Origin of the sequence: Bradyrhizobium sp. AUGA SZCCT0105 (genome assembly GCF_018129565.1) — a bacterium.
Classification (GTDB): domain Bacteria; phylum Pseudomonadota; class Alphaproteobacteria; order Rhizobiales; family Xanthobacteraceae; genus Bradyrhizobium.
The window spans coordinates 569,311-626,981 of sequence record NZ_JAFCMK010000004.1; the positions used below are offsets into that span (position 1 = coordinate 569,311).

Here is a 57,671-nt window from a genome sequence, read left to right on the forward strand (position 1 = left end):
CTGGAGGTGCTGGAGCGTGCCAAGGTTTTGACGCTGGATTTCCTGGGCAGCACCATCCGCGCCCGCCGCGATGCGGAATCGACGCCCTCGCTGATGAAGATGCTGGAAGCGCTGGCGCTGGACGGCAAGGGCGAGGCCACGGTGTTCGGCGACACCAAGACCTGGACGCCGGCGGTGGCGGCGCTGCTCAACGGCGCGCTCGGCCATTCGCTCGACTTCGACGACACCCACGCCGATTCCTCGCTGCATCCGAGCGCACCCGTGGTGCCTGCCGCGTTCGCGATCGGCGAGATGGTCGGCGCGTCCGGCCGCGACGTGCTGACCGCAATCGTTGCCGGTTATGAAGTGTGCTGCCGGCTCGGCAACGCGCTCGACCCGACCTCGCATTACGCCCGCGGCTTCCACCCGACCGCGACGGCCGGCACCTATGGCGCCGCCGCGGCGGCGGCAAAACTGTTCGGACTGTCGAAGGAACAGATCATCTCCGCGTTCGGCGTCTCCGGCAGCCAGGCCGCGGGCTCGCTGCAATTCCTGGTCAACGGCGCCTGGAACAAGCGCTACCAGGTCGGCGCCGCCGCGATGAACGGCGTGATTGCAGCGACTTTGGCGCGCAACGACTTCATCGGTTCGAGCGAGTCGGTCGAGGGCAAGCACGGCCTTTTGGTCGGCTATACCGATGACGCCCATCCGGACAAGGCGGTGGCGGGCTTGGGCCACACCTACGAGACGCTGAAGATCGGCGTGAAGCCGTATCCGAGCTGCCGCTATACCCATGCCGCGATCGACGCGCTGATCGCGATGCGGCGCGAGCACAATCTGACGCCGGACCAGATCAGGAAGGTCGAGATCGGCTTGCACCGCAACGGCATCACGCTGACCGGCGACGCCGCCACCAAGCGTCACCCGACCTCGGTGGTCGGCGGCCAGTTCTCGATGTTCTTCACCGGCGCGATCGCGCTCGACCAGGGCCATTTCGGCTGGGATGATTACGACCGGCTCGGTGATGCGGCGATCGACGCGCTCGCCGACAAGTTCGACGTGGTGCAGGACGACCGCCTCGAGGTCGGCCGTACCCATCCGTTCGGCGCCCGCGTCTCGATCACCACCGATGACGGCACCCATGAGCGCCTCTATGCCGATCCATCCGGCGAACCGACCTCGTTCCCGGATGCAAAGGCGATGCAGCAGAAGTTCCTGACGCTGGCCCGCCCGGTGCTCGACAAGCGCGCCGACCAGCTCGCGGACGCGATCCTGACGCTGGAGCGGTTCGACCGCGTGGAGAAGGCGACGCAGCTGGGGCGGCAGTAGGCGGATCTATCGTTACTGCAAAGGCTGCACGCCGCGCCCACAGCTGTCGTCCCTGCGAAAGCAGGGACCCATAACCACAGGGTTGCGTTGTGAGAGTGAGCTGCGGCCCCAGCGTCGCGCACCAATTCTCATTTGGGGTAATGGGTCCTGGCTTTCGCCAGGACGACGATGGGGATGAGGCGCAATTGCTGCGGGGGCTTGCGTCGTCGGGCAAATCGGTGGCAGGCGCGTTCCGACCCCTCGTCATTCCGGGGCAGCCCGAAGGGCTGAGCCCGGAATGACGGAGACCTACTCCGCTCCATCAATGATCACAAAATCCCCGTCCGAGTATTTCTGCCGGATTGCTTTCGCGGCCTGATAGTCGGGGCAGGTGTAGCACTCCATCGCGGTGGCGCGATCCTTGAACTCGATGACGAAGTTGCGCTGGCGCGTCGCACCTTCCATCACCTCATACGGGCCATTGCGCACGATGAAATGGGCGCCGTATCGGGCAAATACCGGCATCGCGGCGGCGAGATACTCGGGATAGCGAGCTTCATCGTGCACCGTGACGTGCACGATCCAGTAGGCTTTCGGCATGATGGTCTCCGGCTGAGGTAATCTTAAGGAACTGTGGCGCACCTCCTGCGAGATGCGCCACAGCATCAGAAAATTCCGGAGGCCGAGATTCAATTCACGATCGCGCGGGTGGTGTGTGACGTCTCCATCAATTGCCGCCCGCGAGCCGCGCGCTTGTGGAGGTCGCCGTCACCACATCGCGAACCAGATCGAACACGCCGTCCACCTCGGGCGGCATGTTCGGCGAGCGGCCGAGGCGGACGATGACGAGCCGCTGTGACGGCACGATGATCACATACTGCCCGATCGTGCCCTTGGCGAAATACGCATCGCGCGGCCAGCCATGCGGGATGCGATGGTTGGCGCCGAAACTGTTGCCGAGATTGGTCCAGAAGCCCGCGCCGTAGCCGACCCAGGCATTCGGCGTGGCCGAAGCCGAATAGGCCGCCCAGCCCTCCGGCAGGATGCGCTTGTCGCCGGCCATCCCGTCGTTGAGGTAGAGCTGGCCGAGACGCGCCCAGTCGCGTGCACTCGCCATCATCGCGCCCGATCCTTCCGGCGTGCCCGCAGCATCGAACTGCATCACGACATTGCGCATGCCGAGCGGACCGAAGAGCTTTTCACGCGCGAAGCGGATGACGTCCGCCGCGTGCCCGCCGGCGGCGTTGCGGATCAGATGCGAGAGGATGAGGTAGTTGCCGTCATGATAATTCCAGACCTGGCCAGGCGCGCTCTCCAGCGGAGCACTCTCGGCGAAGGCGGCCATATCCGATTCCATGAACTTCATGCGGTTGACCGGCTCGAGCACGGACGCCAGCGACGCCTGCAGCGAGCTGCCGAGCGCAAGCCCTGCGGTGTGGCGCAGCAGCTCGTCGACCGTGATCGCGTGGCGCGGATCGTCGGGATTCCGCCAGGCAGCGATCGGGACCGGCTGGTCGCGCGTCAGCCTGCCCTCGCGGACGAGGATTCCGATCAGGGCCGAGATCGCCGACTTGCTCATGGAGAAGCCGAGCAGCGGCGTCTCGATGCGGATGCCGTCGGCGTAGCGCTCGGCGACGATGCGACCGTCCTTCATCACGACAACAGCGCGGGTGTGGCGGAACGGCGGCTCCGCCGGCTCGGCAAAGGCGCGGTCGAGCGCGGCCCCAAGCTGCGGGCTTTGTGGCGCGACGAGCGAAGGACCTGCGATCTCGGGCAGCGATGCTGCCTGCGGTTTCGAGGGCGAAGGCGCGGTATCGGCCAGCGTCTCGCCATGATCGAGCGTGCAGCCCATGCCCTCGCGATAGACCGCATGGCTGCGGCCAAGCCCAAACAGCGTTACGGTGACGTCCTTGCGATCGAGGTCGACCTCGGTGTCCATCGCCCAGGTGATCAGGCCGGCCCCCGGCATCGCGTCCGTGGTCTCGGCCAGGTTTCGCCGGGGGTCGAGCCCGCTGACGAAGGTCTCCGAGCAGACGACGTTGGCGACAAAGCCGGTCGCGACCTTGGGCACATCGCGGGCCCGGGCGGCGGACAGCGCCAGCGCACCGCAGGCGGTGGTGGCAATGAGAATGAAGGCGAGCTTTCGACGGGTCACGGGATCCTCCGGCATGGCGCATGGGGCGCGTGGCGGAGATCAGGCCGGAGCGGACGCGCAAGCGCTCGCCGGATTTAGAAATGAGGCTAGTCGAGAACTCGGGGCCGCTCGCCGAATCTGAAAATGTGCTGCGATTACACAGGCCTACGACCGAGGCAGCGCTTCCCTTCGCCCCTTGTGGGAGAAGGTGGCGCGGACGGAGTCCGCGACGGATGAGGGGTCTCTATCCGCGGAAACCGACCCCTCACCCGGCTTCGATGCTACCGCATCGAAGCCACCCTCTCCCACAAGGGGAGAGGGTGCAGCGGAGCCGACGCCTACACCACGCTGGCCTTCAGCTTCCGATACTCCGTCGGGGTCACGCCGGTGGTCGCCTTGAAGGCGCGGTTGAAGGGGCCGAGCGACTGGAAGCCGGCGTCCATTGCGATGGTGATGACGGGGACTTCGGCCTGCGAGGGATCGGCGAGTGCGGCCTTGGCCTCCTCGATCCGGTGGTTGTTGAGGAAGACGTTGAAGTTGCGGTAGCCGAGCCGCTGGTTGATCAGCCGCCGGAGACGATATTCGGGGATCTTCAGCCGGGTTGCCAGCGTGCCGATCGTGACGTTGTCGTGGCGATAGATGCGCTCGTCCGCCATCAGCCGCATCAGGGCATCGACCAGTCTCTGGTCCGCCGCCTCCTCGACCGCGGCCGGCTTCGTCAGGACGACGGCCTCCGCCGGCACCGTGAACAGGTCGGCACCGTCGACGCGCATCATCGCCCAGGTGATTGCGGCCGCGATGGCGGTGAGCACGGCCGCGTTCAGCACATTGGCCCATTCCACGGTCACGCGGCTGCCGGCATAGGCGATCTGAAGCAGCGCGTTCATGCCGCCGTACAGCGCAGATGCGGCGACGATGAAGACGCGGACACGGCGGCGGCGCTCGACCAGATCTGCCGACCACGATCCGATGGTTTGCGCCACGGCGAGCGCAACGAAGACGAGCGTGAGCGAATTGACCATGATGATCGCGATCCGCGCGTGACCGGCCGGTGCGATCCACATGCAATTGACGAAGCTGTAGACGACGACCGCAGCCCAGATCAGGCCGTGCCACCAGCGCAGCTGAAACGCGTCATCGAACAGCGCACGCGTGAACAGCCAGAACACCACGATATCGCCGGTCGAGAGCGCGATCAGTGGCGCATGCCAGTCCGAGACCGGCGGCCCGGCACCCATCGACGCGGTCACCGCATGCGCGGCCGAGCCGAGCGCGAAGGCGATCGCGAGCCGCCCGGCCAGCACCGTGCGGAAATCTGCGAACATCGAGGCCGCAAGCACCAGCAGCAGCGTCACGGTGGCGGCGCGCAGGCACAGTTCGGTTGCGGCAAAGGTCATCGGTCGATGCGATCTCCAAGGTGAGCAGAGAATCGTCCGTCACGCCGGCTTTTTCAAGAACCATCGCGCGGCCAGCGGCTGCGCTGCGTGACCCAGATATCGACGACTTCGCCTTCGAGCTTGCCCGGGCCCTCATTGACAGCACCCAGCCGCCGCGCCACGGCCTGCGAGGCGAAATTGGCGGGATCGATGCAATGGATGATGCGGTCGACGGTGAAGTTCGCGAACACAAAGTCGATCGCGGCACGCGCCGCCTCCACCGCATAGCCCTTGCCGCGACACTCCCTGGCGATGCCCCAGCCGACCTCGAAGCCCGGCCATTCCGGCGGATAATACGGCCCGACGCGGCCGATGTAGCGGGCGGAAGACTTCTCCTCGACCGCGAACATGCCGAAGCCATGCAGCGCCCAATGACCGGAGATGACGGCGGCGTTGCGCCAGCCCTTCAGCTCCGAGGTGACCGGCTGATGATCCGGCGTGATGAAGCGCGCCGTCTCGGGATCGGACAGCATTTTCGTGTTGTCCGCGATGTCGGACGCGCGCCACGGCCGCAGGATGAGACGCGACGTCTCGATCACGGGCCCATCGACCTGCAGCAGCTTTGCGCCCGGCTTGATCAGAGAAACCATCACATGCTCCAGTTTCCGGAATTATGCCGTTGTCATGAGACGCACGCCAGAGCCGCACTTTCGTCGTCCCTGCGAAAGCAGGGACCCATAACCACAGGGTTGCGTTGTTGAAGCAAGCCGTGGCCCCAGCGAGCGCAACAATTGACATTTGTGGTTATGGGTCCCGGCTCGCGCTTCGCTTGGCCGGGACGACGGATAGAGTATGATCGCGGCAAAAGAGTATGATCCGGCAAAACTGCAAGGAGTCCGACATGAGCTGGCAGCCCTCGACCGATCCCGAACTCGGCGATCCCAAGACCTGCGACGCGCTGGATCTGATCATCGTGCCGCGCACCCGCGATCTCGGTGACGGCTTCGCGGTGCGCCGCGCGCTGCCGCATGGCAAGCGGCAGATGGTCGGGCCCTTCATCTTCTTCGACCATTTCGGCCCGGTGCAATACCTCGCCGGCAAGGGCATGGATGTACGGCCGCATCCGCATATCGGGCTTGCCACCGTCACCTATCTGTTCGACGGCAGCATCATGCACCGCGACAGCGAGGGCAACATCCAGGAAATCCAGCCCGGCGCGATGAACCTGATGACCGCCGGACGCGGCATCGCGCATTCCGAGCGTACCCCCGACGTGCAGCGCCGCGACGGCCAGAAGATGCTTGGGTTACAGAGCTGGATCGCGCTGCCGGCCGGCAAGGAGGAGATCGCGCCGTCGTTCCAGCATTATGGCGCGGGCGACCTGCCGATGATCTCGGAGCGCGACTTCACCGCGCGCGTCATCGCCGGCTCGGCATTCGGCATCAGCTCGCCGGTCAGCATGGTCTCGCCGTGGTTCTACACCGAGGTGACCGCGCAGGCCGGCGCCTCGGTGCCGCTCGACCCCGATCACGAGGAGCGCGCGATCTATCTCGTCGACGGCGAGGTCGAGATCGCGGGCGATCGCCACGAGGGACCGCGGCTCCTGATCTTCCGGCCCGGCGACCGCATCACCGTGAAGACGCTGCGGCCGACCCGCATGATGTTCCTCGGCGGCGATGCGCTGGAAGGGCCGCGCCACATCTGGTGGAATTTCGTCTCGTCGTCGAAGGAGCGGATCGAGCAGGCCAAACAGGACTGGAAAACCGGGCGTTTCGCGCAGGTTCCGCACGAACACGAGTTCATTCCGCTGCCGGAGTGAGCTATTTCCTGTGTTAATCTGCGGCGCCCGCACGCCTCGTGCGGGCGCACGTCTTTGAACACCGCGTCTTTGAGAAAACGAGCCCGGAAAGACCATGCCATGACCGCGATGCTCTCCAGCGATTTGCCCCTGCCCCGGATCGGCCGCGGCAAAGTGCGCGATATCTACGCCGTCGGCGACGATCGCGTGCTGCTGCTCACCACCGACCGCATCTCGGCATTCGACGTGGTGATGGCGGAGACCATTCCGATGAAGGGCGCGGTGCTGACCCAGATCAGCGCCTGGTGGTTCCGGCAGCTCGAAGGCACCGTGCCGCATCACATGATCAGCGCCGATGCCGACGAGATCATCCGCGCGGTGCCTGAACTCAAGAACCATCACGCCGACATCCTCGGCCGCGCGATGTTGTGCAAGCGCACCACTGTGTTCCCGATCGAATGCGTGATCCGCGGTTACATTTCCGGCTCGGCCTGGAAGGAATACGCGGCTGAAGGCACCCTTGCCGGTGAGAAGCTGGCGGCGGGCCTGGTCGAGAGCCAGAAGGTCGAGCCCGCGATCTTCAGCCCGGCGACCAAGGCCGAGGCCGGCCATGACGAGAACATCACGGTTAAGCGGGTACGCGAGATCCTGGGCGACGACGTTGCCGCGACGCTGGAGAAGTTGGCGCGCGATGTCTACGCTTACGGCGAACAGACCAGCCGCGCCCGCGGCATCATCATCGCCGACACCAAGTTCGAATTCGGCCGCGACAGCGACGGCCGCATCATCCTGATCGACGAGGTGATGACGCCGGATTCGTCGCGCTTCTGGGCGGTCGATGCCTACAAGCCCGGCCAGCCGCAGCCGAGCTTCGACAAGCAGCCGCTGCGCGACTATCTCGACGTCGAACGCCACGCCGGCCGCTGGAACGGCGACGCCCCGCCCCCGCCGCTGCCGGCGAGCGTGGTGGATGCGACCAGCAAGCGCTACCTCGAAGCGTATCGCCGCGTGACGGGCAGCGAGCTGAAGGTCTAGCTGCTGTCTTTACACCCCGACCTATCACCGTCACCTGAGGTGCTCGCGGAAGCGAGCCTCGAAGGGTCGACGGCCCGGCTGGTGGCCGTGCATCCTTCGAGGCTCGCTCCGCTCGCACCTCAGGATGACGGGGAGAGGGGCGTTGCGGCTGCATCGACTGATCGTGCGATCCCGTTAGGCCAGGTGAATCCAATTCACCCCTGTTGAAGACAAACCTTTTGTCGTCGCGTCAGCCTCCCTGCACTCTCGGCGCAAAGCGGAGGGTGCACGATGCGGCAATTGACTTATATCGGCGGCAACAAGGTTGAATGGTGGGACGTTCCCCCGCCGAGGCTTCAGGATGACCGCGACGCGCTGGTGCAGCCGCTCGCGGTGACGCGCTGCGATCTCGATCTTGCGATCGTGCACGGCCGATCGGGCCTCGCAGGTCCGTTTGCGCTCGGACATGAGACCGCCGGCCGCATCGTCGACGTCGGCGGTGCGGTGAAGAATTTCGCGCCCGGCGATCTCGTCATCGTTCCGTTCCAGATCAGTTGCGGCACTTGCGACCGCTGCCGGCGTGGCCATACCAATGCCTGCACGGCGGTGCCGTTTCGCTCGTCCTACGGGCTGAAGCCGGTCTGCGGCGTCGAATATGGCGGCGGCCTGTCCGACCTCATCCGCGTGCCGTTTGCCGATCACATGCTGGTTCGCCAGCCGAACGGCCATGCCCTGTCGCAAACCGCGGGACTGGCCGACGGCGCGACCGACGGGTTCAGCGCAGTGGCGCGCTGGCTCGCGCAACGGCCCGGCGCCCAGGTGCTCGTGATCGGCGGCTTCGCGCAGTCGCTCGCGCTGTTCGCGGTGCAGGCGGCGGTGGCGCATGGTGCGGGACGTGTCGTCTATCTCGACGACCACGCGCCGCGCCTCGCCAAGGCGAAGTCGCTCGGCGCCGACATCATCGAAGCCCCAAGCGGCCTGTCGATGGAGGCGCCCGGCCTGTTTCCGATCGTGATCGATGCGGCCGCGACCGACGCCAGCACGCTGCTGGCATTCCGCGCGACGGAACCCAACGGCATCTGCCAGCGCATGTATGGCGACTTTGCCGAGACGACGCCGGTGCCGCTGCGGCATATGTACGGCGTCGGCATCACGTTGAAGGTCAGCCGCGTCAATGTTCGCGCCGAACTGCCCGACTGCGTCGCGCATGTGGCGGCAGGCCATTACCACCCGGAACATGTCATCACCCGCCGCATTCGTTTCGAGGATGCGCATGAGGCGATCGGGGACCCGACCATCCGCGTCGCCTTCGTTCGTGATGGCGTTGCCTGACGGGCAACGTTACGCTGGCGCCAAGCAACAAGCCAGGGAGCGACCCATGTCCGATGCCGATACCGTGCTCGTCGAGCGCGATGGTCCCATCACCATCATCTCCATCAACCGTCCGCACAACCGCAATGCCGTCGATGGCGCGACCGCGCGAAAACTGTATGACGCGTTCCTGGCCTTCGATGCCGACGCAAGCGCATCGGTCGCGGTGTTCACCGGCACCGGCGGATATTTCTGCGCCGGCGCCGACCTGAAGGCGGTGGCATCAGGCGATCCCGAGAAGAAGCGCGAGGTCGGCGGCCACAACACGATCGCGCCGATGGGACCGAGCCGGCTGCGGCTCTCGAAGCCGGTGATCGCTGCAATCGAGGGCTTTGCGGTCGCCGGCGGCATGGAGCTTGCGCTGTGGGCCGACATGCGCGTCGTCGCCGAGGACGCGACCTTCGGCGTATTCTGCCGCCGCTTCGGCGTGCCGCTGATCGATCTCGGCACCATCCGCCTGCCGCGGCTGATCGGTCACTCGCAGGCGATCGATTTGATCCTCACCGGACGCCCGGTCGCAGGGCCCGAGGCGCTTCGCATGGGGCTCGCGAATCGGTTAGTTCCGAAGGGCGAGACACGCGCGCACGCCATCGCGCTCGCCAAGGACATCGCGAAATTCCCGCAGAACTGCATGCGCGCGGACCGGCTGTCGGCGCTGCGGCAGTGGGACCTGGAGGAAGAAGAGGCGATCAAAAACGAGATGCGCGGCGGGCTCGAGGTGATCGCGTCGGGCGAAACACTGTCGGGTGCAGCTCGCTTCGCCTCGGGTATCGGCCGCCACGGTGCCTTCGGCAATGAGGGCGGGAATGGTTGAGGTTTGCGAGTTGCGCCATCGCGGTGCGTAGGCGCAAGGCTTTGCGTTCCTGCCGCGAACGTGCTGAGCTGACCCAGCCATCCGGAAACACATGATGCCCGCAACCGAGCTGAAGACATTCACCACATCCGATTTCCGCCTGGCGAACGGCAGCGTGCTGGGCGAAGTCACCATTGCGTACCGCACCGTCGGCACGCTGGCGCCCAACCGCGACAATGTCGTGCTGGTGACCCACGGCAACACCAGCGGGCCGCAGATGATCGATCCCGGCGGATCGACCGGCGAAGGCAGCTGGAACGAGATCGTCGGCCCCGGCAAGGCGGTGGACACCAATCGTTACTTCGCGATCTGCCCGAACATGCTGGGCTCGTCCTACGGCTCGACCAACGCGGCAAGCATCGACCCGCGGACCGGCCGCCGCTACGGGCCGCGCTTCCCTGACATCACCGTCAGCGACATCGTCGCCACCCAGCGCGCGATGCTGGATGAGCTCGGCATCGACAAGTTCGTTGCGATCGTCGGTCCGTCCTATGGCGGCTTCCAGGCACTGCAATGGGCAGTGAACTATCCCGACGCCATGCGCGGCATCGCCGCTGTCGTCACCGCGCCGCTGGTGCCGCGCGAGCGTGCCGAGGGCAATGTCGCGCGCCTGATGGCGGCGCTGTCGCAGGATCCGAACTGGAACGGCGGCGACTATTACGATCACGGCGGCGTGCTCGAAAGCATGATCCAGATCCGCACCGCGACGCTGAAGAGCTACGGCATCGAGACGCGGCTGCGCGATACGCTGACCGATCCCGCTGACATCGAGGCCGCGATCCGCGCCGAGGCGGCGGAATGGGCCAGGGGGTTCGACGCCAATTCGCTGCGGACTCTGGCCAAGGCGCTGCTTGGCTTCGACGTCACGGCGCAGTTCGGGCAGATCAAGGCCAGGGTGCTCTATGTCCTGTCGCGGACCGACAAGCTGTTCCCCCCTGAGCTTGCGCCCCAGGTGATGCCGGCGCTGAAGGCCGCCGGCGTCGACGCCGATTATTTCCTGCTCGACAGCGACTACGGCCACTCCGCATCGGGCCGCGACGCGCACAAATGGGCGCCGCGGCTGCGCGCCTTCATGGAGAGCCTCGGCTAGAGCAAGCCGCTGGCGGTCGCCTCAAGTTGCTCCATCAGCGCCTTGTCCTGATAGCGCGCGAGCGAGAGGCTGCGTGCAAATGCGGGCACGGGCGCGCCGACCACGGCGCGGGCGCAGAGATCGCCGGTAGCGCAGGCGCCCATCGTGCCGTAACCCGACAACGCGGTGGCGAGGAAGACGCCCGGCGTTTTCGCAGACCCGATCAACGGCCAATTCTCCTTCGTCATCGGATAGTAGCCGCCGTAATGCACGCGGTCACGCGGCAGCGCGCCGAGATACTGCGCGAGGCGCGGCTGCAGCCGGCTCGCCGCGCGCAGCACGACTTCGGGAAAATACGGATTCAGCTCCGGCTCGCGCACCGGCGCCGTGGTCTGCTCGGTATTGAAGGCCCAGCCGAGCTTGATCCACTCGCCGTGATCGCCGCCATCAGGCCGGCAATGGATGCTGCCCGGCATCGGCGCCAGCAGGCGCGCGAATTCCGGCGCCGCTGACAGCGCCTCGCGCTCGTCATCGGACCAGGCCAGCGTCTGGCCGTCGAGATCGATCGCAAACGGCATCTTGCGATCGACCGCGCGGTTGCGATCGGCGAACGCAATCTTCTGCTGCAGCACATTGACGATCGGAAGCGCTTCGCCGTGCATCGCCGCGACATGCGCGGCGAACGGCCCCGCGGCATTGACGATGATATCTGCCTTGATGGTCTGCCGTGCGCCATCGGCCAGCACGTCGACGGTAAAGCGATCGGTCTTTGCGATGCCGGCCACCTTCGCCCGCTGAAACTGCACACCCAGCGGCCGCATGGTCTCCAGCATGTACTGGCCGAGCTGCTGACCGCTGATGTCGCCCGCCCGGCGGATGTGCAGCGCGGTTGCGACCTCCTTGTCGAAGGTCGGGTAATGCGCCGCAATCAGATCGCGGCCGAGCAGAACGTCGACGCCGTCAGGTGCGCTCTGCCAGTCCGCCGAATGCGGCGGCACGTAGCCGCGGCCCGATCCTTCATGCAGGCGGATCAGCTTCGCAGCGTGCTCGCCATAGCCGGCGTAGAGCTGCTGCAGCAATTCCTCAGGCTTCTCCTCGCGGGTGACCAGAAGATATCCGCGCCGCGTCATGTGGATGCGGTTGTCGCTGCGGCGCGCGATCTCCTCCATCAGGTCGGTGGAATGATCGGTGAAATCGGTCATCGTCGGATGCGGCCACCAGTTGCGGTAGTTCTCGCCGGACTGCGCCGAGGTCAGCGCCATCGGCTGGCCTTCGTCGACGATCAACAGACGCGCACGCTTGTGCTGGACGGCGAGGTAGTAGGCCGTGGCGATGCCGACGATGCCCGCACCGATCACCAGGATTTCGACGTCATTGGTCTTCACGCGTGGTCTCCCAAAGGCCCGCAGCGGGGCCTGCGATGATTTGAATTGTCTCAGCGATCAGATCGGACGTTCCAGGCCCGCATCGCGCAACGCCTGGCGCTGCGCCGAGCGCAGCGTCTTCTGCGTCTCCTCGATGTGATCGCGCAACAGGCGGACGGCCTTCTTGACCTCGCCGTCGCGGCAGAATTCGAGCAGCCGGTAGTGCTCGCGCTGCGGACGCTCCTTGCCGGTCGCCTGCGACACCAGCGCCCGTGTGAAGCGGCCAACGTGGCCGTAATTCGCCTCGATCATGCTGAGCAGACGCGGGCGATTGCACGGCGCGTAGAGCGTGGCGTGGAATTTCCAATTGAAGGCGCCCCATTGCGCCGGATCAGGTTCGGCGTCGTAGGCGCGGAGGATTTTCGTCGCCGCCTCGAGATCGATCTCACCCATTGCGGGGATCGCCAATCGCAACGCGTGGCATTCGAGTGCGATGCGGATCTCGAGCAGCTCGATCACCTCGTCGATCGAGAGATCCGAAACCACCGCTCCGCGGTTGGGCAAGAACGTGACAAAACCCTCGGCCTCGAGCTGGCGCAGCGCCTCACGCACCGGGATGCGGCTGGTGCCGAACCGGGCAGCAAGCTCGTCCTGACGGAGTTGCAGCCCGGGCGCGAGCTCGCCGGAACTGATCGCGGCCCGCAGCGCCTCGCGCACGGCGTCCGGCGCGGAACCGTGAGGTCCGGCCCCTCGATGGTTGGCGGCGGTCGCTGGTTCCATCCGGCTTCTCTCTCGCTGGTGCCATGCCATGGTATCCGACTTGACCACGATTGTATAAAATCGGATTGCAGATTATGCAATCCTGTGTATAAAATCTTGATCTATCGTATCCAATTCAGCCTGCGTTCGCGAGCACCTGATGAATAAAGCACTCAAGCAATTGACTTACCTAGCCTTTCTCGCGACGGCGATAGCGACACCGGCGCAGGCCCAATCGCCCGGCGGCACGCTTGCCAAGATCCGCGACGCGGGCGAAATCCGGCTCGGGCACCGCGACGTCTCGGTCCCGTTCTCCTATCTCGACGACAACCAGACGCCGGTCGGCTTCGCGATGGACCTCTGCGCGCGGATCGTCGACGCGGTGAAGACCGAGCTCAAGCTGCCGGCGCTGCAGACCAAACTGCAGCCGATCCAGCTCTCCACCCAGATACCGCTGATCGAGAACGGCACCATCGACATCGTCTGCGGTCCCGCGACCAACACGCTGGAGCGGCAGAAAGTCGTCGCCTTCAGCACCACGATCTTCGTGTCAAGCATCCGCGCGGTGGTGCAGAAGGACGCCCCGATCAAGACCTTCGAAGATCTCGGCGGAAGGCCGGTCTCGCTGACCTCGGGCTCGACCTCGATCGGACTGTTGAGCGCGCGCGCCCAGGCGAAGAACTTTCAGACCAATAACATCCTGACCCCGGACCATGCCGCGTCGTTCCTGGCGCTGACCACCGGGCGCAGCGACGCCTTCGTGATGGACGACATTCTGCTCGCCAGCCTGATCGCGGGCAGCACCAATCCCGCGGACTGGCGCATCATCGACGATAGCCTGCGTACCGAGCCTTACGGGCTGATCATCCGCAAGGGCGATCCGGAATTCAAGGCGCTGGTCGACCGGACGCTGGTCGCCATGATGAAGAGCAGTGAATTCCAGGAGCTCTACGCAAAATGGTTCACGCGGCCGATCCCGCCGAAGAACGTGAACCTGAATTTCCCGATGACGGCACCGCTGAAGGACGCGGTGGCCAATCCGAACGACAAGGGCGTGTGACCGGTAATCACCGGATCGCGACGGATGTTTCGCAGACTTAACGCGACGGTTGAATGGCCACCGCGCATCAGCTTGCGGCGCGCGAGGGGCTTTCGACGCTCCCCTAGAAGTCGACCGTCATCGAAAGCCACAGCGTCCGCGGCATGCCGCTGATCGCATAGCCGGTTGGATTGCCGATCCAGTAGTGCTTGTCGAACAGATTGGTCAGTGACGCCCTGAACGTGGTCGGGCGCCCCGCGAGGCTCGTCGCGTAACGCGCACCGATGTCAAAGGTCGCCCAAGCGGGGACGCTCTGGATGTTGTCGGCGCTGACATAGGCCCGGCTGGTGTAGATGGCTCGTGCCGTCGCGGTGAGGCCGGGCACGAAGGGCGTATCCCATTCGACGCCGAGATTGCCCTGCAGGTCGGGCGCGCCGATCGCGCGATTGCCGTCGTAGAGGTGGCCCTGCGTCTGGGTGAGCCGGGCATCGAGCCAGGTCACGCCGCCGAGCACGCGGACGCCGGGCGCGACCTCGCCAAATGTATTGAGCTCAACGCCGCGGTTTCTCTGTTCGCCATCGAGGCTGTAGATCTTGGTGATGGGATCGATCACACCGCTCGGCAGGCTGATCTGGAACGCCGAGAGGCTCGCGCCGAAGCCTCCGAGATCGAGCTTTGTGCCGACTTCGACCTGCCGGGTCTTGAAGGGTGCGAACACCGCATTGGTATTCACCGCGCCGGAAGGCGGCGTCGGCCCTGGCGTCAGGCCTTCAATGTAGTTGGCATAGAGCGAAAACTCCTTGATCGGCCGCACCACCAGCGCGATCGAAGGCGACGTTGCGCTTGCGTCGTAGTGCGTGGTCTCCAGGCCGCTGACGGGATCGAAGCTGCTCGCGATCACCTGCTGTTGGCGCGCGCCCAAGATCACTTGCAGCATGCCGCCCATGGTCGTGATGGTATCGGCAACGCCGACACTGCGCAGCCCGAGGAATCCCGACTTGCCCTCCGGGAACGTCGATACCGGCGTTCCCGGACTCGCCAACAAGGTCGGCCGGTAGATGTTGGTGAGGTAAGTCGCGTAGTTGGTCTGCCCGAGCCAATCGGTCCGGTCGAGCGCGCTGCCGCTGACCACGACCTCATGGCCGACGGGTCCCGTGTCGAAACGCGCACGGACGCCCGCCTCGCCGGAGACGCCCTCCGACTTGCCGGTCTGGAATCGGGACGTGCCCCGGGCATCGCCCGCGGTGTTGAGAATCGTCGCGCCCGGATCTTCCTGCTTGTCGTAGCGGAACTGGTTGGCGCCGATCGCGCCGAACACGGTGACGCTGTTGCTGAGATCGTATTCGGCCCTGGTCAAGCCGGTCAGGCTCTGCGACCGCGCACGGTCAAACGGCTGCGCGAGATTGATGCGCGGATCGGGGGCCTTCGGCATGGCGATGCCGGGCACCGGCGTGTAGCCACGCTGGGCCGCCTTCATCCAGTCGTCCTGGGAGATGATGTCCGCGGACCAGCGAAAGCGTTCGCCATGATAGTCGACGCCGAGCGAACCCACGCCGTTGCGCGTGGACTGTCGGTCGATCGAGGTGTTGCCGCCATCGATCCCGCCGTTGAAGCGAACGCCCCACTCCTTCTGTTCGCCATAGCGGCGTGCGAGGTCGAGCTCCGTTCCGAAACGTCCGTCGGAAATGTAGCCCGCGGTCAGGCGCGTGAGGTCCTCCGCCGCCCGCTTGGTCACGACATTGACCGTACCGCCGATGCTGCCTTGCGGGGCCATACCATTGAGGAAGGCACCCGGCCCCTTGAGCAGCTCAATGCGCTCGATGGGAGCCGGGTTGACGCGATAGGCCGGAACGAGGCCGTAAAGCCCATTCAACGCGATTTCGCTGTTCTCGACCCGGAAGCCGCGGATGGTCAGCGCGTCGTAACGGTTGCTGCTGCCGATCGCAGCACGCACCGACGGATCGGAATTCGTCAGCACTTCCGCGACGCTGGTTGCCTGCTGATCGCGGATCGTCTTCTCAGTATAACTCGTCAGGCTATATGGCGTATCCATATAGTCCTTGTTGCCGAGCAGGCCGAGTTGCCCGCCGTGCGCGACCTGGCCGCCGATATAGGGCACGGGCAACGCCGCCTGCTGCGCACCGGCGGTGGGCGTGGCCGCGGGTGCTGGCGCGTGCTCACGCCGGCTCGCCTGATGCGATGCCGACGAGCGCGCCGCTCGTGACGATGACGGCCTCCGGACCGGCGTGGCGCGATGCTGTGGCGCGGCCACGACGACCGGCGGAAGCGGCGCAGCACCGCTTGCGGGTGGTTGCTCCGGCGACTGCGCGAGCGAAGGGACCGTGGTCAGGAGGAGAGACGCGCACGCGAGTCGGAATGCGCACGGAACGTTTGAAGTGACGAGCATAAGGTCCCCGGATTCTTGTTCTTGGTTTCGGCTCGAACATCGTCAGAGTTCGAGCGCGACCACCGGGGCATAAGCAGCATGCGCTGCGACGCCAACTAGAACGTATCTAGGAAACGGGGATGAAGCCTGCTGCGCGAGGCGATATCGACGCGGCAGATTCCAAGATTCGAACATGCTTCCGTTGCGTGGCATCGCGCGTACGCAGCTAGATTCTGAAAGCTCGCTTCGAGATTAGAAAGATTCTTGATGCGATCGCCGTCGCGATCGGACCGCCATCATTCGGCGGACGCGGTGAATTGTCGCACGCCGGCAGATGGAGCGATCGACAAGGACGATCGATGGGTTCGCCGGCATGCGTCCCCTCGCCGCAAGGGCGAAGGGACACGGTACTCCGCGATCAGACGCCGGCCATCATGACGTATTTGATCTCGACATACTCATCCATGCCGTGGCGCGAGCCTTCGCGGCCCAGACCCGATTCCTTGACGCCGCCGAACGGTGCGACCTCGGTCGTGATCAGGCCGGAGTTGACGCCGACCATGCCCGACTCCAGCGCTTCGGCGACGCGCCAGACGCGGCCGATGTCACGCGAGTAGAAGTAGGAGGCGAGGCCGAACGGCGAGGCGTTGCACATCGCGATCACATCGGCCTCATCCTTGAAGCGGATCACCGGCGCGAGCGGGCCGAAGGTCTCCTCCTGCGCGACGAGCGCGTCGGGTCTCACGTCCGACAGCACGGTCGGCTCGAAGAAGCTGCGGCCCAGCGCCGAGCGCTTGCCGCCGGTCACGACCTTGGCGCCGCCCTTTACGGCGTCGGCAATGTGCCGCTCGACCTTCTCGATCGCCTTCATGTTGATCAGCGGTCCCTGGGTCACACCGGCCTCGGTGCCGTCGCCGATCTTCATCTCGGCGACCTTCTTCGACAGCTTCTCGACGAACTGGTCGTAGATCTTGTCCTGCGCGTAGAGACGATTGGCGCACACGCAGGTCTGGCCCATGTTGCGATACTTGGAGACGATGGCGCCTTCGACCGCGGCGTCGATGTCGGCATCGTCGAACACCACGAAGGGCGCGTTGCCACCGAGCTCGAGGCCGAGCTTTTTCACGCCGACCGATGCTTGCCGGTACAGGATCTTGCCGACATTGGTCGAACCCGTGAAGCCGACGAACCGCACCGCCGGATGCTCGCACAGCACCTTGCCGATCGGCGGCGCATCACCGGTGACGATGTTGAGCACGCCCTTCGGCACGCCAGCCTTCTCAGCCAGTACCGCGAGCGCGAGCGCGGACAGCGGCGTCTCGTTGGCGGGCTTCAGCACCACCGTGCAGCCGGCGGCCAGCGCCGGCGACACTTTTCGCGTGATCATCGAGTTCGGGAAATTCCACGGCGTGATGGCGCCGCAGACGCCGATCGGCTGCCGGATCGCGAGCAGGCGGGCATCCGGACGCTGGGTCGGAATCGTCTCGCCATAGACGCGGCGCGCTTCTTCCGCGAAGAACTCGACATAGGCCGCGCCGATATCGACTTCGCCGAGCGCTTCCGCCAGCGGCTTGCCCTGCTCGGAGGTCAGGATCAGCGCGAGATCCTCGCGATTGGCAATGATCAGGTCGAACCATTTGCGTAGGATATTGGAGCGCTGCTTGGCGGTCAGCTTGGCCCAGGCCGGAAACGCCCGCTGGGCGGCTTCGACGGCCCCGGTGGTGTCGTCAGCGCCCAGTTGCGGAATCCTGATCAGTTCGACGCCGGTCGCCGGATTGTTGACGGCGAATTCCGGCGTGCCGACCCAGGCGCCGTCGATGTAGCAGCGATCGCGCAGCAGCGACGGGTCCTTCAGGCGGCTTTGCAGGGAGGTGGCTGCGGATTGCGTGGCGCGTGCGGCAACGGGCGGGGTCATGGCGTTACTCCTGGAATTTCTTTGGAGGGGTATTCGCCGCCTATATAGGCGGAAAGCCGCGGCGATGCACTGGCGGCCAGCGCGACCCTGCTTGGACGCAAACGCGGCGCCGTTGCGGAAGACCGTCATTCCAGGATGGCCCGGAGGACCAGACCTCAGGTGCGCCCTTGTGCATCCGAGGTTCGATGCTGCGCATCGCCCCGGAATGACAGCAGCGTGTCAGATCGCGCCGCCCGACATGTAGGCTTCGCGGCGGCCGATCATGCGTTCGGCCGCGGCCTTGGCATCCGCCTTGGTCGAGGTCGCGCAGGTCCGGTATTCGAGGTCGGCCTGCGCCCGCGCATCGCGGCGGCCGAACCAGGACTTGGCGCCGGTCTGCAGCAGCGCCAGCGCCTGGGCGACATTCTCGACTGCCTCAAACGAGTGCAGCGCACCGGTACCCGCGTAGCGAACTTCATAGAGACCAGGGCTGATCGGCGCCTCGATATTCTCGCCGCGGCCTGGCCGCGGATAGCGCTTCCATTCACTCCATGTCGAAATCATTGCTGCGTCCCCGCGAGGCGCGAAATGACGAATCTTTTCGTCAAATCCATCCCAATTCGCCGCACCGTTTATGCAGCGATCTGAATGCGTTAATGCAAATAATCAGGTACGAAAATCATTCCTTGATCACGTTACCGTGGCCGTCGTCGGAGGTCACCGGGACTTGTGCGGAGTCCACCGCAAAATCTGCGCGCGTGGTGAACATCTGTTGAGCACGGCCGTTCCTAATGGCCCGGCTGTCACGACATCGCGACACCATCGCATCGCACCCGCCTTGCGGGAGCGGAAAAGCGGGAGGATGATCCGCCCACTTCAAAACAATAAACCCACCGGAGGACGCCCCCAATGCAGAGCAAGGCTCAGATCGATCAGGTATTGCGGCAGAAGAGCGAGGCAAAGGAGATTCCCGGCGTGGTCGCCATCGCGGCCACCGGCAAGGACGTGATCTACGAGGGCGCGTTCGGCAAGCGCGACCTTTCCAAGAGCGATCCCATGACGGCGGACAGCGTGTTCTGGATCGCCTCGATGACCAAGGCAGTGACCTCCGCGGGCGCGATGCAGCTCGTCGAGCAGGGCAAGCTCTCGCTCGATGAGCCGATCGGCAAGCTGCTGCCCGATCTCGCCGCCGTGCAGGTGCTCGACGGCTTCGATGCCAAAGGCGAGCCGAAGCTGCGGCCTGCCAAGGGGCCGATCACACTGCGCAAGCTCATGACCCATACTGCCGGCTTCTGCTACGACCTGTGGAATGCCGACATGGGGAAATATATGGAGAAGACCGGTACGCCCGGGATCATCTCCTGCTCGAATGCCGCACTGAAGACGCCGCTGGCGAGCGATCCCGGCACGCGCTGGGAATACGGTATCAATATCGACTTCGTCGGCAAGGCCGTGGAGGCAGCATCCGGCAAGAAGCTCGATGCGTACTTGCGCGACAACATGTTCGCGCCGCTCGGCATGAGCGATACCGGCTTCAAGATCACGGACAACATGCGCAAGCGGCTGGTCGCCATGCACGCGCGCGGCGAGGACGGAGCGCTTGCGGCGATCCCGTTCGAGCTCGAGCAGAACCCTGAATTCCACATGGGTGGCGGCGGCCTCTATTCGACCGCCGCCGACTACATCAAGTTCTGTCAGATGATCCTCAACAAGGGCAAAGGCAACGGCAATCAGGTGCTGAAGGCCGAGACCGTCGCAACGATGGGGCAGAACCACATCGGCGATCTCACCGTCGGCAAGATGACGACGGCGGCACCGATGTATACCAATGACGTCGATCTCTGGCCCGACATCGTCAAGAAGTGGGGCCTGAGCTTCCTGATCAACACCGCCAAGACGCCGGAAGGCCGCAGCGCCGGCAGCCTCGCCTGGGCGGGCCTCGCCAACACCTATTACTGGATCGATCCGTCGCGCGACGTCTGCGGCGTGATCCTGACCCAGCTGTTGCCGTTCGCCGACAAGCACAGCCTGGAGGCCTTCGCAGGCTTCGAGAAGGGCATCTATGCCGGCCTCGATGCCGGCAGCGGAAAGCGAGCGGCCTGAGGGACGCCAGCACGATCGACTCCCTCTCCCCGTTCTTACGGGGAGAGGGTTGCGGTGAGGGGCTGCTTCCGCGAGTTGTGATCGCTGTAAGACCTGTACCCCCTCACCCGGAACGCATCTAACGATGCGGCATAGCCGGAGCTTAGCTCCGGCGTTCTTAATGACGGCCGCCGAAGGCGGCCTATGCCTCTCCCCGCAAGCGGGGCGAGGTGAAGCGGAGACTGCTGTTCCATTTCGGCGCTTCATCCCTCCCCTCACGGGGAGGGATTTTTCATACCCGCCATAGGTCGGGCCTGTCCTGTCGGCGCCAAACGACTAAGATCGCGCAAAAAAGCGTGACGACACAAACACGACCAGGAGGAGGACCAGCTTGGCACCCACACCCAAGGCAGACAGCTATGTCTGCGGCATTTCCGATACGCCGCTGCTCGGTGAAACCATCGGCCGCAGCCTCGACCGCGCACGTGCGCGCTGGGGCGATCGCGAAGCGCTGGTCTCGCCCAGCCACAATGTGCGCTGGACCTGGAACGAATTCGTCTGTCACGTCGAGGCCCTGGCGGCCGGCTTCCTCGCACTCGGGCTGCAGCGCGGCGAGCGGATCGGCATCTGGTCGCTGAACCGGCCGGAATGGACGCTGACGCAATTCGCCGCCGCGAAGGCCGGCCTGATCCTCGTCACCATTAATCCGGCCTACCGGCTGAGCGAGCTCGAATTCGCGCTTGGCAAGGTCGGCTGCGCCGCGATCGTGACCGCGACCGCGTTCAAGAGCTCGGCCTATATGGAGATGCTGAACACGCTGCTGCCGGAGCTTGCGAGCTCGGAGCCCGGTCATTTGCGCTCGGCGCGGCTGCCGCAGCTGCGCGCCGTGATCCAGATCGGCGGACCGGCGGCATCAGGCACGATTCCGTTCGATGCGGTCGCGCAGATGGGCGGCGAGCGCCATCGCGAACAGCTTGCGGCGCTTGGCGAGAGCCTGCAATTCGACGATCCGGTCAATATCCAGTTCACCAGCGGCACCACCGGCTCGCCCAAGGGCGTGACGCTGACCCATCACAACATCCTCAACAACGGCTATTTCACCGGCCGCGCCATGCGCCTGACCGAGCAGGACCGCATCTGCATCCCGGTACCGCTCTATCACTGCTTTGGCATGGTGATGGGCAATCTCGCCTCGGTCACGCTCGGCACCACCATGGTGTATCCCGGCGAAGGTTTCGATCCGCTGGCGACGCTTGCGACCGTCGCGCAGGAGAAATGCACGACGCTGTACGGCGTGCCGACCATGTTCATCGCCGAGCTCGACCATCCCGAGTTCAAGCGCTTCGATTTGTCGTCGCTGCGCACCGGCATCATGGCCGGCGCGCCCTGCCCGATCGAGGTGATGAAGCGCGTCAACACCGAGATGAACATGCGCGAGGTGACGATCGCCTACGGCATGACCGAGACCAGCCCGGTGAGCTTCCAGAGCGCGACCGACGACCCCCTGGAGCGCCGCGTCTCCACCGTCGGCCGCATCCATCCGCATGTCGAGGTCAAGGTCGTCGATCTCGACGGCAAGGTGGTGCCGCGCGGCGAACGCGGCGAGCTCTGCACCCGCGGCTACAGCGTGATGTCAGGCTATTGGGACGAGAAGGAAAAGACCGGCGAGGTGCTCGACGCCAATGGCTGGATGCACACCGGCGATCTCGCCGTGATCGACGACGAGGGCTATTGCAACATCGTCGGCCGCATCAAGGACCTGGTGATCCGCGGCGGCGAGAACCTCTATCCAAGGGAGATCGAGGAATTCCTCTACCGCCATCCGAAGATCCAGGACGTGCAGATCTTCGGCGTCGCCGACGCGCGCTATGGCGAGGAGCTGTGCGCCTGGGTCAGGGTCCGCCAAGGCGAGACGCTGACCGCCGACGAAGTCCGCGCCTTCTGCCAGGGCCAGATCGCCCACAACAAGATCCCGCGCTATATCGAATTCGTCGACGAATTCCCGATGACGGTGACGGGGAAGATCCAGAAATTCGTGATGCGCGACGCGGTCGAGCAGCGACTGGGATTGAAGGCGGCGAAGACCGCGTGATCTTTCTTCCCCCTCGCCCCGTTCTTACGGGGTGAGGGCTGTCTCCGCGAAATGCGATAGAGATGAGTGTGCGGAAGCTCCCCCTCACCCGGAACGGATCTCCGATGCGTTCCGACCTCTCCCCGCAAGCGGGGCGAGGTAAGAGGCGCCATTACACCAACAACCCCTTCTGCTTCGCCAGATCCTTGAGCGACACCAGCGGCCGGGCGCCGATGTGCTGGATCACTTCGGCGGCGGCGAGCGCGCCGAGGCGGCCGGCGTTCTCATGGCCGACATTGCGCACGAGACCGACCAGGAAGCCGGCCGCGAACAGATCGCCGGCGCCGGTGGTGTCGACGAGCTTGTCGATCGGAGAGGCGGGCGCCGATACGACGCCATCGCCTGAGATCACCACGCAGCCCTTCTCGCTGCGGGTGACGACACCGAGTTTTGTATCCTTGCCGAACTGCTTCAGCGCGGTGTCGAAATCCGAGGTCTGGTACAGCGAGTGCAACTCGGACTCGTTGGAGAACACGAGGTCGACCGTGCCCTTGCGCATCAAAGCGAGGAATTCGTCGCGGTAGCGATCGACGCAGAACGAATCCGACAGCGTCAGCGCGACCTGGCGGCCCGCGCCATGCGCGATATCGGCCGCCTTCACGAACGCGTCCTTGGCGTTCTTCGGATCCCAGAGATAGCCCTCGAGATAGATGATGCCGGCGGCTGCGATCTGGGCCGGATCGATGTCATCGGGCGTCAGGTCCTGCGCGGCGCCGAGATAGGTGTTCATGGTGCGCTCGCCATCCGGCGTCACCAGGATGTAGGAGCAGCCGGTGGCCGGGCCGACCTTGGCCGGCGCGGTGTCGAAGGCCACGCCGGCGGCGCGGATGTCGTGGACGTAGAGCTTGCCGATCTGGTCGTCCTTGACCTTGCCGACATAGGCCGCGCGGGCGCCGAGATTGCCGACGCCGACGATGGTGTTGGCAGCCGAGCCGCCCGACATCTCGGTCGCCACGCCCATGTCGCTGTAGATCGCGGTGGCGCGCGCCTCGTCGATCAGCTGCATCGAGCCCTTGGTCATGCCGTGACGGGCAAGGAATGCCTCGTCGGTCTGCACCAGCACGTCGAAGATCGCGTTGCCGATCCCGAGAACGTCGTATTTTGCGTCAGCCATAGACCTGCCCTGTGTTAACGCCACCCAACAAGAGCCGCGACCTATCACGTTACGCCTCGGGGCAGCAAGCCGCGCTCGTTGTTCCGTCATCCTCTCGCCTGTTAGCCCGTCATCCTGAGGTGCGAGCCTCTTCGGCGAGCCTCGAAGGATGGACGGCCACAGTACGGGCCGATTCATCCTTCGAGGCTCGCTCCGCTCGCACCTCAGGATGACGGGTTTGGTACCGTGGCGGTGGCGGCAATGCGCGCGGCTGCTATACAGGCTCCATGTTCCGCTCCTTCCTCACGGTCTCCTCGGGAACGCTGGCCTCGCGACTGCTCGGTTTCGTGCGCGATTCCGTGATCGCGGCGCTGCTCGGCGCGGGGCCGGTGGCGGATGCGTTCCTGGCGGCATTCCAGCTCGTGAATGTGGTGCGACGGCTGCTGTCCGAGGGTGGATTGAATGCCGCCCTGGTGCCGGCCTGGCTGAAGGTTCGCGATAGCGATGGTGAAGCGGCGGCGCGAGCCTTTGCCGGCCGCGTGCTCGGCACCGTCAGCGCCGCGGTCATCGTGGCCGCGCTCGTGATCGGCGTGCTGATGCCGCTGGTGATCGCGGCGATCGCGCCGGGCTTCGTCGGCCGCGACACGCTGCAATTCGCCGTCGACGACGCAAGGCTGATGCTGCCCTATCTCGCCTTCGCCGGCCCTGTCACTGTGATGATGGCGCTGCTCAACGCGCAGGGACGCTTCGCGCTGACGGCGTTCTCGCCGCTGCTGTTCAACATCGCGCTGATCGCGGTGATGGCCGTGCTGCTGGCGCGGCAGCAGGAGCCGGTGCAGGCCGCGCTGGTGATGGCTGCAACGATCGGCGTCGCCGGCTTCCTGCAATTGTCGATGCTGGCGCTGCGCGGGGCAAAACTCGCCGCGCCGCTCCGCATCTCCTTCGATCCCGAGATGCGCGGCTTTCTCGGCCGCGCGGTCCCCGGCATGGTCGCGAGCAGCGCGCCGCAATGGCTCATGGTGGCGGGCGCGGTGATCGCGTCGACCTCGCCATCGGCGGTGTCCTGGCTCTATTTCGCCAACCGCCTGCTCGAACTGCCGCTCGGCATCGTCGGCGTCGCCATGGGCACGGTGCTGATCCCGGAGATGACGCGCGCGGTGCGCAGCGGCGAACCTGGCGCGATCGCGCATGCGGAATCGCGCGGGCTCGAACTCGCGGTCGGGCTGGCGCTGCCGGCAACGCTCGGCCTGATGGTGCTGAGCGAGCTGATCGTGCGGATGCTGTTCGAGCATGGCGCGTTCACCGGGCAAGATACTGCGGCCACCGCGCAGGCCCTGATCTGGCTGACGCTCGCGCTCCCCGCGCATGTGCTGGTGAAGGCACTGTCGCCGGCGTTCTTTGCGCGCGAGGACACGCTGACGCCGCTGTTTGCGACGCTGAAGGCCATCGTGGTCGCGATCGCGGCGGCCTTCCTGCTCGGCCATATCTTCGGCGCGAGTGGAATCGCGGCGGGCATTGCGCTCGGCGCCTGGAGCAATGCGCTGTCGCTGATCCGCAAGGGCGCTGCGACCTTCGGCTTTTCGATCGATGCCGAGGCGCGCCGCCGGCTGCCGCGCATCCTGGCCGCAGCGCTCGCGATGGGCGCCCTGCTCTGGCTCGCGGCAGGCGCGCTGCCGGCGGCCGGCAGCCACGGTTTCGTGCAGGCGGCCGCCCTCCTCGTGCTGATCGCGGCCGGCATCGCCGGTTACGGGCTGTTCTTGCAGCTATTCGGCGTCACCGGCTGGCGACAGGCGGTTAACGCCGTCAGGCAAAGGCGCCCCGCCTGACTTGCGCGCGCAGGGCTTAAGTGGCAAACGACCCGGCAAAAGCAGCCCTATTTCCGGGAATCGAGACCATGGCGTTCGTTGAACGGGTTTTCTCAGGCGTCCAGCCGACGGGCAATCTGCACCTCGGCAACTATCTCGGCGCCATCGTCAACTTCGTGAAGATGCAGCAGACCCACAACTGCATCTATTGCGTCGTCGACATGCACGCGATCACGCAGGGCGTCGAGGTCTGGGGCGGCCCGGCCGAGCTCGCGCGCAACACCCGCGAGGTGACCGCGGCCTTCATCGCCTCCGGCATCGACGCCAAGAAGCACATCGTGTTCAACCAGAGCCAGATCGCCGGCCACGCCGAGCTGACCTGGATCTTCAACTGCGTCGCGCGCATCGGCTGGCTGAACCGCATGACGCAGTTCAAGGAGAAGGCCGGCAAGGACCGCGAGAACGCCTCCGTCGGTCTCTACGACTATCCGGTGCTGATGGCCGCCGACATTCTGTTGTACCGCGCCACCCATGTGCCGGTCGGCGAGGACCAGAAGCAGCATCTGGAGCTGTCCCGCGACATCGCGCAGAAGTTCAACAACGACTTCGGCGATTCAATCCGTGGCCACGGCTTTGCGGACGGCCTGTTCTTCCCGCAGCCGGAACCGCTGATCACGGGGCCGGCGACGCGGGTGATGAGCCTGCGCGACGGCACCAAGAAGATGTCGAAGTCGGACGCCTCGGACAATTCGCGCATCAACCTCACCGACGACGCCGACACCATCGCGCAGAAGATCCGCAAGGCGAAGACCGATCCGGAGCCGCTGCCGTCGGAGGAAAAGGGCCTTGAGACCCGCCCCGAGGCCGACAATCTGGTCGGCATCTACGCGGCGCTCGCCGGCGTCTCCAAGCAGGAGGTGCTGACGCAGTTCGGCGGCGGGCAGTTCTCCAGCTTCAAGAACGCGCTGGTCGAGGTTTGCGTCGCAAAACTGGCGCCGATCGCCTCCGAGATGAAGAAGCTGGTTGCCGATCCTGGCCATGTCGATTCGATCCTGGTCGACGGCGCCAACCGCGCCCGCGGCATCGCCGATGAGACCATGCGCATGACCAAGGACATCGTCGGCTTCATCCGCCCGCGCTGACATCACCGGCAGACCTGCGCGCGCCCTCTCCCCAACAGGGAGGGAGTGTGGCAGCATGGGCCAGGTTTGAGCATGATCTTTTCGGAAAACCGCTGCGCACTTTTCCGGATCATGCCGTTGGTTCAGCACCGGGACATGCATGACCGCCCAGCGACGAAGCTACGAGACAGGTCACAAGCCGAAATGCCTCGTCATCGTTGACGACACCGCGGAATGGGACCGCGCGGTCTATTACGCCAGCCGGTGGGCGATCCGGGTCGGCGGCGGCGTTCTGATGCTGCGGGTGATCGAAACCGAGGACCAGAACCAGCAATGGCTGGGGGTCGCCGACATCATGCGCGCGGAGGCCGAGGAGGCCGCCAATGAGGCGCTCGACCGCGCCGCCGGGCGCGCCAACGGGATCGCCGCGATCACCCCGGAGCGGGTGATTCGGGAGGGCGACCCGACCGAGCAGATCCTCGACGTGATCGACAAGGACGTCGATATCGCCATGCTGGTGCTGGCCGCCAATCCGGGCGCCGAAGGGCCCGGACCGATCATCACCACCATGGCCAAGACCATGGGGGCGTTCCCGATCCCGGTGACGATCGTGCCGGGCGGCCTGACCGACGCCGAGATCGACGCCCTGTCCTAGGGAAGATGCACAACCTTCCGTCATGGCCGGGCTTGTCCCGGCCATCCACGTCTTTCTCGCAAGTGGCACCGAAGACGTGGATGCCCGGCACAAGGCCGGGCATGACGAGTATGAGGCGTAAGGCCCGGCTTCATCGCCGCCCTGTCACTCAGAATCCGCCGTTGCGGGCCTGGAACCGCGGTTTGCAGCTTGATCGCAGGCTTTTTAATTGCCATCTGGTAGGGGAACCCCAACGCGCCGGCCTTGAACCGGCGACGCCGGAGACAGCAAATGTTCATTCAGACCGAAGCCACGCCCAATCCCGCCACCCTGAAATTCATCCCGGGCCGCACGGTGCTCGACAGCGGGACCATGGAATTCTCCTCGCCCGAATCCGCGGCGCGCTCGCCGCTCGCCGAACGGCTGTTCGCCGTGTCCGGCGTCACCGGCGTGTTCTACGGCGCCGACTTCGTCACGGTGACGAAGGCGGACGGCGACTGGCAGCACCTCAAGCCCGCGATCCTCGGCGCCATCATGGAGCACTACATGTCCGGCGCGCCGCTGCTCGCCGACGGCACCGCCGGCAGCGACGACGCGCGCGATGAGGAAGGCGAGTTCTTCGATGAGGCGGACGCCGAGACGGTCGAGCAGATCAAGGACCTGATCGAGACCCGCGTGCGTCCGGCGGTCGCCAATGACGGCGGCGACATCACCTTCCGCGGCTTCAAGGACGGCATCGTCTATCTCAACATGAAGGGCTCCTGCGCCGGCTGCCCGTCATCGACCGCGACCCTGCAACACGGCATCCAGAACCTGCTGCGGCACTTCGTGCCCGACGTGCAGGAAGTCCGGCCGATGTGATGGAGCGGCGAATGGCGCATGGCGGATCGCGAACAGCGTTCTCCTCGAATTCCCGGTTCGCCATTTCGTATTCGCCATTCGCCCTCCCATGATCATTCTCGCGATCGATACGGCGCTCGACGCCTGCTCCGCAGCGGTGCTCGACACCAACTCCGGCAACACCATCGCCATCGAATCCCAGGCGATGCAGCGCGGCCATGCCGAGGCGCTGATGCCACTGATCGCGCGCGTGATGAAGGAGAGCGGCATCGGCTTTGCCGGGCTTGACCGCATTGCCGTCACCACCGGCCCCGGCAGTTTCACCGGCCTGCGCGTCGGGCTCTCGGCAGCGCGCGGCCTCGCACTCTCTGCGGAAAAGCCGGTGGTCGGACTGTCGACGCTCGCCGCCTACGCCGCGCCTGTGGTTGCCGAGAATGGCGCGCACCCGATCCTGTCGGCGATCGATGCGCGGCATGATCACGTCTATTTCCAGCTCGTCGGCGGCGACGGCAGCTTGATGCTCAAGCCGAAGGTTGCGCCGATCGCAGAAGCGCTCGAGGCCGCGCAGTTCGGCGCGCTGCATCTGGTCGGCAACGCCGCCAACATCCTCGCCGAGCGCTGGCCTGCGGATGCAGCTCCGCCGGTCAAGGTCGATAGGCAGCCCGCACCCGACATTATCTGGGTCGCCTGGGTCGGCGCCGCGGTGGATCCCGACACTGCGCCGCCGCGTCCGTTCTATCTGCGCGCACCCGACGCGAAGCCGCCGAAGGATCGCCTGGTCATCAGCGCGCCGCCATCGACATGATCGGCTGGCTGTCGCGATGGTGGGGCGGCGGTCCGCCCGCGGTCGAGCCCGCATCCTTGCGCGATGCGGCGCGGCTCGCCCAATTGCACGGCGCCTCGTTTCATCGCGGCTGGGGCGAAGGCGAATTCGAGGCGATGCTGACCGAGCGCAACACGCTGGTGCACCGGCTGCGCCAGGGACGCAGGGTGATCGGCTTTGCGGTCTCGCGGATGGCGGCGGATGAGGCGGAAATCCTGTCGATCGCGATCGATTCCAATCAGCGCGGGCGCGGCCTGTCGCGCGACCTGCTGCTGACCCATCTCGGCCACCTTGCCGGCCGCGGCATCCGCACCATCTTCCTCGAGGTGGAAGAGAACAATCAGCCGGCGCGACGGCTCTATGAAAGGGCCGGATTCGGCGTGATCGGCCGCCGCGAACGCTATTACAAGCAGCCCGGTGGGGAACATTTGAACGCGCTTCTGATGCGGCGCGACTTGTCGTAACATCGGCGCGATGGCAGAACACCCCCCGCTCTGCCACCCAAGGTTTGAAGAATACGGCCCGAAACCCATGACCACGGTGAAAATCCCGCCTGCGCATAAAAATACTGGCATCGAGGCGCGCTGCGCCGCGACCGGCATGCGCATGACCGAACAGCGCCGCGTGATCGCGCGGGTGCTGGCGGAAGCCATGGATCATCCCGATGTCGAGGAACTGTACCGCCGCTGCGTGGCGGTCGACGACAAGATCTCGATCTCGACGGTCTATCGCACCGTCAAGCTGTTCGAGGATGCCGGAATCATCGAGCGTCACGACTTCCGCGAGGGCCGCGCGCGCTACGAGCAGATGCCCGAGAGCCATCACGACCATCTGATCAATCTGCGCGATGGCAAGGTGATCGAGTTCACCTCCGAGGAAATCGAGAAGCTGCAGGCCGAGATCGCGCGCAAGCTCGGCTACAAGCTGGTCGATCACCGTCTCGAGCTCTATTGCGTTCCGCTCGACGACGACAGCAAGTCGTAAGCCGGGTGAGCTTCGAACTCGTCATCTTCGATTGCGACGGCGTGCTTGTTGACAGCGAGGTGATCTCCTGTCGCGCGCATGCGGACACGCTGACACGGCACGGCTTTCCGATCACACCCGACGGCGTGCTGAAGCGTTTCCTCGGCGTGTCCGACCGCGAGGCCCGGCGGATCGTCGAGAGCGAGATCGGCCGCGCGCTGCCCGAGAGCTTCGAGGCCGAGGTCAAGCACGCGACGCTCAGTCTCTATGCCGACGATCTCAGCGCGATCGCGCATGTCGGCGAGGCGATCGCCGCGCTCGATCTGCCGAAATGCGTGGCGTCGAGCGGCACGCCGGAAAAGATCCATCACGGCCTGACCTGCGCCGGGCTCTACGACCAGCTCGCGCCGCATATTTTCTCCGCCACCCAGGTCAAGCGCGGCAAGCCGGCGCCCGATCTCTTCCTGTTCGCGGCCGGGCAAATGGGCGCCAGCCCTGCGCGCTGTATCGTGATCGAGGACAGCGTGGCCGGCGTCACCGGCGCCCGCGCCGCCGGGATGACCGTGCTCGGCTTTTACGGCGGCAGCCACTGCACGGCGGGACATGAGGACCTGCTGCGCCAGGCCGGCGCGGCCAGAACCTTCGCAGATATGCGCCAATTGTCTGATTTGATCGCCCAGGCCGGCGCTGACCTTCAGATCGCCGACTGAGCCCACTCCGTCATTCCGGGGCGATGCGTCAGCATCGAACCCGGAATCTCGAGATTCCGGGTCTGGTCCTTCGGACCATCCCGGAATGACGGGGTGAAGAGCTGGATTTTCCCCCGTTTAAGCTATATTTGAGCAACGGCGCCCTGATGGCGCCGTTTCCATTTCCGCACTCAGGGTTCCATGACGACGCCGCGCAAGCTGCACATCAAGTCCTATGGCTGCCAGATGAACGTCTACGATGCGCAGCGCATGGTGGACACGCTGGCCGGCGAGGGCTTTGTCGAGACCGCGAGCGCCGACGACGCCGACCTCGTGATCCTCAACACCTGCCACATCCGCGAGAAGGCGTCGGAGAAGGTCTATTCCGAACTCGGACGGCTGCGCGTCGCCAAGGACGAGGCCGCGCGCCAGGGCCGCGAGATGAAGATCGCGGTCGCCGGCTGCGTCGCGCAGGCGGAAGGCGCGGAGATCATCCATCGTGCGCCGACGGTCGACATCGTGGTCGGACCGCAGAGCTATCATCATCTGCCTGCGCTGCTGAAGCGCGCCCAGGAAAGCGGCCGCGCGCTCGAAACCGAGTTTCCGGTCGAGGACAAGTTCAGCTTCCTGCCGCAGCCGAAGCCCGACGCGATCCGCGCCCGCGGCATCTCCGCCTTCGTCACGGTGCAGGAAGGTTGCGACAAGTTCTGCACCTTCTGCGTGGTGCCCTATACGCGCGGCACGGAGGTCTCGCGTCCAGTTGCGAAGATCATCGACGACGTCAAGCAGCTCGCCGACAATGGCGTGCGCGAATTCACGCTGATCGGACAGAACGTCAACGCCTATCACGGCGAAGGCCCCGACGGCCGCGCCTGGCCGCTCGGCAAATTACTGCAGCGGCTCGCCGAAATCCCCGGCGTCACGCGGCTGCGCTATTCCACCAGCCATCCGCGCGACGTCGACGACGACCTGATCGCGGCGCATCGCGATTTGCCGCAGCTGATGCCGTTCGTGCACCTGCCGGTGCAATCGGGGGCGGACCGGATCCTGGCCGCCATGAACCGCAAGCATACCGCCGATGACTACCGGCGCGTCATCGACCGGTTCCGGGCCGCGCGGCAAGACATTGCTTTTTCATCAGATTTTATCGTGGGCTTCCCCGGCGAGACCGCGGAAGAATTTTCCGCCACTCTCGCGCTTGTCACGCAAATCGGGTACGCTGCGGCGTATTCATTCAAGTATTCGCCTCGGCCAGGCACGCCGGCGGCGGAGATGCGGGAGACGGTGTCAGCAGCCGAGATGGACGAGCGCTTGGGGCGGCTTCAGGAATTGATCGACAGCCAGCAATCGGCCTTCAACCGGGCTGCGATTGGCACAACGGTCGATGTGCTGTTCGAGCGCGCCGCACGCAATCCGGGCCAGATCGTCGGCCGGACCGCCTATCTGCAGCCCGCCCATGTGATGGCGTCTCCTGACATCATCGGCAAGGTCCTCCCGGTGAGGATCGGCAGCCTCGAGCGCTACAGCCTGATCGGCGAGCTCGCGTCCCAATCCGCACCCGGCCTCATTTCGCAGACCATTGGAGCCTGAAATCCTTGCCCAAAAGCGCATCGGATTCGTCTTCGCTCGCTCCCAGCCGCAAACCTGACCGCGACATGCAAATGCCACCTGAGACCCGGCCGCCTGAAACTCAGGTCGTCATCGATTTCGACGACAACCGTGCCGCGTCCGTGCTGGTCGGCCCCTACGGACAGAATCTGGCGCTGATCGAGCGGCGGCTCGGTGTCGTGGTCGATTCCCGCGGCAATCATCTCACCATCGCGGGCTCGCGCGACGGCTGCGACGCGGCGCGGCGTGTGCTCGAGACCCTTTATGCGCAGGCCGTCGAAGGGCACGATCTCGATCAGGGCGAAGTCGAAGGCGCCATCCGCGTCGTGATCGCGCAGGGCTCGCTGTTCGAATTCGACAACAAGACCGCCAAGCCGACGTTTGAAACGATCAATCTGCGCAAGCGCCCGGTGCGCGCCCGCACCGCGGCACAGGATTCCTACATCCGCGCACTGAAGCGGCACGAGCTGGTATTCGGCATCGGCCCGGCCGGCACTGGCAAGACCTGGCTCGCGGTCGCCCACGCAGCACAGTTGTTCGAGCGCAAGGAAGTCGATCGCATCATCCTGACGCGGCCTGCGGTCGAGGCCGGCGAGCGGCTCGGCTTCCTGCCCGGCGACCTCAAGGAGAAGGTCGATCCGTATCTGCGCCCGATCTACGATGCGCTGTACGATCTGATGGATGCCCGCGTCGTCGAGCGCGCGCTGCAGGGTAACGAGATCGAGATCGCGCCGCTCGCCTTCATGCGCGGCCGCACCCTGACCAATGCCGCCATCATCCTCGACGAGGCGCAGAACACCACGACGATGCAGATGAAGATGTTCCTGACGCGTCTCGGCGAGAACAGCCGGATGATCGTCACCGGCGACCCGTCGCAGGTCGACCTGCCGCACGGCCAGGCTTCGGGGCTCACCGAAGCCGTGAAGCTGCTCGACGGCGTCGAAGGCATCGCGCAGGTGCGTTTCAAGGCCGAGGACGTCATCCGCCATGAATTGGTGGCGCGCATTGTGGCCGCCTATGAGGGATTGCCGCAAAAGCCGGCAAACGCCAGATCTTGAGACCAATAGCTTCGGCCGCGAGCCCGCGCGATGCGGGTTCCGGCCCTAACGCAGATTTTGAAACCAACGTGTCTGCTTTTCCTGCAACCGAGGTTCTCGTCACCGCCGAATGCTGGCAGGCCGAGCCCGATGCCGACGCGGTGATTCACCGCGCCATCGAGGCCGCCGCCGCAATCGCCGATGCCGATGTCGCGGATGCCGAGCTTGCAGTGATGCTGACCGACGACGCCGGGATCCGCACCCTCAACGCCAACTGGCGCAGCATCGACAAGCCGACCAACGTGCTGTCGTTTCCGGCGCTGCAGCCGGAAGGCGCCGGCGGAGCCGACGATGCCCCGCGCATGCTCGGCGATATCGCGATCGCCTATCAGACGACGCGCCGGGAAGCCGATGAGGAACAGAAGCCGTTCGACCATCATTTGAGCCATCTCGCAGTGCATGGCTTCCTGCATCTGATCGGTTACGACCACGAGAACGACGACGAAGCCGAGGACATGGAAGCGCTCGAGCGCGAAATCCTCTCCTCCCTCGGCATTCCCGACCCCTATGCGGATCGGATCGCCTGACATGCCGGATTCCGACCCGACCCATGACAATCCGCGCAATGTGAGCAACCTGCCTGCCGTCGTGCATGAAGGCGAGGTGCAGCGCCCGGCGGCCGAAGGCTGGCTGGTCCGCGCGATCCGCACGCTGTTCGGCTGGAAGGCCGGCTCGGTGCGCGACGATTTGCAGGTGGTGCTCGACGCCTCGACGCCCGACGACGTCGGCTTCTCGGCGATCGAGCGCACCATGCTGCGCAACATCCTGTCGCTGAACGAGCGGCGGATCGCCGACGTCATGATCCATCGCGCCGACATCGTCGCGGTCAAGCGCGACATCCCGCTCGGCGAATTGATGAGCCTGTTCGAGAGCGCGGCGCATTCGCGGCTCGTCGTCTACAACGAAACCCTCGACGACCCCGAGGGCATGGTGCACATCCGCGACCTTCTCGCCTTCATGACCGCGAAGGCGCGCGTCACCGACGCGACCAAGACGAAGCGCAAGAAGCCGTTCCCGGCCGGGCTCGATCTGCGCAGCGTCGATCTCGCGCTCCCGCTGGCGGACGCCCACATCATCCGCAAGCTGCTCTACATCCCGCCATCGATGCGCGCGATCGACCTGTTGGCGCAGATGCAGGCCTCGCGCATCCATCTCGCGCTGGTGGTCGACGAATATGGCGGCACCGATGGGCTGGTGTCGATCGAGGATATTGTCGAGCAGATCGTCGGCGAGATCGACGACGAGCATGATTCCGACGAGCCGCCGTCCATCGTCCGCCAGCCGGACAACTCCTTTATCGCCGACGCGCGCGCCAGCCTCGACGATGTCCGTTCGGTGATCGGCGAAGACTTCGTCACCGGCGAGGCCGGCGAGGAGGTCGAGACGCTGGGCGGCTATCTCGTGTCGTTCGTCGGCCGCCTGCCGGTGCGCGGCGAGGTGATTTCCGGTCCGGGCAATTACGAGGTCGAGGTGCTCGACGCCGATCCGCGGCGGGTCAAGCGCGTGCGGATCACGACGCGCAAGGAACGGCCAGCGCCGCGCAAGGAGCGCGAGCGGCGCCGCGAGCAGGCACCGGACTCCGGCAACCCGCAGGCGAACGACAACATGCCGCCGCCCGGCGAGGGAGCCGGTCCGCAGTGAGGCTTTCCGACAAGCTCCGATCGATCGGTCTCGCCGTCATCCTGACCTGGGGATGGAAGCGCGTCGTGCTCGCGCTCACAGCCGGCGCCTTGTCCTCGCTGGCGATGGCGCCGTTCAACGCCTGGCCGGTGCTGTTTCTGACGTTTTCGATCGCGGTCTGGCTGATCGACGGCAGCGCTGCGGGACGCTGGCGCGGCGTACCCGCCGCAGCGCTGTCCGGCTTCTGGTTCGGCCTCGGCTATTTCGTGCCGGGACTGTACTGGATCGGCTACGCCTTCTTCGTCGATGCAGACACCTTCGCCTGGCTGACGCCGTTCGCGGTGCTCGGCCTGCCCGCCTATCTCGCGCTGTTCACCGCCTTCGGCTTCGCGCTGGCACGGCTGATCTGGCCGCGCGACGCTTCGCGCGTGCTGGCGCTGGCTGTCGGGCTGACGATTTCGGAATGGCTGCGCGGCCATCTCCTCAGCGGCTTTCCTTGGAACGCGTTCGGCTACGCACTGACCGAACCCCTGGCACTGGCCCAGACCGCATCGCTGATCGGGCTGTGGGGCATGACGTTCCTGGCAGTCGCGATCTTCGCAAGTCCCGCCGTGCTGATCGACGGCGCCTCGCGCGGCCGCAAGCCGTGGCGCGCGCCGGTGGCCGCGGTGCTGGTTCTCGCCGCGATGCTGGCGTTCGGTGCGGTGCGCCTCTCGCAGCAGCCGACCAGCATGGTCAACGGCGTCAAGTTGCGCATCATGCAGCCCGATTTGCAGCAGGACGCCAAGTTCAACTACTCCGCCAAGGCGGCGGTGATGCAGAAATATCTCACTCTGTCGGATCGTGCGTCCGGGCCGCATTCGACCGGCGTGAGCGACTCCACCATCCTGATCTGGCCGGAATCCGCGTTTCCGTTCTTCCTGACCAAGGAAGCCGACGCGATGGCGCAGATCGCCGACTTGCTGCCGAAGGGAACGGTGCTGATCACCGGTTCGGTGCGCGCGCCCGATCTGCCGCCCGGCGTCCGCGTCACGCGCGCGTATAATTCGATCTACGTCATCGACCATGACGGCAGCGTGCTTGCGGTCTACGACAAGCTTCACCTTGTCCCGTTCGGAGAATATCTGCCGTTCCAGGACTGGATGGAGAAGCTCGGCTTCGTGCAGCTCACCAAGGTGCAGGGCGGCTTCATTCCCGGCACGATCCGCCGGACGCTCGATATTCCGAACGCGCCGCGCGCGCTGCCCTTGATCTGCTACGAGGCGATCTTCCCCGGCAACGTCGTGAGCCGCGACGACCGCCCCGGCTGGATCATCAACGTCACCAATGACGGCTGGTTCGGAATCTCGACCGGCCCCTATCAGCATCTGCAGCAGGCCCGGCTGCGCTCGATCGAGGAAGGCCTGCCGATGGTGCGCGCCGCGAATACGGGCATCTCGGCCATCATCGACCCGCTCGGGCGGATTGTCGCCCGACTCGGGCTCGGCATCGAAGGCGTGCTCGACGCCGGCCTGCCGGCGGCCATCGCGCCGACGATCTATGCGCGTGTCGGCAACATCCCCGCCGCTGTGATTGTGTTAGTTGCCCTCGCAATCGTATTGCGGAGGCGTTTTGTCAGGCGAAAGGCCTGACGGCCTTATCGCCGGTTGTCACACGAACCCGAAAAAGTGTCGAAATTTACCTCAGCGTGATTCCACCTGTTGACAGATCGACCGTGCACTTCGCATTGTACGGGTCCACGCGAAATCACAAGCCAAGTCAGCCCCTTTGCGCAAATTGTCCGCATTTCGTCCCGATCCTCCTTGCAGGATTTGACGGCACCGGCGCCTGAGGCATACTCCACGTCCAACTTGCCTCACCCCCCGGGCGCGCAATCCCTTAGGAGAGTTGGAAATGTCCACCAAAGCGCCCAATCCTGTTGACAAATATGTCGGCAGCCGCGTCCGTATGCGACGCATCATGCTCGGCATGAGCCAGGAAAAACTGGGCGAGGCGTTAGGCCTGACGTTCCAGCAGGTGCAGAAATACGAGAAGGGCACCAACCGTGTCGGCGCCAGCCGGCTGCAGCAGATCTCCGAAATCCTGCAGGTGCCGGTCTCTTTCCTGTTCGACGGCGGCCCGAGCGGGGTCAAGACCGCCGACGGCTTCAGCGAGGGCTCCTCGCCGGCCTATGTGTCCGATTTTCTGGCAACCGCCGAAGGCCTGGCCCTGACCCGCGCGTTCACGCGGATCGCGGACGCCAAGCTCCGCCGCAGCATCGTCGAACTGGTCGAGCAGATCGCGGCGCGCGAGGCGGCCGAGCAGGTCTGATCGGGCCATATCCGTTTGAGAGATCGTCAAATCTGGAATATGTCATTCCGGCGCGCGCTAAGGCGTGACGGGCTCCGATGGAATCTCGTCGCGCTCTAGCTCCTTGATCGAGCATGATCTTTCGGAAAACCGGGTCACACTTTTCCGGATCATGCCCTAAAGCGTTTTCGAGCGAAGTGGACACCGGTTCGCGTGAAGAAAACGCGTCAAAACAAGAATCTAGAGCCCCGTTCCGATTCATCGGAACGGAAACGGCTCTAGCGTGCGCTGAATGACAAAGCGAATTCACAGGCGACGACAACAACATGGCCAGCAACCCGTTCGAAACCGCTGATATCCTCGACGGCATTCGCCGCTGGGTCGAGATCGAATCTCCGACGGAGCGGCCGGATCAGGTCAACAGACTGGCTGATCTCGTCGCGTCAGGCTATCGCGACCTGCCGGCCACCGTCGACCGCGTTGCGGGACGCGACGGCTGCGGCGATCACCTGGTGACGCGCTCGTCCTGGGGGCAGGACGCACCGGGCATTCTGGTGTTGAGCCATCTCGACACAGTTCATCCGATGGGATTCATCGAAAGGTTACCATTCAAGATCGAAGGCGACAGTGCGTTCGGCCCGGGCATCTACGACATGAAGGGCGGCGCCTATCTCGCCTATCACGCGTTCCGGCAGATCTGCGCCGATGACACGCGCCCGCCGCTTGGCATCACCCAGCTCTACGTATCGGACGAGGAGATCGGCAGCCCGACCTCGCGGGCGCTGATCGAGGCCGAAGGCCGCAAGGCCAAATACGTGCTGGTGACCGAGCCGGCGCGCGACGGCGGCAAGATCGTCACCGGGCGCAAGGGCGTCGCGCGCTTCGACGTGCATATCAAGGGCGCGCCGGCACATGCCGGCACCCGCCCCGAGGATGGCCGCAGCGCGATCCGGGAGCTCGGCCATGTGATCCTGGCGCTGGAGGCGATGAACGATCTCAAGCGCGGCGTCACCGTCAATGTCGGCGTGGTCCGCGGCGGCACCAAGCCGAACGTGATCGCCGAAGAGGCCTACGCCGAAGTCGACATGCGCGTGCCGACCATGGCCGATGCCGACGAGCTGGTGCCGAAGATCCTCGGCATCACCTCGCGCACCGACGGCGTCAGCGTGACGGTGACCGGGGAATTGAATCGTCCGCCCTATGAGAAGAGCAATGCCGGCGCCGCGCTCTACGAACACGCCAGGGAGCTTGCAGGCGAACTCGGCTTTGAGCTGATCGATGTGTTCACCGGCGGCGGCTCCGACGGCAATTTCACCGCACCGCATACTGCAACGCTCGACGGCCTCGGCGTCGACGGCAAGGGCGCGCATACCCACCACGAGCAGCTCTACATCTCGTCGATCGAGCCCCGCGCGCGCCTGCTCTACCGTCTCTACCAGACGCTGCGATGACCCCGGCTCCGAACGACGGCGGCGATCGCGATTCGTCCGACGATGGCGCGATGGCCCATTCGCGCGGCTCGTTCTTCGGGCGGCGCAAGGGCCACAAACTGCGCGCGCACCAGGCCGACCTGATCGACAATCTGCTGCCGCATCTGTCGCTCGACATCTCGGCGCCCGCGCCCGAGGCGCTGACCGAACTGTTCGATGACGGCACCGCGGATGTCAGGCTCGAGATCGGCTTCGGCGGCGGCGAGCATCTGATCGCGGAAGCGCAGGCATTTCCGACGACCGGCTTCATCGGCTGCGAGCCCTATGTCAACGGAATGGCCAAGATCCTGACCCAGATCGAGGCGCACAATATCGGCAATATCCGCCTGTTCGCCGGCGACGCCGCCGAGCTGCTGGCCTGGGCGCCAGCGCGCTCGCTGGCGCGCATCGACCTGATCCATCCCGATCCCTGGCCGAAGCGGCGGCACTGGAAACGGCGCTTCGTGCAGGATGCAACGGTCGCGGCGATGACCCGGCTGCTGCCGCCGGGCGGTGAATTCCGCTTCGTCAGCGATATCGACGATTACTGCGCCTGGACGCTCGCGCATCTGCTGCGCTCGCCCGACTTCGCCTGGCTGGCCGAGCGCGCGATCGACTGGCAGCAGCCGTGGCCGGACTACACCATGACGCGCTACGGCGCCAAGGCCGAGCGCGAAGGGCGCAAGGCGGCATATCTGCGATTCAAGCGCTTGCCCTAATCGTCATTCCGGGGCGCGACGCAGTCGCGAGCCCCGGAATGACGACCAGTTACCCCTGCCCCGCCATCCGCGCCTTCCTGGCGTCAGTCGCTTCCCAGACCATGCGCTTGCCGCGCTCGCGGCCGAGCAGCTCGATCGGATCGTGATTGTCGATGTGGCCGAACTGGCCCTTGTAGACGCTGTAACCGCACAATTCCTGCAGGCGGCGCGGAAAGCGGGCTGCGGTCTCGCGCGGAATTCCGAGCTGCAGATTCTCCTGCTGGCGCATCCAGCCCCAGCAATAGGCGCAGGAAAAGGCAAAGCGCCTGGCGTCGCTGGTGTTGGCGCCGCCGCCATGCCACAGCGCGCTGTCGAACAGCATCACGCTGCCGGCCGGCATCGTCGCGGTGACCGCGTCGTAATCCTTGCCGTATTCCGGCGGCGCATCGAATTTGTGGCTGCGCGGAATGATCCGCGTCGCGCCGTTGTCGTCGCGGAAATCCGACAGCGCCCAGATCGCATTGATCGTGATCGGGATGTGCGGCCGCGGCAGCGGGATCAACTGGGTGTCTTCGTGAATCGGCTGCGCCTCCTGGCCGGGACCGAGCACCAGCGAGCAGAACGACGACAGCAGGCATTCTTTGTCCAGCAAGCGTTCGACCACAGGCAGCACGTTCTCATGCAGCGGCACCTCCCAGAACAGATCGTCATAGGTCAGGAGGTTGTTGATACGCAGCGTCTTGAAGCCCTCGAACGACGTCCTGGCAGGTGCGAGATTGTGTTCGCTCTCGATTCTTTGCACCGCGTCCTTCAATCCCTCGACCAGGTCCGGCGAGGCGGCGCGCCCGATCACGGTATATCCGTCGTCGCGGATCCGCTCGGCGTGCGATTGGATGTCGGCGTCCGTCAGCATGGCGATCTCCCCGTTGGCGCTGTGTCGCGCCTTGCGGAAAGCATAGCGGCTCATTTTGAAATTGGGAGGCATTTGATGGTCCCGTCACCCTGAGGAACGCGCTCTTGCGCGCGTCTCGAAGGGTCGACGGCCACCAGCCGGGCCGTACACCCTTCGAGACGCGCCTGCGGCGCTCCTCAGGATGACGGGTTTGAACGTTGGCGCTCGACCTTAGCGCGACTTCCAGAAATCCACGACGCGCTGCGCGGTGGACGGCATCAGGCGGACGAAATTCACCCGCGCGCCTTCGATATCGGCCGGCGACGGCACGCGGTTCGGCCCGAGCCGCATCAGGATCAGGGCACGCACGGCCGGCCATTCGAAGCCGATCGTCTTGCTGGCGATCAGGATCGGATCGTAGCGATCGCCGGAGATCAGGCGATCGAGCGTGACGATCTTGACGCTGGTCAGCGCCGCCAGCGCCGCCACGCATTCCTCGTATTTGAAGGCCTTTGCGAAGCCTGTCACCGCGGCCTCGTTCAATTCGCCGGCGCGACGCAATGCCAGGATCGCGCGCTGCGCAGCTGCGAAGTCGCGGCCCTCGACCTGCGCGACGACGCCTTCGATCTCGTTCAGCGCCAGCTTGATCTCGGCCTGCCGCTCCGGCTTGGCGACGACCTGCAACCGGCGGCGGATCACGTCGATCGAGCCGGCCAGCAGGCTCTTCAGATGCACGGGCGGAAGATCGTCACGGCGGCCGATCCGCAGCGTCAGCACGCCATCCTGACCGGCGCGCCGCACCAGCGTCGTGAAGGAGGCGTCCGAGAATGCGGCACCCGCATTGCCGGCCGCGGATCGGATCACATCGCGATCGCCGCGACGGACGATGACATCGGTCAGCGCGGTCGAGAGCTTGGAGCGCTCGGCCATCGCAAGCAGATGGCCCTGGCCCTTGGCATTGGCGATCTCGACCAGCACCTTGTCGTCGATCACCGGCGATTGGCGCAGCACCGGCCCCGCGATCGCGACCTCGTCCTCGCGGGCGAGTTGTCCGACCAGATGCCGCGGCGCGTTGGCGAGCGGGGCGAGCCGTTCGGCAAGATCGATCCGCGCAGCCAGCTCGGCATGCGGGACCAGACTGGTCAGCACCCCGTCGAACAGGTCGATATGGTCGGGGCGAAAGCCCGCGGCGCCCTGCAGGAACAGCTCGCCGAGCCGTCGCGCGGCCTCGGCGCGGCGCTTGGGGTCACCACGGCGAACGATGTCGTCGAGTTCGGGGATCAGCGCTGGGGCTGTCGTCATGAGCCTTGTCCAATCGGCGACTTCTGCCGATTTTCGGCAATCTATGACCCCGTTCGTAAACGGAGGGTTAGGTCAAACCCGCACCCCGGAGCCCGCAAAATCGCCCTCCGCCGGGCCCGGAGGCCTTGCCGGACCCCGGCAAAAGGGCTATATCCACCGCAACTTATGGTATCTCATACGATCGCGTAGGAGAGTGGGCCCCCCGGGACCCGCTCTTTTTTATTACCTGACGGGACCCAGCGAGGCCGGGTCCAGTTTAGGTAGCGTTAGCGGCCCCTTAAGGCCACCTGAACAACACAACAGACCTCAGACAACCCATAGACCTTAGACAGCCTTTGACACTGGATATGACCGATCCGACCGCCACGTCAGTGGACACCGAACTGCTCGCCGAGCCGCGGCTTGTCGTCGAGCCCGGGGTTGCGGCACGCGTCGCCGCCGTCGCGGTCCCGGTGCTGCAGGGCATGGGCTATCGCCTGGTGCGCATCAAGGTCTCGGGCGACGCCGGCTGCACCGTGCAGATCATGGCCGAGCGTCCCGACGGCTCGATGCAGCTCGAGGATTGCGAGGCGATCTCGCGCGCGCTGTCGCCGGTGCTCGATGTCGCCGACCCGATCGAGCGCGCCTACCGGCTGGAAATCTCGTCGCCCGGAATTGACCGGCCGCTGGTGCGCCGCTCCGACTTCGAGCGCTACACAGGGCATCTGGTGAAGATCGAGATGGCGGTGGCGCATCAGGGCCGCAAGCGGTTCCGCGGCCTGCTCGACGGCGTCGAAGGCAATGCGGTACGCATCAAGCGCGATGATTCACGTCCCACCGAGGACGCTGAAGTTCTCCTGGTGATGGAGGACATTTCGGACGCGCGGCTGGTGCTGACCGACGAGCTGATCGAGGAATCGATGCGCCGCGGCAAGGCCGCCGAGCGCGAGCTGCGCCGCGAGCTCGGCCTCGCGCCGCCGCAGCCGGCCCACGCCAAGAAGGGCGATCCGGCGAAGAGTCAGAAGCCAAAACCCAAGCTTGCTCAGAAGCCCGGCACCAAGCCGGCCCCGACCAACACCAAAAAGCACCGCCTGGCCGCCGAACGCGCGCGCCGTGGCGAGATCGATCCATTCGAAGGAGACTAAGCCATGGCAGTCAGCGCCAACAAACTCGAACTGCTGCAGATCGCAGACGCAGTTGCGCGCGAAAAGTCGATCGACCGCTCCATCGTGATCGCGGCGATGGAAGACGCCATCGCCAAGGCGGCGCGTGCCCGCTACGGCAGCGAGACCGACGTCCATGCCGAGATCGACGCCAAGAAGGGCGAGCTGCGATTGACCCGCCACATGCTGGTGGTCGATGTCGTCGAGAACTCGTCGAACCAGATTTCGCTGCATGATGCGCAGCGCGCCAATCCGGGCGCCCAGGTCGGCGACACCATCGCCGACACGCTGCCGCCGCTGGAATATGGCCGTATCGCCGCGCAATCCGCCAAGCAGGTGATCGTGCAGAAGGTGCGCGAGGCCGAACGCGACCGGCAGTACCAGGAATTCAAGGACCGCATCGGCGACATCGTCAACGGCATCGTCAAGCGCGTCGAATACGGCAGCGTGATCGTCGATCTCGGCCGTGGCGAAGCGATCGTGCGCCGCGACGAGATGCTGCCGCGCGAAGTGTTCCGCAACGGCGACCGCGTCCGCGCCTATATCTTCGACGTCCGCCGCGAGACGCGCGGTCCGCAGATCTTCCTGTCGCGCACCCATCCGCAGTTCATGGCGAAGCTGTTCGCGCAGGAAGTGCCCGAGATCTACGACGGCATCGTCGAGATCAAGGCGGTGGCCCGCGATCCCGGCTCGCGCGCCAAGATCGGCGTGATCTCGCGCGATTCCTCGGTCGACCCGGTCGGCGCCTGCGTCGGCATGCGCGGCTCGCGCGTCCAGGCCGTGGTGAACGAGCTGCAGGGCGAGAAGATCGACATCATCCCGTGGTCGCCCGACATTGCGACCTTCGTCGTCAACGCGCTGGCGCCGGCTGAAGTCGCCAAGGTCGTGATCGACGAAGACCGCGAGCGCATCGAGGTCGTGGTTCCCGACACCAACAACCAGCTCTCGCTGGCGATCGGCCGCCGCGGCCAGAACGTCCGTCTCGCCTCGCAGCTGACCGGCTGGGACATCGACATCCTGACCGAACAGGAAGAGTCGGAGCGCCGCCAGGCCGACTTCGAGAACTCGACCCGCGTGTTCATGGAAGCGCTCAATGTCGACGAGGTGGTCGGCCAGCTGCTCGCCTCCGAAGGCTTCACCTCGGTCGAGGAACTCGCGCTGGTCGATGTCAAGGAACTCGCCGGTATCGAAGGTTTCGACGAAGAGACCGCCACCGAGCTGCAGACCCGCGCCCGCGAATATCTGGAGCAGCTTGAGGCTGAACTCGAGGCCAAGCGCAAGGAACTCGGCGTCGAGGACGCCATGAAGGACGTGCCCGGCGTCACCGGCAAGATGCTGGTGAAGCTCGGCGAGAACGACGTGAAGACCGTCGAGGATCTGGCCGGCTGTGCCACCGACGATCTGGTCGGCTGGACCGAGCGCAAGGAAGGCGGCGAGCCGACCAAGCATGCCGGGTTCCTCGATGGCATCGAGGTCTCGCGCGACGAGGCCGAGGCCTTGATCATGCAGGCCCGTCTGAAGGCCGGCTGGATCACCGAGGCCGACCTTGCCAAGCCTGCTGAGGAGGCCGAGGCCGCCGAAGCAGAAACGGCGTCGTAGGGAGATGCCCCACGGATGCTCGCTCAGGCTGACCCCGATCTCGACGATGGGCCGCGGACACAGAAGTCCGCGACCACGCGGATGTGCGCGGTCAGCCGCGAGGTGCGTCCGATCGACGAACTGATCCGGTTCGTCATCGCGCCCACGGGCGAGGTGATCCCGGATCTCAAGCGCAAGCTGCCGGGCCGCGGAATGTGGGTTTCCGCATCGCGGCGCAGCGTTGCGGAAGCGGTCCGTCGTCACCAATTTAGCAAGGGATTCAAGCGCGATGTCCGCGTCGCGCCGACCCTTCCCGCCGACACCGACGCCCTCCTGGTCCGCAGCGTCACCGAGGCCCTGGCGATGGCCGCCAAGGCCGGGCAGGTCGTCGCGGGCTTCGGCAAGGTCGAGGACGCACTCAACCGGAACGAAACCGCAGCCCTGATCCACGCTTCGGACGGCGCAGCGGACGGAATCCGCAAATTGGACGCGATCGTCAGGCAAAGGGGCGAAAAACGTGGTGAATCGCCGGTAATCGCCGTCGTCAATGTTTTGACGTCGGAAGAATTGGATTTGGCACTTGGGCGGTCAAATGTGATACATGCTGCGCTGCTCGCGGGCCCGGCGAGCAAGACGTTCCTGTCGCGCTGCCAGTTGCTGGTCCGATACCGGATGGCCGACGACGACAAGACCGCCGAAGCGGCCAGAAATTCCAGAGCCTGATCCAGGAAGGCGGACGCCGTCATTCCGACCGGATCATGCTCAGCAAACGACGACAGTTGAAGGATTTGTGCGGCATACGCACAGCGAAACGAGATTAGGACTGCTGAATGGTTGATACCAAGACCCCTGGCGACAAGACTCTGAGTGTCCCGAGCAAGACGTTGTCGCTGAAGCCGCGCGTCGAGACGGGCACCGTGCGCCAGAGCTTCAGCCACGGCCGGACCAAGCAGGTCGTGGTCGAGAAACGCGGCAAGCGTCGCGTCGGTGGCGATGGCCCCGGCGAGGCGCATGCGCCGGAACCCGTGGTTGCAAAGCCGGTGGCGCCCGCCCCGAGGCCGCCGCAGGGCCGCCCCTCGGGTCCGCCTTCCGGCCAGCAACAGCGCAACACCCGCTCCGGCGTGGTGCTGCCGACCCTGACTGAAGACGAGCGTTCCGCGCGCGCCAGCGCGCTTGCCGACGCCCGTCAGCGCGACATCGAGGAGCGTCGTCAAGCCGAAGAGGAAGCCAAGCGTCGCGCCGTCCGCGAGGCTGCCGAGAAGGTCGAGCGCGAGGCCGCCGAGGCCCGCCGCAAGGCGGAAGAGGAACGCCACCGCCACGAGGAAGAGGCCAAGCGCAAGGCCGAAGTCGAGGCCAAGCGCCGCTTCGGCGAGGGCGAAGCCAAGCCCGGCGCGGCGCCTGCCGCTGCACCGGCCAGGCCTGCCACGGCCGCACCCGCGTCTGCTCCGGCAGCCCGGGCGCCGGCAGCCCGCACCACGACCACAACGCCTGCGCGCACACCGGTCGCGCCGAGGCCCCCGGGGGTTGCCGCAGATGCGACGGACGAAGACGAAGGTCCGCGCCTGGTGCGCCGTCCCGGCGGCGCCGTGCGTCCCGTTGCGGCCCCGAAGGCCACCCAGAAGCCCGGCCCGCAGAAGCAGCGCGGACGACTCACGGTCGTCACGGCGCTCACCGCCGACGACGTCCGCGAGCGCTCGATCGCCTCGTTCCGCCGCCGTACCCAGCGTCTGAAGGGTCACGCCGCGAACGAGCAGAAGGAAAAGCTGATCCGCGAAGTCGTCATTCCGGAAGCGATCACGATCCAGGAACTCGCGAACCGCATGTCGGAGCGCGCGGTCGACGTCATCCGCATGCTGATGAAGCAGGGCGCGATGCACAAGATCACCGACGTGATCGATGCCGACACGGCGCAACTGATCGCCGAAGAACTCGGCCATAGCGTCAAGCGCGTCGCCGCATCCGACGTTGAGGAAGGCCTGTTCGACGTCGTCGACAATTCCACCGACACCGAGCCGCGTTCGCCCGTGGTCACCGTCATGGGTCACGTCGACCACGGCAAGACCTCGCTGCTCGACGCGCTGCGCCACGCCAACGTGGTGTCGGGCGAAGCCGGCGGTATCACCCAGCACATCGGTGCCTATCAGGTGACTTCGCCGGAAAGCGGCAAGAAGATCACCTTCATCGATACGCCAGGCCACGCCGCGTTCACCGCGATGCGCGCCCGCGGCGCCAAGGTCACCGACATCGTCGTGCTGGTGGTCGCGGCCGATGACGGCGTGATGCCGCAGACGATCGAGGCGATCAACCACGCCAAGGCGGCCAAGGTGCCGATGATCGTGGCGATCAACAAGATCGACAAGCCCGATGCGCGGCCGGAGCGCGTGCGCACCGAATTGCTGCAGTACGAGGTGCAGGTCGAATCGCTCGGCGGCGACGTCGTCGACGTCGAGGTCTCGGCCAAGAACAAGACCAATCTCGACCGGCTGCTCGAGATGATCGCGCTGCAGGCTGAAATCCTCGACCTGAAGACCAATTCGCAGCGTCCGGCGGAAGGCACCGTGATCGAAGCCAAGCTCGATCGTGGCCGCGGTCCGGTCGCGACCGTGCTGGTGCAGCGCGGCACGCTGCGGATCGGCGACATCATCGTGGCCGGTGCCGAGATGGGCCGCGTCCGCGCCTTGATCTCCGACCAGGGCGAGAATCTCGACGAGGCCGGCCCGTCGGTGCCGGTCGAGGTGCTCGGCTTCAACGGTCCGCCGGAAGCCGGCGACCGTCTCGCTGTCGTCGAGAACGAAGCCCGCGCCCGCCAGGTCACGAGCTACCGTGCGCACCAGAAGCGCGAGAACGCGGCTGCCTCGATCTCCGGCATGCGCGGCTCGCTCGAGCAGATGATGTCGCAGCTCAAGACCGCGGGCCGCAAGGAGTTCCCGCTGATCGTCAAGGCCGACGTGCAGGGCTCGCTGGAAGCGATCCTGGGTTCGCTCGAGAAGCTCGGCACCGACGAAGTCGCCGCCCGCATCCTGCATGCCGGCGTCGGCGGCATCTCGGAGTCCGACGTCACGCTCGCGGAAGGCTTCAACGCCGCGATCATCGGCTTCTCGGTCCGCGCCAACAAGGAAGCGGCGGCCGCAGCCAAGCGCAACGGCATCGAGATCCGCTACTACAACATCATCTACGACCTCGTGGATGACATCAAAAAGGCGATGTCCGGCCTGCTCGCGCCCACGCTGCGCGAAACCATGCTGGGCAACGCGCAGATCCTGGAAGTGTTCAACATTTCCAAGGTCGGCAAGGTCGCGGGTTGCCGCGTCACCGACGGCACCGTGGAACGCGGCGCCAATGTTCGCCTGATCCGCGACAACGTCGTGGTGCACGAAGGCAAGCTGTCGACGCTGAAGCGCTTCAAGGATGAAGTGAAGGAAGTGGTCGCCGGCCAGGAGTGTGGCATGGCATTCGAGAACTACGGCGACATGCGTGTCGGCGACGTGATCGAATGTTACCGCATCGAGACGATCCAGCGCTCTCTGTAAGTCCAAATCTTACGAAGCGCAGATCTTACTAAGCGTTGGGTCCATTTAACTGAAAATGCGACGACGTGGCCGGACTTTTAGTCCGGCCACCGGCGCATCGTCCGATTGAAAGCAAAGCTAGACATTGATGCCCGCGGCCAAGGCCGGCGGGCGCGACGGTTTTGGAAGAAGGTCATGCCCCGTCAAAAGAAGAGTTCCAGCCCCGGCGGATCGCAACGTCAGCTGCGCGTCGGCGAAACGGTTCGCCATGCGGTTGCCGAGATTCTGTCACAGGGTCAGGTTCACGATCCCGATCTGGAAGGCCACATCATCACCGTTCCCGAGGTGCGCATGTCGCCGGACCTGAAGCTCGCCACGGTCTACGTGATGCCGCTCGGCGGACGCGACACCGGCGCGGTGATATCAGCGCTCGAGCGCAACAAGAAGTTCCTTCGCGGCGAGATCGCGCATCGCGTCAACCTGAAATTTGCACCCGACATTCGCTTCCGCGTCGATGAGCGATTCGACGAGGCGGAGCGCATCGAGAAACTACTGCGGACACCTGCGGTGCAGCGAGACCTTGCACCCGATTCGGACGACGAGTGATGACTGTGATGACGACCAACAGCGTGATCGACGCGAAGGATGCCGATGCGCGCGACGCTGAGCGGGATGCTTTTGCCGGGCCGCGCACCGACGATACGCGCCGCACCAACAACGACCCGCGCCAGAAGCACGGCAGGCAGAACCAGCAGCCGCGCCGCGACAAGCGCGACGTCCATGGCTGGGTGGTGCTCGACAAGCCGATCGGGATGACCTCGACACAGGCCGTTGCCGTGCTCAAGCGCCTGTTCCAGGCCAAGCGCGCCGGCCATGCGGGCACGCTCGATCCGCTCGCCTCCGGCGGCCTGCCGATCGCGCTGGGCGAGGCCACCAAGACGGTGCCGTTCGTGATGGACGGCCGCAAGCGCTACCGCTTCACGGTCAGCTGGGGCGAGGAGCGCGACACCGACGACACCGAGGGACGGCCGGTCAGGACCAGCGAGAGCCGGCCGACCGCCGATTCGATCCGCCAATTGCTGCCGCGCTTCACCGGGGTGATCGAGCAGATCCCGCCGCAATATTCGGCCATCAAGGTGCAGGGTGAGCGGGCCTATGATCTGGCACGCGACGGCGAGACCGTGGAACTGAAGCCCCGTCCGGTCGAGATTCACGAATTAACCCTTGTAGAACACGGAGATAACGGACAATCCGTGTTCGAGGCCGAGTGCGGCAAGGGAACCTATGTCCGAGCCCTGGCCCGCGATATGGGCCGGATTCTGGGCTGTTTCGGCCATATCTGCGCCCTGCGGCGGACCCTGGTCGGTCCGTTTACCGAGCGGGACATGATTCCGCTGGAACAGTTGGAGGCTTTATGCAATAGAGCCGCGTCTGGCGAGGGCAGCCTCGCCGACGCGCTTTTGCCCGTTGAGACCGCGCTGGACGACATCCCGGCACTGGCCGTCACACGGGCTGATGCGGCAAGGCTCCACCGGGGCCAGGCCGTTTTGTTGCGCGGACGGGATGCGCCCAATACCAGCGGCACAGTCTATGTCACGGTGGCAGGCCGACTTCTCGCGCTTGCCGAGATTGGCAATGGCGAACTCATCCCCAAGCGCGTGTTCAACCTGAACGGACTGACTGCCAGTCCGGCTCGCAACAACGAAAGTAACTGACGATGTCGATTACCGCCGAACGCAAAGCGGAAGTCATCAAGACGAATGCCAACAAAGCCGGCGACACCGGCTCGCCCGAGGTTCAGGTCGCGATCCTGTCGGAACGCATCAATAACCTCACCGAGCACTTCAAGAGCCATGTGAAGGACAACCATTCACGCCGCGGCCTCCTGAAGCTGGTGTCGACGCGTCGCTCCCTGCTTGACTACATCAAGCGCAAGGACGAGGCGCGCTACAAGGCGCTGCTCGAGAAGCACAACATCCGTCGTTGATTTGAGAAGCACGCGCGCGAGGTTCGCGCGCGTTTTCGTATGGTCGTCCGTGAAATCGGGCTTTCGAATTGTCGAAAGATGATCATGCGCAACAGCATGGCCATCGCGCCATGCACACTAGCGTCCAGCAGCAATCCGGCCGCTGGACCGGGCAAGATGCCCAGATGACCGAAAGGATGGACGCCATCCGAAATCCAGGGACCATGGCAGGATCGCCGGATGCTGACCGCAGCAGCGCATCAGTGTCTCGCCGTCTTGGCATGGTCTTTGTGTTTCAGGGCGCCGTGCTTTCGTGAAACCATGAAAGAAAACCGAAATGTTCAATTCGCATTCCGTCGAGATCGACTGGGGTGGACGTCCCCTCAAACTTGAAACCGGCAAGATCGCCCGCCAGGCCGACGGCGCCGTGATGGCCACCTACGGCGAGACCGTGGTGCTCGCCACCGTCGTCGCCGCGAAGACGCCGCGCGAAGGCGTCGACTTCCTGCCGCTCACGGTCGACTACCAGGAGAAGACCTATGCCGCGGGCCGCATTCCCGGCGGCTATTTCAAGCGCGAAGGCCGTCCGACCGAGAAGGAGACGCTGGTCTCCCGTCTGATCGACCGCCCGATCCGTCCGCTGTTCGTCGACGGCTGGCGCAACGAGACCCAGGTGATCGTCACCGTCCTGTCGCACGACATGGAGAACGATCCGGACATCGTGTCGCTGGTCGCCGCCTCCGCCGCCCTGACGCTGTCGGGCGCGCCGTTCAAGGGCCCGATCGGCGCCGCGCGCGTCGGCTTCGCCAATGATGAATACGTGCTCAACCCGACGCTCGACGAGATGACCGAGACCCAGCTCGATCTCGTCGTCGCCGGCACGGCCGACGCCGTGCTGATGGTGGAATCGGAAGCCAAGGAGCTCAACGAAGACGTGATGCTCGGCGCGGTCATGTTCGGCCACCGCCACTTCCAGCCGGTCATCAACGCGATCATCGAGCTCGCCGAGAAGGCTGCCAAGGAGCCGCGCGAAGTCACCACGATCGACAATTCGGAGATCGAGAAGGAGATGCTTGGCATTGCCGAGCAGGATCTCCGCAAGGCCTACGCGATCCCGGTCAAGCAGGAACGCTATGCCGCGGTCGGTGCCGTCAAGGAGAAGGTGCTCGCGCACTTCTTCCCGGAAGGCCAGGAGCCGAAATACGACAAGCTCCGCGTCGCCGGCGTGTTCAAGGAACTGGAAGCCAAGATCGTTCGCTGGAACATCCTCGACACCGGCAAGCGCATCGACGGCCGTGACGCGAAGACCGTGCGCAACATCGTCGCCGAAGCCGGCGTGCTGCCGCGCGCCCACGGCTCGGCGCTGTTCACTCGCGGCGAGACCCAGGCGGTGGTGGTGACCACGCTCGGCACCGGCGAGGACGAGCAGTACATCGACGCGCTGTCGGGGACGTACAAGGAAACGTTCCTGCTGCACTACAACTTCCCGCCCTACTCGGTCGGTGAGACCGGCCGCCTCGGCGGCACCAAGCGCCGCGAGATCGGCCACGGCAAGCTCGCCTGGCGCGCGATCCACCCGGTGCTGCCGCCGCATCACGAGTTCCCGTACACGATCCGCGTGGTCTCCGAGATCACCGAGTCGAACGGCTCGTCCTCGATGGCCTCGGTCTGCGGCGCCTCGCTGTCGCTGATGGACGCCGGCGTGCCGCTGAAGCGGCCGACCGCCGGTATCGCCATGGGCCTGATCCTCGAAGGTCAGCGCTTCGCGGTGCTGTCGGACATCCTCGGCGACGAGGATCATCTCGGCGACATGGACTTCAAGGTCGCCGGCACCGACCAGGGCATCACCTCGCTCCAGATGGACATCAAGATCGAGGGCATCACCGAGGAGATCATGAAGGTGGCGCTCGGCCAGGCCAAGGAAGGACGCATCCACATCCTGGGTGAGATGTCCAAGGCCCTGACCGCGGCGCGTGCCGAGCTCGGCGAATACGCGCCGCGCATCGAGACCTTCAAGATCGCCACCGACAAGATCCGCGAAGTGATCGGCACCGGCGGCAAGGTGATCCGCGAGATCGTCGAGAAGACCGGCGCCAAGGTCAACATCGAGGACGACGGCACCGTGAAGGTCGCCTCCAACGACGGCGAGGCGATGAAGGCTGCGATCAAGTGGATCAAGTCGATCGCCTCCGATCCGGAGATCGGCCAGATCTACGAGGGCACCGTCGTCAAGGTGATGGAGTTCGGCGCGTTCGTGAACTTCTTCGGCGCCAAGGACGGCCTCGTCCACATCAGCCAGCTCGCGGCCAGCCGCGTGCAGAAGACCTCCGACGTCGTCAAGGAAGGCGACAAGGTCAAGGTCAAGCTGCTCGGCTTCGACGATCGCGGCAAGACCCGCCTGTCGATGAAGGCGGTCGACCAGGAGACCGGCGAGGACCTCGAGGCCAAGCAGAAGACCGACGCCCCGGCCCCGCGCGAAGCTGCCGGCGAGTAAGCTTGTTTGAAATGAAACGACGAAGGGCGGCCGAAAGGCCGCCCTTTTTGTTTGATGGGATGTTCGAACGGGCCAGCGCCCTGTCAGACAATGCGAGATTCCGACGCAGCGTCACAATGACCGTCTTCGAAACGGCATACGGTGGCTCGCGCGTATCTCGCTATGCTCTGTCGACGGGGACACTGGAGCTACAGGCCAGGAGGAATCGATGTCACTTATATCCCGCCGCCATCTCGTGCTCGCGGCAACTACGACCGCCGCGGCCGCGGCAGCGCCACGTTTCGCGTTCGCGCAGGCCACGACACAGGCCCCGGCCGGACCGTTCAAGATCGAACCGCTGGCCTATCCCGCCAATGCGCTGGAGCCGCATATCGATGCCAAGACGATGGAAATCCATCACGACCGGCATCACCAAGCCTATGTCACCAACCTCAACACATTCGCCAAGGACAATCCGCAGATCGCGGAGAAGCCGGTCACCGAGGTGCTCGCCAATCTCGGCAGCGTGCCGGACGCGATCCGTACCGGCGTTCGTAACAACATGGGTGGCCACGCCAACCACACGATGTTCTGGCAGATCATGGGACCGAACGGCGGCAAGCCCGACGACGACGTGCTCGCCGCGATCGACCGCGACCTCGGCGGCTTGGAAAAACTCCAGGCCGATTTCAACGCCGCCGGCGGGCGCGTGTTCGGCTCCGGCTGGGTGTTCGTCACCGTGACCAGGGACGGCAAGCTCGCGATCGAGACGCGGCCGAACCAGGACAATCCGATCATGGACGGTAAACGCGCGCTGCTCGGCAACGACGTCTGGGAGCACGCCTATTACCTGACCTACCAGAACCGGCGGCCCGATTACCTCAAGGCGTGGTGGAATACGGTGAACTGGAAGGCCGTGGCCGAGCGTTATGCCGCAGCCAAGGCCGGCACGCTCGGCGTGTGAGCCGCGGGCTCGCCGGTCGCAACGAACTGCGTTAGAGCGTTTTCGAGCGAAGTGGACGCCGGTCCGCGTGAGAAAACGCGTCAAAACAAGAATCTAGAGCTTCGGTTCTGATTCAATCAGAACCGAAGATGCTCTAGGCTTGGAAGCCCCGCGATCGCTTCGCGGGGCTTCCACCTTTATACGTCCGCAGCTTCGCACCGCCGGTGCCGAACGCCAAGGGGATCGACGATGACGCTGCCGATCATCCGCCCTGCCCGTCCTGACGAACTTGATGCGATCGCGCGCGCCTGGATGGACAGCTGGGTCTCGACCGGGCTCTCGCAGGCAAGTGAAGGTCTGCTGAACGATCTGCGCGCCCGTCTGCCGCGCGAGATCGCGGGCGGCTGGAGCCTGTTTGTCGCCGACGATCACGGCACCATCGCCGCCATGCTGGCGCTGCACCTGCCGACCTTTTTGCTCGACCAGCTGATGGTCGTGCCCACCCATCAGGGCCAGAGCCTCGGACGCCATCTGCTCGCCTTCACGCGCCAACAGATGCCCGACGAGATCTGGTTGAAATGCGTCCGCGAGAACGAGAAGGCCTGGCGCTGGTACGAGCGCGAAGGCTTTGTGTTCGAGAAGGAAGCGCCCAATCCGGTCACCGGCTTCATGATGAAGCACTACCGGTGGAAGAGAGCGAAATTCGCCTACTCTTCGTCCATGCCGAAGAAAGGGACCGCACCATGATCAAGCTGTACTGGTCGCCGCGCTCGCGCTCGTTCTCCGCCATCTGGCTGCTGGAAGAATCCGGCCTGGCTTACGAGCGGGTGCTGACCGATATCAGCACCGGCGCGCAGAAGTCGCCGGACTTCCTCAAGATCAACCCGATGGGCAAGGTGCCGGCGTTGACCGACGGCGATGCCCAGCTCGCCGAGGCCGCCGCGATCTGCGCCTATGTCGCCGACCGCTACCCCGAAACCAAGCTCGCGCCGGCCACCAACGATCCGAAGCGCGCACGCTATCTGCAATGGCTGTTCTTCTCGCCGAGCTGCATCGAGCCGGCGCTGATCCAGCTCTTCACCAAGCTCGAGGTGCCGACCAGCACCGCGGCATGGGGCAGCGCGGCGCAGGTGTTCGACGTGCTCGATGCCGAGTTGCAGAAGGGGCCATGGATCCTCGGCGATCAGTTCTCCGCCGCCGACATCGCGATCGGCGCAGGGCTGAACTTTGCGGTGCGCGTGTTCAAGATGGTGCCGCCGCGGCCGTCATTCGAGGCCTATATCGACCGCTGCGTGGCGCGGCCCGCGTTCCAGCGCGCGGAGAAGATTGCGGTGGGGTAACGCGATGTAGCCCGGATGCAGCGAAGCGAAATCCGGGAAACTAACTCCATGTCAACGTCTGTCCCGGATTTCGCTTCGCTGCATCCGGGCTACGAAGTAACGAATTTCGAACGGCCTAGCCCGGGACGACGCGAGGATCGACGTCCTGCGTGTAGTCGACGCCGTCGATGCCGAAGCCGAACAGGCGGAGGAACTGGCTCTTGTATTCGCCGAGGTCCGCCAACTCGCCGAGCGTCTCGGTGGTGAGCAGCGGCCAGCGCCGCGACACTTCCGTCTGCACTTCGGGCGAAAGCTCCCAATCGTCGACCCGGATGCGCTGCGCGTCGTCAAGCTCGACGCCCTTGCCGAGGCGGGTGCGGAACAGGCGATCGATCTGCTCGATGCAGCCCTCATGGAGCCCGAGCTGCTTCATCACCTTGAACAGCACCGTGCCATAGAGCGGCACCACCGGAATGGCCGAGCTCGCCTGGGTGACCACGGCCTTCAGCGCGACCACGCGGGCGGCGTCCGCGCCGAGCCGACCCCGGATCGCTTCCGCCTTGCTGTCGAGATCGACCTTGGCGCGGCCGAGCGTGCCGTTCCAGTAGATCGGCCAGGTCAGCTCACTGCCGATATAGGTGTAGTTGAGTGTGCGGAAGCCCGGCGCCAGCACGCCGGCGTCAGCCAGCTGGTCGATCCAGCGCTTCCAGTCATCGCCGCCCATCACCGCGACCGTGGCCGCGGTTTGCTCCTCGTTCGCCGGTTCAAGGGTGGTCTGGAACACCTCGCCGGTCTCGGTGTCGAGCGTCTTGATCTCGACCGGCGCGCCCAGCGGCTTGATGACCGAGCGATAGGTCTTGCCGGTGTCCGGATCGGTGCGGACCGGCGCCGCCATGCTGTAGACCAGCAAGTCGAGCTGCCCGAATTTTTCGCGCACACGCTCGATGAAATCCTTCTTCATCTCGTCGGAGAAGGCGTCGCCCTCCAACGTGAGCGGCGCGCGGCCGATCTTCTGGGCCTCGATCTCGAAGGCGCGGTTGTTGTACCAGCCGGCGCTGGCGCTTCTCTTTTCCGTCGGCTCGCGCTCCAGCGAGACGCCGATCGTGTCGGCGCCGCCGGCGAACGTCGCAACGATGCGGCTCGCGAGGCCGTAGCCCGTCGAGCAGCCCAGCACGGCAACGCGTTTCGGGCAGTCGGCGACCGGGCCCTGCTTGAGAACGTAAGCGATCTGTTCGCGGACATTCGTCGCGCAGCCGACGGGATGTGCCGTCGTGCAGATGAAGCCTCGCACGCGCGGTTCAATAATCATTCCCACCCCATTCCGGATCGTTGCAATATCCCCATTCGCTGCCTGCGGACCTCCCTCAGCAAGCGAGGAGAGGCGAAATCAGGCATCAAGCCGCCTGAACACCAGCGTGGCATTGGTGCCGCCGAAGCCGAACGAGTTCGACAGCACGGTCGTGAGCTTGGCGTTGTCGATGCGCTTGCGCACGATCGGCATGTCGGCGAACACCGGATCGAGCTCGGTGATATGCGCGCTTTCGCAGATGAAGCCGTTGTTCAGCATCAGCAGCGAGTAGATCGCCTCCTGCACGCCGGTGGCGCCGAGCGAGTGGCCGGTCAGCGCCTTGGTCGCCGAGATCGGCGGGCACTTGTCGCCGGTGCCGAACACCTTGCGGATCGCCTCGATCTCCGGTGGATCACCGGCCGGCGTCGAAGTGGCGTGCGGATTGATGTAATCGACCGGCGTGTCCACCGTCGAGATCGCCATGCGCATGCAGCGCTCAGCGCCCTCGCCCGACGGTGCCACCATGTCGTAACCGTCCGAGGTCGCGCCGTAGCCGACGACCTCACCGTAGATCCGCGCGCCGCGCGCCTTGGCATGCTCGAGCTCTTCGAGCACCACGACACCTGCGCCACCGGCGATCACGAAACCGTCGCGGCTGATGTCGTAGGGACGCGAGGCGGTCGCCGGCGTGTCGTTGTACTTCGACGACATGGCGCCCATGGCGTCGAACAGCACCGACAGCGTCCAGTCGAGTTCCTCGCAGCCGCCGGCGAAGATGATGTCCTGCTTGCCGATCTGGATCGTCTCGTAGGCATTGCCGATGCAATGGTTCGACGTCGCGCAAGCCGAGGAGATCGAGTAGTTCACGCCCTTAATCTTGAACCAAGTCGCGAGCGTTGCCGACGCGGTCGAGGACATTCCCTTCGGCACAGCGAACGGGCCAACACGCTTCGGGCCCTTGGCGCGCGCGATGTCAGCGGCCTCCACCAGCGTGCGCGTCGACGGTCCGCCGGATCCCATGATGATGCCGGTGCGAATATTCGAGACTTCATTTTCCTCGAGGCCGGAGTCGCGGATCGCCTGCTCCATGGCGACGTGATTCCACGCAGCACCTTCGGCAAGGAACCGCATCGCGCGGCGATCGATCACCTCGGCGGGATTGAGTGTCGGCGCACCGTGCACCTGCGAACGGAAGCCGAGCTCAGCAGCCTTCTCCGCGCGCGAAATGCCCGACTTTGCCTCGTAGAGGCTCGCAAGCACTTCCTGGGTGTTGTTACCGATGGACGAGACAATCCCCATCCCCGTGATGACAACCCGCCTCATGTTCGCCTCGCCCTGCCTTTATGTTGCCGCATGATGATCCTGCTCAAGATGGCGCCGTGCCCTGCTTGAACAATCCGACCTTCAAGTCCTTGGCGCGATAGATAATCTCGTCGTCCATGGAAAGCCACCCGTCGGCAATTCCAAGCACGAGCTTTGACCGCATCACGCGCTTGATATCGATGTTGTACACAACCTTGCGCGCGTGCGGCAGCACCTGTCCGGAGAACTTCAGCTCGCCGAGGCCGAGCGCGCGGCCACGACCTTCGCCCCCGATCCAACCGAGGTAAAAGCCGACCATTTGCCACATGGCATCGAGGCCGAGACAGCCCGGCATCACCGGATCGTTCTTGAAATGGCAGCCGAAGAACCAGAGATCCGGTTTCACTTCGAGCTCGGCGCGCACCAGCCCCTTGCCGTACTCGCCGCCGGTTTGCGAGATCTCACTGATGCGATCGAACATCAGCATCGGTGGCAGCGGCAACTGGGCGTTGCCGGGACCGAAAAGCTCGCCCCGCCCGCAAGCCAGCAAATCCTCGTATTCGTAACCGCCGCGCCGATCCAGCATCCTCTTTCCACCTCTGATGTCCCGATGAAGCGCTTTGCTTGGTCGGACCTTAATCTACCCACGGG

The 57,671-nt window shown here is 65.2% G+C and carries 51 protein-coding genes (1 of these 51 running past the window's edge); 36 read left to right on the top strand and 15 right to left on the bottom strand.

Annotated features, from left to right (window positions below):
• On the top strand, positions 1-1,308 hold the 3' portion of the coding sequence (locus JQ573_RS22270) for an MmgE/PrpD family protein (RefSeq protein WP_212312361.1). The gene continues 63 nt to the left of window position 1, outside the view; 1,308 of the gene's 1,371 nt are visible here — the last part of the coding sequence; its start codon lies off the left edge, out of view; the stop codon is at positions 1,306-1,308.
• Between the two features lie 288 nt (positions 1,309-1,596).
• On the opposite strand, the gene JQ573_RS22275 is transcribed toward JQ573_RS22270, so the two are convergent.
• The 4 genes from JQ573_RS22275 to JQ573_RS22290 all read right to left on the bottom strand — a co-directional run bounded on the left by JQ573_RS22275 (position 1,597) and on the right by JQ573_RS22290 (position 5,447).
• Complete coding sequence (locus JQ573_RS22275) at positions 1,597-1,953, bottom strand: DUF1330 domain-containing protein (RefSeq protein WP_409334678.1); 357 nt, start codon at positions 1,951-1,953, stop codon at positions 1,597-1,599.
• A gap of 61 nt (positions 1,954-2,014) precedes the next feature.
• Positions 2,015-3,442 carry a serine hydrolase gene (locus tag JQ573_RS22280; RefSeq protein ID WP_312011593.1) on the bottom strand — a complete coding sequence of 476 codons (1,428 nt, stop codon included), beginning with the start codon at positions 3,440-3,442 and terminating at the stop codon, positions 2,015-2,017.
• 317 nt (positions 3,443-3,759) lie between these two features.
• Positions 3,760-4,818, bottom strand: a complete 1,059-nt coding sequence (locus JQ573_RS22285; protein ID WP_212312377.1) for a helix-turn-helix domain-containing protein — start codon at positions 4,816-4,818, stop codon at positions 3,760-3,762.
• A gap of 53 nt (positions 4,819-4,871) precedes the next feature.
• A complete protein-coding gene (locus JQ573_RS22290) occupies positions 4,872-5,447 on the bottom strand; it encodes a GNAT family N-acetyltransferase (RefSeq protein ID WP_212312379.1) in 576 nt (191 codons plus the stop codon).
• Positions 5,448-5,698: 251 nt separating this feature from the next.
• Here JQ573_RS22290 and JQ573_RS22295 point away from each other — a divergent pair, with 251 nt between their 5' ends.
• From JQ573_RS22295 to JQ573_RS22315, 5 genes are all read left to right on the top strand, one after another.
• A complete protein-coding gene (locus JQ573_RS22295; RefSeq protein WP_212312381.1) occupies positions 5,699-6,616 on the top strand; it encodes a pirin family protein in 918 nt (305 codons plus the stop codon).
• A gap of 99 nt (positions 6,617-6,715) precedes the next feature.
• Positions 6,716-7,630, top strand: coding sequence for a phosphoribosylaminoimidazolesuccinocarboxamide synthase (locus JQ573_RS22300; RefSeq protein ID WP_212312383.1), 915 nt, complete (start codon positions 6,716-6,718; stop codon positions 7,628-7,630).
• 270 nt (positions 7,631-7,900) lie between these two features.
• A complete protein-coding gene (locus JQ573_RS22305; protein WP_212312385.1) occupies positions 7,901-8,941 on the top strand; it encodes a zinc-binding dehydrogenase in 1,041 nt (346 codons plus the stop codon).
• A gap of 46 nt (positions 8,942-8,987) precedes the next feature.
• A complete protein-coding gene (locus JQ573_RS22310; protein ID WP_212312387.1) occupies positions 8,988-9,794 on the top strand; it encodes a crotonase/enoyl-CoA hydratase family protein in 807 nt (268 codons plus the stop codon).
• A 94-nt stretch (positions 9,795-9,888) separates the two neighbouring features.
• Complete coding sequence (locus JQ573_RS22315) at positions 9,889-10,923, top strand: alpha/beta fold hydrolase (protein ID WP_212312394.1); 1,035 nt, start codon at positions 9,889-9,891, stop codon at positions 10,921-10,923.
• Here JQ573_RS22315 and JQ573_RS22320 read toward each other — a convergent pair.
• Positions 10,920-12,287: an FAD-binding oxidoreductase gene (locus JQ573_RS22320; protein WP_212312396.1), complete on the bottom strand. Its 1,368-nt coding sequence runs from the start codon at positions 12,285-12,287 to the stop codon at positions 10,920-10,922. The two genes, JQ573_RS22315 and JQ573_RS22320, sit on opposite strands and share 4 nt — an antisense overlap.
• A gap of 57 nt (positions 12,288-12,344) precedes the next feature.
• The gene (locus JQ573_RS22325) at positions 12,345-13,046 is read right to left on the bottom strand and encodes a GntR family transcriptional regulator (protein WP_212312398.1); all 702 of its coding nucleotides are present in this window, start codon (positions 13,044-13,046) and stop codon (positions 12,345-12,347) included.
• Between the two features lie 139 nt (positions 13,047-13,185).
• Here JQ573_RS22325 and JQ573_RS22330 point away from each other — a divergent pair, with 139 nt between their 5' ends.
• Positions 13,186-14,085 (top strand): amino acid ABC transporter substrate-binding protein, encoded by a 900-nt coding sequence (locus JQ573_RS22330; RefSeq protein ID WP_212312400.1) that lies wholly within the window; start codon positions 13,186-13,188, stop codon positions 14,083-14,085.
• Between the two features lie 103 nt (positions 14,086-14,188).
• On the opposite strand, the gene JQ573_RS22335 is transcribed toward JQ573_RS22330, so the two are convergent.
• The 3 genes from JQ573_RS22335 to JQ573_RS22345 all read right to left on the bottom strand — a co-directional run bounded on the left by JQ573_RS22335 (position 14,189) and on the right by JQ573_RS22345 (position 18,908).
• Complete coding sequence (locus tag JQ573_RS22335) at positions 14,189-16,183, bottom strand: TonB-dependent siderophore receptor (RefSeq protein ID WP_212408736.1); 1,995 nt, start codon at positions 16,181-16,183, stop codon at positions 14,189-14,191.
• A gap of 685 nt (positions 16,184-16,868) precedes the next feature.
• A complete protein-coding gene (locus JQ573_RS22340; RefSeq protein ID WP_212312404.1) occupies positions 16,869-18,365 on the bottom strand; it encodes an NAD-dependent succinate-semialdehyde dehydrogenase in 1,497 nt (498 codons plus the stop codon).
• Between the two features lie 219 nt (positions 18,366-18,584).
• Positions 18,585-18,908 carry a hypothetical protein gene (locus JQ573_RS22345; RefSeq protein ID WP_212312406.1) on the bottom strand — a complete coding sequence of 108 codons (324 nt, stop codon included), beginning with the start codon at positions 18,906-18,908 and terminating at the stop codon, positions 18,585-18,587.
• Between the two features lie 345 nt (positions 18,909-19,253).
• Here JQ573_RS22345 and JQ573_RS22350 point away from each other — a divergent pair, with 345 nt between their 5' ends.
• Both JQ573_RS22350 and JQ573_RS22355 read left to right on the top strand, forming a co-directional pair.
• On the top strand, positions 19,254-20,447 hold the full coding sequence (locus tag JQ573_RS22350; protein ID WP_212312408.1) for a serine hydrolase: 1,194 nt from the start codon (positions 19,254-19,256) through the stop codon (positions 20,445-20,447).
• A gap of 370 nt (positions 20,448-20,817) precedes the next feature.
• Complete coding sequence (locus JQ573_RS22355; RefSeq protein WP_212312410.1) at positions 20,818-22,518, top strand: AMP-binding protein; 1,701 nt, start codon at positions 20,818-20,820, stop codon at positions 22,516-22,518.
• Between the two features lie 151 nt (positions 22,519-22,669).
• Here JQ573_RS22355 and JQ573_RS22360 read toward each other — a convergent pair whose 3' ends face one another.
• A complete protein-coding gene (locus JQ573_RS22360; RefSeq protein ID WP_212312418.1) occupies positions 22,670-23,671 on the bottom strand; it encodes an adenosine kinase in 1,002 nt (333 codons plus the stop codon).
• A 266-nt stretch (positions 23,672-23,937) separates the two neighbouring features.
• Here JQ573_RS22360 and murJ point away from each other — a divergent pair, with 266 nt between their 5' ends.
• The 16 genes from murJ (at position 23,938) to trmB (ending at position 39,327) form a co-directional block, all read left to right on the top strand.
• Positions 23,938-25,476 (top strand): murein biosynthesis integral membrane protein MurJ, encoded by a 1,539-nt coding sequence (gene murJ, locus JQ573_RS22365; protein WP_212312420.1) that lies wholly within the window; start codon positions 23,938-23,940, stop codon positions 25,474-25,476.
• 68 nt (positions 25,477-25,544) lie between these two features.
• Positions 25,545-26,597, top strand: a complete 1,053-nt coding sequence (gene trpS, locus JQ573_RS22370; RefSeq protein ID WP_212312422.1) for a tryptophan--tRNA ligase — start codon at positions 25,545-25,547, stop codon at positions 26,595-26,597.
• A gap of 139 nt (positions 26,598-26,736) precedes the next feature.
• Positions 26,737-27,231 (top strand): universal stress protein, encoded by a 495-nt coding sequence (locus JQ573_RS22375; RefSeq protein WP_092120638.1) that lies wholly within the window; start codon positions 26,737-26,739, stop codon positions 27,229-27,231.
• 270 nt (positions 27,232-27,501) lie between these two features.
• Positions 27,502-28,071: a NifU family protein gene (locus tag JQ573_RS22380; RefSeq protein WP_212312430.1), complete on the top strand. Its 570-nt coding sequence runs from the start codon at positions 27,502-27,504 to the stop codon at positions 28,069-28,071.
• 88 nt (positions 28,072-28,159) lie between these two features.
• Complete coding sequence (tsaB, locus tag JQ573_RS22385; RefSeq protein ID WP_212312432.1) at positions 28,160-28,855, top strand: tRNA (adenosine(37)-N6)-threonylcarbamoyltransferase complex dimerization subunit type 1 TsaB; 696 nt, start codon at positions 28,160-28,162, stop codon at positions 28,853-28,855.
• Complete coding sequence (rimI, locus tag JQ573_RS22390; protein ID WP_092120648.1) at positions 28,852-29,337, top strand: ribosomal protein S18-alanine N-acetyltransferase; 486 nt, start codon at positions 28,852-28,854, stop codon at positions 29,335-29,337. Before tsaB ends, rimI begins: the two co-directional genes overlap by 4 nt.
• Positions 29,338-29,404: 67 nt before the next feature.
• Positions 29,405-29,857 carry a Fur family transcriptional regulator gene (locus JQ573_RS22395; RefSeq protein ID WP_092120651.1) on the top strand — a complete coding sequence of 151 codons (453 nt, stop codon included), beginning with the start codon at positions 29,405-29,407 and terminating at the stop codon, positions 29,855-29,857.
• Positions 29,858-29,862: 5 nt separating this feature from the next.
• Positions 29,863-30,546: an HAD family hydrolase gene (locus JQ573_RS22400; protein ID WP_212312434.1), complete on the top strand. Its 684-nt coding sequence runs from the start codon at positions 29,863-29,865 to the stop codon at positions 30,544-30,546.
• Positions 30,547-30,726: 180 nt separating this feature from the next.
• Positions 30,727-32,115, top strand: a complete 1,389-nt coding sequence (gene miaB / locus JQ573_RS22405; protein ID WP_212312435.1) for a tRNA (N6-isopentenyl adenosine(37)-C2)-methylthiotransferase MiaB — start codon at positions 30,727-30,729, stop codon at positions 32,113-32,115.
• Between the two features lie 5 nt (positions 32,116-32,120).
• Positions 32,121-33,191: a PhoH family protein gene (locus JQ573_RS22410; protein ID WP_212312437.1), complete on the top strand. Its 1,071-nt coding sequence runs from the start codon at positions 32,121-32,123 to the stop codon at positions 33,189-33,191.
• Positions 33,192-33,259: 68 nt separating this feature from the next.
• On the top strand, positions 33,260-33,757 hold the full coding sequence (gene ybeY / locus JQ573_RS22415) for an rRNA maturation RNase YbeY (RefSeq protein WP_212312439.1): 498 nt from the start codon (positions 33,260-33,262) through the stop codon (positions 33,755-33,757).
• A 1-nt stretch (position 33,758) separates the two neighbouring features.
• Entirely contained in the window at positions 33,759-34,871 is a 1,113-nt protein-coding gene (locus JQ573_RS22420; RefSeq protein ID WP_171947917.1) for a hemolysin family protein, read from the top strand.
• The gene (lnt, locus tag JQ573_RS22425; RefSeq protein WP_212312447.1) at positions 34,868-36,481 is read left to right on the top strand and encodes an apolipoprotein N-acyltransferase; all 1,614 of its coding nucleotides are present in this window, start codon (positions 34,868-34,870) and stop codon (positions 36,479-36,481) included. Before JQ573_RS22420 ends, lnt begins: the two co-directional genes overlap by 4 nt.
• A 262-nt stretch (positions 36,482-36,743) precedes the next feature.
• Complete coding sequence (locus JQ573_RS22430; RefSeq protein WP_021082652.1) at positions 36,744-37,160, top strand: helix-turn-helix domain-containing protein; 417 nt, start codon at positions 36,744-36,746, stop codon at positions 37,158-37,160.
• A 305-nt stretch (positions 37,161-37,465) separates the two neighbouring features.
• Positions 37,466-38,590, top strand: a complete 1,125-nt coding sequence (locus JQ573_RS22435; protein ID WP_212312449.1) for a M20 family metallopeptidase — start codon at positions 37,466-37,468, stop codon at positions 38,588-38,590.
• Positions 38,587-39,327 (top strand): tRNA (guanosine(46)-N7)-methyltransferase TrmB, encoded by a 741-nt coding sequence (trmB, locus tag JQ573_RS22440; protein WP_212312451.1) that lies wholly within the window; start codon positions 38,587-38,589, stop codon positions 39,325-39,327. The genes JQ573_RS22435 and trmB overlap by 4 nt, the downstream gene beginning before the upstream one ends.
• A gap of 49 nt (positions 39,328-39,376) precedes the next feature.
• Here the strand turns inward: trmB and JQ573_RS22445 are convergent, their stop codons facing one another.
• Positions 39,377-40,219 carry a phytanoyl-CoA dioxygenase family protein gene (locus JQ573_RS22445; protein ID WP_212312452.1) on the bottom strand — a complete coding sequence of 281 codons (843 nt, stop codon included), beginning with the start codon at positions 40,217-40,219 and terminating at the stop codon, positions 39,377-39,379.
• A gap of 210 nt (positions 40,220-40,429) precedes the next feature.
• Positions 40,430-41,500 (bottom strand): DUF2336 domain-containing protein, encoded by a 1,071-nt coding sequence (locus JQ573_RS22450; protein ID WP_212312453.1) that lies wholly within the window; start codon positions 41,498-41,500, stop codon positions 40,430-40,432.
• Between the two features lie 347 nt (positions 41,501-41,847).
• Between JQ573_RS22450 and rimP the strand changes: the two genes are divergently transcribed.
• The 11 genes from rimP to JQ573_RS22505 all read left to right on the top strand — a co-directional run bounded on the left by rimP (position 41,848) and on the right by JQ573_RS22505 (position 54,451).
• Entirely contained in the window at positions 41,848-42,624 is a 777-nt protein-coding gene (rimP, locus tag JQ573_RS22455) for a ribosome maturation factor RimP (RefSeq protein ID WP_212312455.1), read from the top strand.
• Between the two features lie 3 nt (positions 42,625-42,627).
• Complete coding sequence (gene nusA / locus JQ573_RS22460; RefSeq protein ID WP_207834312.1) at positions 42,628-44,241, top strand: transcription termination factor NusA; 1,614 nt, start codon at positions 42,628-42,630, stop codon at positions 44,239-44,241.
• Positions 44,242-44,256: 15 nt separating this feature from the next.
• Positions 44,257-44,943: an RNA-binding protein gene (locus JQ573_RS22465; protein ID WP_092120687.1), complete on the top strand. Its 687-nt coding sequence runs from the start codon at positions 44,257-44,259 to the stop codon at positions 44,941-44,943.
• Between the two features lie 107 nt (positions 44,944-45,050).
• Positions 45,051-47,750 carry a translation initiation factor IF-2 gene (gene infB / locus JQ573_RS22470; RefSeq protein WP_212312457.1) on the top strand — a complete coding sequence of 900 codons (2,700 nt, stop codon included), beginning with the start codon at positions 45,051-45,053 and terminating at the stop codon, positions 47,748-47,750.
• 174 nt (positions 47,751-47,924) lie between these two features.
• Positions 47,925-48,335 carry a 30S ribosome-binding factor RbfA gene (gene rbfA / locus JQ573_RS22475; RefSeq protein ID WP_212312459.1) on the top strand — a complete coding sequence of 137 codons (411 nt, stop codon included), beginning with the start codon at positions 47,925-47,927 and terminating at the stop codon, positions 48,333-48,335.
• Positions 48,335-49,444: a tRNA pseudouridine(55) synthase TruB gene (gene truB, locus JQ573_RS22480; RefSeq protein WP_212312461.1), complete on the top strand. Its 1,110-nt coding sequence runs from the start codon at positions 48,335-48,337 to the stop codon at positions 49,442-49,444. Before rbfA ends, truB begins: the two co-directional genes overlap by 1 nt.
• Before the next feature lie 2 nt (positions 49,445-49,446).
• Positions 49,447-49,716 (top strand): 30S ribosomal protein S15, encoded by a 270-nt coding sequence (gene rpsO / locus JQ573_RS22485; protein ID WP_016844725.1) that lies wholly within the window; start codon positions 49,447-49,449, stop codon positions 49,714-49,716.
• Between the two features lie 316 nt (positions 49,717-50,032).
• Complete coding sequence (pnp, locus tag JQ573_RS22490; protein ID WP_212312469.1) at positions 50,033-52,189, top strand: polyribonucleotide nucleotidyltransferase; 2,157 nt, start codon at positions 50,033-50,035, stop codon at positions 52,187-52,189.
• A gap of 208 nt (positions 52,190-52,397) precedes the next feature.
• On the top strand, positions 52,398-53,132 hold the full coding sequence (locus tag JQ573_RS22495) for a superoxide dismutase (RefSeq protein WP_249132092.1): 735 nt from the start codon (positions 52,398-52,400) through the stop codon (positions 53,130-53,132).
• Between the two features lie 228 nt (positions 53,133-53,360).
• The gene (locus JQ573_RS22500; protein ID WP_212312471.1) at positions 53,361-53,858 is read left to right on the top strand and encodes a GNAT family N-acetyltransferase; all 498 of its coding nucleotides are present in this window, start codon (positions 53,361-53,363) and stop codon (positions 53,856-53,858) included.
• Complete coding sequence (locus tag JQ573_RS22505) at positions 53,855-54,451, top strand: glutathione S-transferase family protein (RefSeq protein WP_212312479.1); 597 nt, start codon at positions 53,855-53,857, stop codon at positions 54,449-54,451. Before JQ573_RS22500 ends, JQ573_RS22505 begins: the two co-directional genes overlap by 4 nt.
• A 115-nt stretch (positions 54,452-54,566) precedes the next feature.
• On the opposite strand, the gene fabV is transcribed toward JQ573_RS22505, so the two are convergent.
• From fabV to fabA, 3 genes are all read right to left on the bottom strand, one after another.
• Entirely contained in the window at positions 54,567-55,739 is a 1,173-nt protein-coding gene (fabV, locus tag JQ573_RS22510; protein ID WP_212312481.1) for an enoyl-ACP reductase FabV, read from the bottom strand.
• 78 nt (positions 55,740-55,817) lie between these two features.
• Positions 55,818-57,041 (bottom strand): beta-ketoacyl-ACP synthase I, encoded by a 1,224-nt coding sequence (gene fabB, locus JQ573_RS22515; protein ID WP_212312483.1) that lies wholly within the window; start codon positions 57,039-57,041, stop codon positions 55,818-55,820.
• 43 nt (positions 57,042-57,084) lie between these two features.
• Positions 57,085-57,606 carry a 3-hydroxyacyl-[acyl-carrier-protein] dehydratase FabA gene (fabA, locus tag JQ573_RS22520; RefSeq protein ID WP_028343922.1) on the bottom strand — a complete coding sequence of 174 codons (522 nt, stop codon included), beginning with the start codon at positions 57,604-57,606 and terminating at the stop codon, positions 57,085-57,087.
• Positions 57,607-57,671: the final 65 nt, after the last annotated feature.

What these genes read in the sequence shown, in the direction of transcription:
- JQ573_RS22360 (WP_212312418.1), bottom strand. Translation starts at nt 23,671, where the DNA reads ATGGCTGACGCAAAATACGACGTTCTCGGGATCGGCAACGCGATCTTC.
- JQ573_RS22465 (WP_092120687.1), top strand. Translation starts at nt 44,257, where the DNA reads ATGCTCGCTCAGGCTGACCCCGATCTCGACGATGGGCCGCGGACACAG.
- JQ573_RS22325 (WP_212312398.1), bottom strand. Translation starts at nt 13,046, where the DNA reads ATGGAACCAGCGACCGCCGCCAACCATCGAGGGGCCGGACCTCACGGT.
- JQ573_RS22275 (WP_409334678.1), bottom strand. Translation starts at nt 1,953, where the DNA reads ATGCTGTGGCGCATCTCGCAGGAGGTGCGCCACAGTTCCTTAAGATTA.
- JQ573_RS22295 (WP_212312381.1), top strand. Translation starts at nt 5,699, where the DNA reads ATGAGCTGGCAGCCCTCGACCGATCCCGAACTCGGCGATCCCAAGACC.
- JQ573_RS22305 (WP_212312385.1), top strand. Translation starts at nt 7,901, where the DNA reads ATGCGGCAATTGACTTATATCGGCGGCAACAAGGTTGAATGGTGGGAC.
- JQ573_RS22340 (WP_212312404.1), bottom strand. Translation starts at nt 18,365, where the DNA reads ATGACCCCGCCCGTTGCCGCACGCGCCACGCAATCCGCAGCCACCTCC.
- JQ573_RS22500 (WP_212312471.1), top strand. Translation starts at nt 53,361, where the DNA reads ATGACGCTGCCGATCATCCGCCCTGCCCGTCCTGACGAACTTGATGCG.
- JQ573_RS22350 (WP_212312408.1), top strand. Translation starts at nt 19,254, where the DNA reads ATGCAGAGCAAGGCTCAGATCGATCAGGTATTGCGGCAGAAGAGCGAG.
- rbfA (WP_212312459.1), top strand. Translation starts at nt 47,925, where the DNA reads ATGCCCCGTCAAAAGAAGAGTTCCAGCCCCGGCGGATCGCAACGTCAG.
- JQ573_RS22290 (WP_212312379.1), bottom strand. Translation starts at nt 5,447, where the DNA reads ATGGTTTCTCTGATCAAGCCGGGCGCAAAGCTGCTGCAGGTCGATGGG.
- JQ573_RS22375 (WP_092120638.1), top strand. Translation starts at nt 26,737, where the DNA reads ATGACCGCCCAGCGACGAAGCTACGAGACAGGTCACAAGCCGAAATGC.
- JQ573_RS22450 (WP_212312453.1), bottom strand. Translation starts at nt 41,500, where the DNA reads ATGACGACAGCCCCAGCGCTGATCCCCGAACTCGACGACATCGTTCGC.
- JQ573_RS22445 (WP_212312452.1), bottom strand. Translation starts at nt 40,219, where the DNA reads ATGCTGACGGACGCCGACATCCAATCGCACGCCGAGCGGATCCGCGAC.
- JQ573_RS22330 (WP_212312400.1), top strand. Translation starts at nt 13,186, where the DNA reads ATGAATAAAGCACTCAAGCAATTGACTTACCTAGCCTTTCTCGCGACG.
- JQ573_RS22495 (WP_249132092.1), top strand. Translation starts at nt 52,398, where the DNA reads ATGTCACTTATATCCCGCCGCCATCTCGTGCTCGCGGCAACTACGACC.
- JQ573_RS22285 (WP_212312377.1), bottom strand. Translation starts at nt 4,818, where the DNA reads ATGACCTTTGCCGCAACCGAACTGTGCCTGCGCGCCGCCACCGTGACG.
- JQ573_RS22435 (WP_212312449.1), top strand. Translation starts at nt 37,466, where the DNA reads ATGGCCAGCAACCCGTTCGAAACCGCTGATATCCTCGACGGCATTCGC.
- fabB (WP_212312483.1), bottom strand. Translation starts at nt 57,041, where the DNA reads ATGAGGCGGGTTGTCATCACGGGGATGGGGATTGTCTCGTCCATCGGT.
- pnp (WP_212312469.1), top strand. Translation starts at nt 50,033, where the DNA reads ATGTTCAATTCGCATTCCGTCGAGATCGACTGGGGTGGACGTCCCCTC.
- truB (WP_212312461.1), top strand. Translation starts at nt 48,335, where the DNA reads ATGACTGTGATGACGACCAACAGCGTGATCGACGCGAAGGATGCCGAT.
- trpS (WP_212312422.1), top strand. Translation starts at nt 25,545, where the DNA reads ATGGCGTTCGTTGAACGGGTTTTCTCAGGCGTCCAGCCGACGGGCAAT.
- fabV (WP_212312481.1), bottom strand. Translation starts at nt 55,739, where the DNA reads ATGATTATTGAACCGCGCGTGCGAGGCTTCATCTGCACGACGGCACAT.
- JQ573_RS22315 (WP_212312394.1), top strand. Translation starts at nt 9,889, where the DNA reads ATGCCCGCAACCGAGCTGAAGACATTCACCACATCCGATTTCCGCCTG.
- JQ573_RS22505 (WP_212312479.1), top strand. Translation starts at nt 53,855, where the DNA reads ATGATCAAGCTGTACTGGTCGCCGCGCTCGCGCTCGTTCTCCGCCATC.
- rimP (WP_212312455.1), top strand. Translation starts at nt 41,848, where the DNA reads ATGACCGATCCGACCGCCACGTCAGTGGACACCGAACTGCTCGCCGAG.
- rimI (WP_092120648.1), top strand. Translation starts at nt 28,852, where the DNA reads ATGATCGGCTGGCTGTCGCGATGGTGGGGCGGCGGTCCGCCCGCGGTC.
- JQ573_RS22430 (WP_021082652.1), top strand. Translation starts at nt 36,744, where the DNA reads ATGTCCACCAAAGCGCCCAATCCTGTTGACAAATATGTCGGCAGCCGC.
- JQ573_RS22380 (WP_212312430.1), top strand. Translation starts at nt 27,502, where the DNA reads ATGTTCATTCAGACCGAAGCCACGCCCAATCCCGCCACCCTGAAATTC.
- trmB (WP_212312451.1), top strand. Translation starts at nt 38,587, where the DNA reads ATGACCCCGGCTCCGAACGACGGCGGCGATCGCGATTCGTCCGACGAT.
- rpsO (WP_016844725.1), top strand. Translation starts at nt 49,447, where the DNA reads ATGTCGATTACCGCCGAACGCAAAGCGGAAGTCATCAAGACGAATGCC.
- murJ (WP_212312420.1), top strand. Translation starts at nt 23,938, where the DNA reads ATGTTCCGCTCCTTCCTCACGGTCTCCTCGGGAACGCTGGCCTCGCGA.
- nusA (WP_207834312.1), top strand. Translation starts at nt 42,628, where the DNA reads ATGGCAGTCAGCGCCAACAAACTCGAACTGCTGCAGATCGCAGACGCA.
- JQ573_RS22310 (WP_212312387.1), top strand. Translation starts at nt 8,988, where the DNA reads ATGTCCGATGCCGATACCGTGCTCGTCGAGCGCGATGGTCCCATCACC.
- infB (WP_212312457.1), top strand. Translation starts at nt 45,051, where the DNA reads ATGGTTGATACCAAGACCCCTGGCGACAAGACTCTGAGTGTCCCGAGC.
- fabA (WP_028343922.1), bottom strand. Translation starts at nt 57,606, where the DNA reads ATGCTGGATCGGCGCGGCGGTTACGAATACGAGGATTTGCTGGCTTGC.
- tsaB (WP_212312432.1), top strand. Translation starts at nt 28,160, where the DNA reads ATGATCATTCTCGCGATCGATACGGCGCTCGACGCCTGCTCCGCAGCG.
- JQ573_RS22420 (WP_171947917.1), top strand. Translation starts at nt 33,759, where the DNA reads ATGCCGGATTCCGACCCGACCCATGACAATCCGCGCAATGTGAGCAAC.
- JQ573_RS22345 (WP_212312406.1), bottom strand. Translation starts at nt 18,908, where the DNA reads ATGATTTCGACATGGAGTGAATGGAAGCGCTATCCGCGGCCAGGCCGC.
- JQ573_RS22395 (WP_092120651.1), top strand. Translation starts at nt 29,405, where the DNA reads ATGACCACGGTGAAAATCCCGCCTGCGCATAAAAATACTGGCATCGAG.
- miaB (WP_212312435.1), top strand. Translation starts at nt 30,727, where the DNA reads ATGACGACGCCGCGCAAGCTGCACATCAAGTCCTATGGCTGCCAGATG.
- JQ573_RS22300 (WP_212312383.1), top strand. Translation starts at nt 6,716, where the DNA reads ATGACCGCGATGCTCTCCAGCGATTTGCCCCTGCCCCGGATCGGCCGC.